We start from the raw sequence: 56,095 nt of genomic DNA, 5'->3' as shown, positions 1-56,095 counted from the left end.
TGTCGACCAGCGCCACGGCGTCGGCGGGCCGGCGCGCCGCGAGTTCGACGAGCGCCGCTTCGAGCAGCAGCGCGGGTTCGGGCCGCGCGACCGGGCTGGCGGCGATCAGGTGGCGCTCGGGGCGCTTTTCGCGGGCGCCGACGTCGACCCACGCGTTGATCGCTGGGGTGATCAGCTTCGCGACGGCGTCGACCCCCGCCTTGTCGGGGCGCCCGCCCATCACGTCGCGCGCGCCTTTCCAGTCGGATCGGCGCAGCGCGTCGACGAGCAGCACGAGCTGCGCATCGAAGCGGCGGTCGCCGCTCTTCCACAGCACCGCCGCAGCGCTGCGCGCGGCGGGCAGGTCGCCGGCCTGGATCGCCTGTTCGAGAATCCGCCCCCGCACGCCGGGCAGGTCGGGGGCGAGGCTGGCAACGGTCGTCAGTTCCAACAGCGCCGCGGCGGGCTCGCCCGCTTCTTCGGCGAGCCGCGCGCGGACGAAAGCGCTCAGCGCTTCATCGCCGGGATCGGTCGCCGCCTGCGCGGGCGCCGCCGCGAGCACGACCGCGAGGGACGTCAGGATCGCAAGGGAACGAACGGGCTTACATGTTCGGGTAATTGGGGCCTCCGCCGCCTTCGGGAGTGACCCAGTTGATATTCTGGGTCGGGTCCTTGATGTCGCACGTCTTGCAATGGACGCAATTCTGCGCGTTGATCACGAACTTCGGGTCGCCTTCCTCGGCGCCGACGATCTCATAGACCCCGGCGGGGCAATAACGCTGCGCGGGTTCGTCGTAGAGCGGCAGGTTATACTCGACCGGGATGGTCGGATCCTTGAGCTGCAGGTGGACCGGCTGATCCTCCTCATGATTGGTGTTCGACAGAAACACCGAGGACAGGCGGTCGAAGGTCAGCACCCCGTCGGGCTTCGGATAGTCGGGCTTCGGCATCATGTCGGCGCGGTAGAGCGTCGTATTGTCCGGATGATGCTTCATCGTGAACGGCACTTTGATCTTCAGCGTCTCGAGCCACATGGTGATGCCCGACAGGATCGTGCCCGCGAGGTCGCCATATTTCTCGACCAGCGGCAGCACGTTGCGGACGACGCTCAGCTCCTTCTTGACCCAGCTGTCGTCATAGGCCGCCTGATAGGCGTCGAGCGTATCGCCGGCGCGACCCGCGTTCACCGCGGCGAAGGCCGCCTCGGCCGCCATCATCCCCGATTTCATGGACGTGTGCGTGCCCTTGATGCGCGGCACGTTGAGGAAGCCGGCGCTGTCACCGATCAGCGCGCCGCCCGGGAAGGCGAGCTTCGGCACCGACTGATAGCCGCCGTCGCTGATCGCGCGCGCGCCATAGGAGACGCGTTTGCCGCCCTTCAATATCTTCGCGATCTCGGGATGCGTCTTCCACTTCTGCATTTCCTGGAAAGGCGAAGTGTGCGGGTTGCGATAGTTGAGCCAGGTGACGAAGCCCAGGGCGACCTGCCCGTTCGCCTGGTGATAGAGGAAGCCGCCGCCGTTCGAATTCGCATCGAGCGGCCAGCCCTGCGTGTGGATGACGCGGCCCGGCGCGTGGTTCGCGGGGTCGATGTCCCACAACTCCTTGACGCCGAGGCCATAGACCTGCGGCTCGCAATCGGCGTCGAGCGCGAATTGCGGCTTGAGCATCTTGGTGAGGTGCCCGCGCACGCCTTCGGCAAAGAAGGTGTATTTGGCGTGGAGCTCGAGCCCGGGCGCATAGTCCGGCTTGTGGCTTCCGTCGCGCGCCACGCCCATGTCGCCGGTCGCAACGCCCTTCACCGAGCCGTCGTCGTTGTAGAGGATCTCGGCGGCCGGGAATCCGGGGAAAATTTCGACCCCCAGCCCCTCGGCCTGCTCGGCGAGCCAGCGGCAGAGATTGCCGAGGCTGCCGGTATAGGTGCCCTTGTTGTGCATGAAACCGGGCGAGATGAATTCGGGGAGGCCGAACTTCTTGCTTTTGGTCAGCACCCAATGCTGGTTGTCGTTCACCGGCACCTCGGCGAGCGGACAGCCCATGTCGCGCCAGTCGGGGATCAGTTCGTCGAGCGACTTGGGGTCGATGACCGCCCCCGACAGGATATGCGCGCCGACCTCGGATCCTTTTTCGAGGATGCAGACCGACAGTTCGCTACCCGCCTCATTCGCCAGCTGCTTGAGGCGGATCGCCGCCGAAAGCCCCGCCGGACCCGCGCCGACGATGACCACGTCATAGGGCATCGATTCCCGTTCGCTCACCGATAATACCTTTCTGCCGTCCCCGCGCCGATCATTCATCGCGTCCGGCGCTCATTTTGTCACGAATTGCGATGCCCGCCAATTGACGCGTCCGTCAACTGCCTGTTTGAAACAAATTCATGGGTGGGCAGAAATCGGTCTTGCTGGCGGAAAGCATCTGCGACTGGTGGTCGCTGGCGGGGGTCGACGCGCTCGTCGGCGAAACGCCTGCGGGCTGGCTTGTCGCGCCGCCCGCGAACGATCCGGCGCCCAAGCCCCGACCCGTGATCGCCGCCGAAGCGGAACCTCCGCCCTTGCCCGCCGCGCTCCAGCGTCGCGCCGCGGACGAAGACGTTCCGGCGGCCAAGGGCCCTGTCGCCTTTCCCGACGATTGGGACGGCTTCCAGTCATGGCTTGCGGACCATCCCGACGTGCCGGGCAGCCAATGGGACGCGCGCCGCGTCCTGCCCGTCGGTGCGCGCGGCGCGCCGTTGATGCTGCTGACCGCCTGGCCCGAGATCGACGACCAGCGCGACGGCGAATTGTTCAGCGGTGCGGCCGGCAAGCTGCTCGACGCGATGCTGCAGGCGATCGGCACCACGCGCGCCGACTGCTATCTCGCCAGCCTCGCGGTCACGCGACCCCCGGGCGGACGCTGCGACGCGCGCGACGCCGGCGAACTCGAACGGCTGCTGTCGCATCATCTGAAGCTCGCCGGTCCCGGCAAGCTGCTGCTGATCGGAAGCGACATCGTGCGGATGGCGGCGAACCTCGCGCTCCCCGATGCACGCGGAAGGTTACTCGATGTTAACCATTCGGGCGGCAGGGTGGCGGCGGCAGCCATCGCGCATCCGGCGATGCTGCTGACCCGTCCGGCCCACAAGGCGGCCGCGTGGGATAGCCTCAAACTGTTCAACCGGGGACGTTGACAGATGAAGACTTCGATCGCGGCTTTCGCCGCTCCGCTCCTTCTCGCCGCCGCGGCGGCCGCTTCGCCCGCGATGGCGACCGATGCCGGCGGCCCCGGCATGGTCGGCGCGCCGCAGACGGTGCCCGACATCCTGTCGTCGAAGCAGAAGCAATATTATTCGCAGGTTCTCGCGGCGATCCGCGGCCAGCGCTGGGCCGACGCGAAATCCTTGCTCGCCGACGCCAGGGACGGCCCGCTCGACGATTTCCTGCGCGCCGAATATTGGCTCGCCGCGAATAGCCCGCGCGCCGAAATCACCGACATCATGCCGATCCTCTCGCGCTCGCCGTGGCTGCCGCAGGCGGCGCAGCTCGGCCGGCTCGCGACCCGGCGCGGCGCGACCGATCTGCCGACCCTCCCCGCCGAAACCACCCTCTCCTGGTCGGGCAGCGCGCCGCGCCGCCTCGGCGCCGATTCGGTCAGCGATCCGTTCGCGGCGGGCCTCGCGACCAGCATCCCCGAACGCATCAAGAACGACGACCCCGCGGGCGCAGAGGCGCTGCTCAACGCGGTGATCGACAAGCTCAGCCCCGAGGCGCGCGACGAATGGCGGCAGAAGGTCGCCTGGTCCTATTATATCGAGAATGACGACGCGAATGCGCTGCGCATGGCGACCGATTGCACCGGCGGGCAGAGCGCCTGGTCGACGCAGGGCGCCTGGGTGCGCGGGCTCGCGTCGTGGCGCATGCACGATTATGCCACCGCGCTCACCGCCTTCGACCGCGTCGCGAAGGAAGCCCCCGACAGCGAACTGCGCGCTGCCGGTTACTATTGGTCGGCGCGCGCCGCGATCGCGTCCGCCCGGCCCGAACTGGTCCAGCCGCGGCTGCGCGCCGCCGCCGCGAACCAGGAGACCTTCTACGGCCTGCTCGCCAAGGAAACGCTGGGCCAGGAAGCCGCGAGCCAGCGCGAAAGCCTGCGCCCCGATCGCAGCGCCTGGCGCGCGCTCGAAAAGCAGCCCAATGTCCGTGCCGCGATAGCGCTCACCGAGATCGGCGAGGACAATTATGCGGGCGAGGCTCTGCGCCGCCAGGCGCAAGTCGGCGATCCGCGCCAGCACGAGCAATTGATCGGCATGGCGGAAGCATTGAGCCTGCCCGAAACCCAGCTCTGGCTCGCGCACAACACGCCGCAGGGCCGCAAGCTCGCCGCGTCGACGCGCTATCCGCAGCCCAAGTGGGAACCCAATGGCGGCTGGAAGGTAGATCCGGCGCTGGTCTTTGCCCATACGCTGCAGGAATCGCGCTTCCGCCGCGCCGTCGTCAGCCCGGCCGGCGCCTATGGGCTGATGCAGGTACGCCCCGGCACCGCGGGCGATATCGCCCGCTGGGACGGCGACAAGATCAAGGCCGCGCTCGCCGATCTCAAGACCCCGTCGGTCAACATGGACCTCGGCCAGCGCTACCTTCAGTATCTGAGCCGCGACGCCTCGACCGGCGGGCTGCTGCCCAAGGTCATCGCCGCCTATAACGCCGGTCCCGCGCCCGTCGCGCGCTGGCAGACCGAGATCCGCGATCAGGGCGATCCTCTGCTTTACATGGAATCGATCCCCTATTGGGAAACGCGCGGCTATGTCGGCACGGTGCTGCGCAACTACTGGATGTACGAGGCGCAGCAGGGCAAGCCATCGGTCAGCCGCGCCGCGCTCGCGCAGGGCAAATGGCCGCGCTTTCCCGACGGAAAGGATCGCATCCGGCTGACCTGGGCCGGCGGCCTTGCCGATGCCGATTGACCCGGCCCTGCCTTTCAAGCCCGTTCGCATCGCGATCCTGACGATTTCGGACAGCCGCAGCGCGGCGGAGGACCGATCGGGCGACACGCTCGAGGAATTGCTGTCCAGCGCAGGACATGTGCTCGCCGCGCGCGCGATCATTCGCGACGAGGCCGACCTGATCGTCTCGCGCCTCCACAACTGGATCGACGATCCCGAAGTCGACGTCGTGATCACCACCGGCGGCACCGGTCTCACCGGCCGCGACGTGACGCCCGAGGCGCTACGCCGCCTCGATGGCAAGGACATCCCCGGCTTCGGCGAGTTGTTCCGCTGGCTCAGCTATCAGACAATCGGCACCTCGACGATCCAGTCACGCGCCTGCGCGGTCGTCGCGCGCGGAACCTATATCTTCGCGCTGCCCGGATCGACGGGCGCGGTGAAGGACGCGTGGGAGGGCATATTGTCGACCCAGCTCGATAGCCGGCACAAGCCCTGCAACTTCGTCGAGCTGATGCCGCGATTGATGGAATAGGCCAGCTTCTCTCCTTTTCGTCGCCCCGGGCTCGATCCGGGGTCCATCAATTACCGCCGTCAAATGGGTGCCGGATCGCGTCCGGCATGGCGACGAACGCAAGCCTTCTGTCGTTTGTTCTTTATTTGTTCTCATTCTTGCGATAGCTTTGGCCGGTGCCCACAAAGCCCCTGCCTCCCATCGCCGGCCGCGGCGCGCCGGCGAATCCGCGTCCCGTTCGCACGGGCTCGCTCGACCGCGAGGCCGACGGCGACTGGCTCGATGCGGCGGAGGATATCGACGGCATGCCGCCGCGACTGCGCTCCACAGTGACGGTCGAGCATCCAAAAACGATCATCGCCCGCAACGCCTCTCCCGACATCGGATTCGACCGCTCGATCAACCCCTATCGCGGCTGCGAGCATGGCTGCATCTATTGCTTCGCGCGCCCGACCCACGCTTTCCACGATCTTTCGCCCGGCCTCGATTTCGAGAGCAGGCTGTTCGCCAAGCCCGATGCGGCCAGGCTGCTGCGGCAGGAACTGGCAAAGCGCAATTACAAGGCCGCGCCGCTCGCGATCGGGACCAACACCGACGGATATCAGCCGATCGAGCGCGAATGGCGCATCACCCGGTCGGTCGTCGAGGTGCTCGCCGAAACGCGGCATCCGCTGCTGATCACCACCAAGTCCGACCGGCTGCTTCGCGACATCGACCTGCTCGCGCAGATGGCGAAGGACGATCTCGTCGGCGTCGCCATTTCGGTAACGACGCTGGACCCCAAGATCGCCCGCACCCTCGAACCGCGCGCGCCGCATCCGCGGCGGCGTCTCGCGGCCATCCGCGCGCTGATCGACGCGGGCGTGCCGACGCAGGTCAACATCTCGCCGATCATCCCCGCGATCACCGATCACGAAATCGAGGCGATCATGGCCGCCGCCGCCGAAGCCGGGGCGATCCGTGCCTCCTACATATTGATGCGCCTGCCCTTCGAGGTCGCGCCCCTCTTTCGCGCATGGCTCGCCGCCCATTACCCCGACCGCGCCGACAAGGTCATGCACATGGTCCAGGACATTCGTGGCGGCCGCGACAACGACCCCGGCTTCTACAGCCGCATGAAGGGGCGCGGCATCTGGCCGCAGTTGATCCGCCAGCGCGTCAAGCGCGCCGCGCGCGAGCACGGCATGGACCGGAGCTTCCCGCCGATCCGCAGCGACCTGTTCAGGCCGCCCGAAAGGGACGGACAGATGGAGCTGTTCTAGACGCCGTCGCCCGGCGGCGATCCGGTCACGCCTCCGCCAGCGACTTCAGCTTGTAATCCTTGTAATCGTCGCGAAGCTGGCGCTTCAAAATCTTGCCGGTGGCGGTGTGGGGAAGCTCGTCGACGAAGACGATCTCGTCGGGCAGCCACCATTTGGCGACCTTGTCCTTCAGATAGCCGACGATGCTCGCTTCGCTCGCGTCGGAGCCCGGCTTGCGCACGATCAGCAGGATCGGCCGCTCGTCCCATTTGGGGTGATAGACGCCGACCGCCGCGGCCTCCTGCACCCCTGGCGCGCCGACCGCGGCGTTTTCGAGTTCGATCGAGCTGATCCATTCGCCGCCCGACTTGATGACGTCCTTGGCGCGGTCGGTGATCTGCATGACCCCGTCGGGATGGATCACCGCGACGTCGCCGGTGTCGAACCAGCCCTCGGCATCGGCGGCATCGGTTTCGCCCCGGAAATAGCGCCGAATGATCCACGGCCCGCGAATCTGGAGCCGCCCGCTCGTCTGCCCGTCGCGCGGCAGGACCTTGTCCGCATCGTCGACGATCCGCAGCTCGACCCCGAACGGCGGGCAACCCTGGCGGCAGATGACATCGACCTGCTCGTCAAAGCTCAGTTCGTCCCAATTCCACGGACGCCGGCCCATCGTTCCGATCGGGCTGGTTTCGGTCATCCCCCAGGCGTGCCCGACATAGACGCCCGCCTTCATGAAACGCTCGATCATCGCGCGCGGCGCCGCCGATCCGCCGATGATGACGTGCTGTAGCACGCCATAATCGATGCCCGTCGCGTCCATGTGCGCGAACATGGCGAGCCACACCGTGGGCACCCCCGCGCTGTGCGTGACGCCTTCGCCGTGCATCAGCTCGCACAGCAACTGCGCGTCGTTGGTCGCCGAAAACACCATTTTCGCTCCCACCGTCGCCGCGGCGAAAGGAATGCCCCAGCTGTTGGCATGGAACATCGGCACGATCGGCAGAACCACGCTGCGGTTCGACAGGTTGAACGCATCGGGCTGGATCTCGGTGACCGCGTGAATGACGTTGGAGCGGTGCTCGTAGAGCACGCCCTTGGGATTGCCGGTGGTGCCGCTGGTATAGCAGAGCCCCACCGGGTCGCGCTCGTCGAGGTCGACCCAGGCGAACGCCGCGTCCCCGCCAGCGATCAGGTCGTGGTAGGAGAGATAGCCGTCCTGGGCCGGCGCGTCGAACAGGATGAAATGTTCGACGCTCTTCAATTCGGGCCGCAGCCGCTCGACGATCGGCAGGAAAGCCGCGTCGAAGAACAGCACCCGGTCCCCGGCATGATTGATGATGTAGATGAGCTGCTCGTCGAACAGCCGCGGGTTCACGGTATGCAGCACGCCGCCCATCCCCGCGGTGCCGTACCAGCTGACGAGATGATGGCCGTGGTTCATCGCCAGCGTCGCGATCCGGTCACCCTTCGTCATGCCGAGCCCGGTCAGCGCCGAGGCGAAGCGGCGCGCATCGGCCCCCACCTCGCCCCAGGTCGAGCGGGTCACGCTGCCGTCGGCCCAGCGCGAAACGATCTCGCGTCCCGCATGCTCGCGCGCGGCGTGGTCGATCAGGCTGGTGACGAGAAGCGGCTGGCCTTGCATTCCCATAATCGGCATCCTCTTATTGCTGTTGCATAAGGGATAAGCGCGATTGCGCGCCGTGCAAGCGTCAAGCGCACGCAAAGAGGGCCGTTGTGACGCGCGAGGGCGCGCAGGGTCAGCCGCGCGCCCGGAAATCGCGCGGTGTGAAGAGCGACAGCGACGGTTCGGCGACGCCGCCCACCAGCTCGAGCCGCGCGACGACATCGGGGCCGAGCGCGAAATTCCGGCCGAGGCTGACCCGCACCGGATTGCCGGTGAGCGGATCGTCGGTGGTGATGACGATCCGCCCGCGCGCATCGTCGCGCCGTTCGCATATCCGCACCATATCGTCGATCGCGCTCGCCAGTTCGACGCGGCAGGTCAGTTGCAGCGCCGCGGTCGCCGCGATATCCGCGAGCGACTGCGCGCCGCGCACGGTGACACGCGGTGTTTCCTCGCCTTCGAGCAGGTCAAGTTCGACCGACAACAGCGCGCAGCCGCCGTCGGCGGCGAGCGATTCCAGTGTCTTGCCCGCCTGCTCGTCGAAACAGCTCGACTGGAACTGACCGCTGCGATCGGACAATGTCAGGTTGAGAAAGCGATTGCCGCGCTGCGACACGCGCGGGCGCGCGCTTTCGACCATCGCCGCCATCGTCATCGGAATCCGCGTCCCGGGCGTCATTTCGACCGTCTCGCAGATATCGCCATAGGTGCGCGCGCCGCGCGCCGCGACGATCGCCTCATATTGCTCGACCGGATGCGCCGAGAAATAGAAGCCGAAAGCGTCCTTTTCCTTCCCCATCCGCTCGGCGAGCGTCCAGGGTTCGGCAGCGGGAAGCTGGAGCACCGGCGCGAGGTCGACGTCGCCGCCGAACAGCCCACCCTGCCCCGTCGAGCGCTCGTGCGCCGAGGCGTTGGCGCAGGCGAGCAGCGCTTCGGCGCCCGCGAAGGCGCGCGGGCGGTCGGGTTCGATGCCGTCGAACGCGCCCGCCCCCGCCAGCGCCTCGATCTGCCGGCGATTGAGCAGCTTGGGGTCGATGCGGCCCGCGAAATCGTCGAGACTCGCGAAATCGCCGCGCGCCCGCCGCTCGGCCACCAGTTCCTCCATCGCCCGCTCGCCGACCCCCTTGAGCGCGCCCAGCGCATAGCGCACCGCGAGCCCCTCATCGGTGCGTCCGACCGAGAAATCGGCTTCGCTCTCATTCACCGAGGGCGGCGCGACCGCGATGTCGAGCCGCCGCATATCATCGATGAAGATCGACAATTTGTCAGTCTGGTGGCTGTCGAACGACATCGACGCGGCGAAGAATTCGTGCGGATGATGCGCCTTCAGCCATGCCGTCTGATAGGCGAGCAGGGCATAGGCCGCGGCGTGGCTCTTGTTGAAACCATAGCCCGCGAACTTGTCGATCAAGTCGAACAGTTCGTTCGCCTTTTTCGCATCGATTCCATTATGTTCGCCGCAACCCTTCACAAAGGTTTCGCGCTGGGCGTCCATCTCGGCCTGGATCTTCTTGCCCATAGCGCGGCGCAGGAGATCGGCGCCGCCGAGGCTGTAGCCGGCGAGGATCTGCGCCGCCTGCATCACCTGTTCCTGATAGACGAAGATGCCGTAGGTTTCGGCGAGGATGCCTTCGAGCAGGGGATGCGGATAGGCGATCGCCTCGCGACCGTTCTTGCGCGCGCCGAACAGCGGAATATTGTCCATCGGCCCCGGGCGATAGAGCGCGACGAGCGCGATGATGTCGCCGAAATTGGTCGGCTTCACCGCCGACAGCGTGCGCCGCATCCCTTCGGATTCGAGCTGGAACACCCCGACCGTGTCGCCGCGCTGGAGAAGCTCGTAAACCCCCGGATCGTCCCAGCCGAGCTGGTCGAGATCGACGTCGACCCCGCGAAGCGCGAGCAGCCGCCGCGCCTCCTTCAGCACCGACAGCGTCTTGAGGCCCAGGAAGTCGAATTTCACCAGCCCCGCGCTCTCGACATATTTCATGTCGAACTGGGTCACCGGCATGTCGGAACGCGGGTCGCGATAGAGCGGGACGAGCTGGTCGAGCGGCCGATCGCCGATCACCACCCCCGCCGCGTGGGTCGAGCTGTGCCGCGGCAAGCCTTCGAGCTGGCGCGCCATGTCGAACAGGCGCCGGACGCCGTCGTCCTGCTTATATTCGGTCATCAGCTCGCTGACGCCGTTCAGCGCGCGTTCGAGCGTCCAGGGATCGGTCGGATGATTGGGCACCAGCTTGGCGAGCCGGTCGACCTGGCCATAGCTCATCTGGAGCACGCGACCGGTGTCCTTGAGCACCGCGCGCGCCTTCAGCTTACCGAAGGTGATGATCTGCGCCACCGTGTCGCGGCCATATTTCTCCTGCACATAGCGGATCACCTCGCCGCGCCGCGTTTCGCAGAAGTCGATGTCGAAGTCGGGCATCGACACGCGCTCGGGGTTGAGGAATCGTTCGAAGAGCAAGCCCAATTTCAGGGGATCGAGATCGGTGATGGTGAGCGCCCACGCGACGACCGAGCCCGCGCCCGAGCCGCGCCCCGGCCCCACCGGAATATCGTGCGACTTCGCCCATTTGATAAAATCGGCGACGATCAGAAAATAGCCCGGAAACCCCATCTGGGTGATGACGCCAACTTCGAAATCGAGCCGTTCGGCATAAGCCTGCCGCTCTTCGTCGGTCAGCTCGGGATGGATCGCGAGCCGCGCGTCGAGTCCCTCGCGCGCGTCGCGCGCCAGCTGCGCCGCCTCACCCTCGCGATCGCCCGCGAGGCTCGGCAGGATCGGCGCGCGCTTGGGCGCCATGAAGGCGCAGCGCTGCGCGATGACGAGCGTGTTGCGCATCGCCTCGGGCAGATCCGAAAAGGCATCCTCCATCGCCTCGGCGGGCTTCAGCCACGCCTCGGGGCTCGACACCCGCCGGTCCTCGCTCTCGACATAGGCCGACTGCGCGATACACAGCATCGCATCGTGCGCGGGGTGGAACTGCGGTTCGACGAAATTGGCGGGGTTGGTCGCGACCAGCGGCAGCGCGCGCGCATAGGCCATGTCGATCAGCGCATTTTCGGCCACCACCTCGGCCGCGTCGCCGCGGCGCGACAGCTCGATATAAAGCCGGTCCCCGAACAGCGCCTCGAGCTGTTCGACATAATCGTCTGCCGCGGTTTTCTGTTCGTCGGCGAGCAGCCGCGCCAGCGCACCCTCGCCGCCGCCAGTCAGGCAGATCAGCCCGTCGGTCCGCCCGGCGAGCGCCGACAGCGCGACGTGCGGATCCTGCTCGACCGGACGATCGAGGTGCGCCGCCGACACCAGCGCGCACAGATTGTCATAGCCCTTGTCGTCCTGCGCATAGAGCGCGATCCAGTCGATCAACGGCGCGCCGTTCGCCAATCGCTGCCCCGGCCGCGCGATGCTGAGCAGCGCCCCGATGATCGGCTGCACCCCCGCTGCCTTGCACGCCTCGCCGAACGCCATGACGCCGTAGAGCCCGTTGCGGTCGGCGACCGCGATCGCCGGAAAGCCGCGGTCGCGCGCGGCTTTCGCAATCGCCTTGGGCTCGATCGCCCCCTCCAGCATGGTGAAACTGGAAAAGACGCGCAGGGGAACGAAGGGGCTGTAGGCCATGGCGGCGACGCTAGGCGGAAGGGACGATTCGGGGAAGACCCAACTCACCCCTCCTCTGAAGAGGAGGGGATTCACCCGATCAACCCAGCAATTCCTCTATCTCTTTCCTGAGCTGCTCGGGCTTCGTCGTCGGCGCGTGGCGCGACATCACCTTGCCGTCGCGGTCGACCAGGAATTTGGTGAAATTCCACTTGATCCCGCTGCCGAGCAGGCCCGACTTCTCATCCTTCAGATGCTTGAAGATCGGGTCGGCGTCGCTGCCGTTGACGTCGATTTTCGCCATCACCGGAAAGGTCACGTCGTAGGTGAGCGAACAGAAGTTCGCGATCTCGTCGGCATCGCCCGGTTCCTGCGCGCCGAACTGGTTGCACGGAAAGGCCAGCACCTCGAACCCGCGATCCTGGTAATCGCGATACAGTTCCTCCAGCCCCTCATATTGCGGGGTGAAGCCGCATTTCGATGCGGTGTTGACGATCAGCAGCACCTTGCCGCGGTAATCCGCCATCGATTGCGTGCCGCCGCCGGGCAGCGGTGCGGAAAGATCGTAAAGCGCCATGGTCACTCCCCTCCTGTCGGCGCCAGCCTACGCCTCGATATGCCCCTCGTGCAAGCGCAGCACGCGGTCCATCTTCGCCGCGAGCCGTTCATTGTGCGTCGCGACGAGCGCCGCCGAGCCGTGATCGCGGACCAGCTTCACGAACTGGTCGAACACCCGGTCGGCGGTAGCCTCGTCAAGGTTGCCCGTCGGCTCGTCGGCGAGCACCAGCAGCGGCCGGTTCGCGAGCGCGCGCGCCACCGCGACGCGCTGCTGCTCGCCGCCCGACAGCTTGCTCGGCTTGTGATGCAGTCGCTCGGCCAGACCCAGTCGCCCGAGCAGGTCGGCGGCGCGTTCCTCGGCATCGGCCTGTTCCGCGCCGCGGATGAGCTGCGGCAGCACGACATTCTCGATCGCGTTGAAATCGGGAAGCAGGTGGTGGAACTGATAGACGAAGCCGATCTTCTCGCGCCGCGCCTTCGTCCGCTCGCCCTGGCTCAGCCGCGTGACATCCTCGCCGTCGATTCGGATCGTCCCGCCGAAACCGCCTTCGAGCAGGCCTACCGCCTGCAGCATCGTCGATTTGCCCGATCCCGACGGGCCGAGCAGCGCGACGATCTCGCCGCGCTCCAGGCTCGCATCGACGCCGCGCAGCACGTCGATCGTGACCTCGCCCTGGGTGAAGCTGCGCTTGAGGCCCGCGAGTTCGAGCACGACGTCACTCATAGCGCAGCACCTGCACGGGGTCGGTATTCGCCGCCTTGAACGCGGGATAGAGCGTCGCGAGGAAGCTGAAGACGATCGCCATCACCGCGATGCCGACGATTTCGAACGGGTCGGGCTTCGACGGCAGCTCGGAGAGGAAGCGGATCGAGGGATCCCACAGCGGCTGGCCGGTGATGAACTCGGCACCGCGCAGCACGCCCTGGCGGAAATAGAGCAGGCCGAACCCGATCACCATGCCGAAGATCGTGCCCGCGATGCCGATCGACAGGCCGATCGCCATGAAGATGCGCAGCACCGCGTCGCGCGGCGCGCCCATCGTGCGGAGGATCGCCATGTCGCGCGTCTTCGCGCGCACCAGCATGATCAGCGAGGAGACGATGTTGAACGCCGCGACGAGCACGATCAGCGACAGGATCACGAACATCGCGACCCGCTCGACCGACAGCGCCTCGAACAGACTGGAATTCATCGAGCGCCAGTCGGAAATGACCGCCTGCGACGCGAGCTTTTCGGCAAGCGGCTGCAGGATCGTCCCCACCTTGTCGGGATCGGTGGTCTTGATCTCGATCATCCCGATCTGGTCGCCGGTGAGCAGGAGGAGCTGCGCATCCTCCATCGGCATGACGACATAGGCCTTGTCGAAGTCATAGACGCCAATCTCGAACACCGCCGACACGCGATAGCCGATCTCGCGCGGCACGGTGCCAAAGGGTGTCGAGCGGCCTGCGGGGTTGATGATCGTCAGCGTCGATCCGACCTGCGCGCCCAGGTTGCGCGCCAGTTCGCTGCCGATCGCGACATTGCCCGATCCCGGGGTCAGCGTGTCGAGGCTGCCTTGCAGCACCTTGCCGTTGAGCGTCTCGTTGCGACGAATATCGGGCACCAGCATCCCGCGCGCCAAAATGCCCTCGACGCGGCCGTTCGAGGTCGCGAGCAAGGGCTGTTCGATCAGCGGGGTCGCCGACACCACCCCCGGCGTCGCGCGCGCCTGTTTCAGAACGTCCTGCCAGTCGTCGAGCCGCCCGCCGAAGCCCTGCACCACCGCATGGCCATTGAGCCCGACGATCTTGTCGAACAGGTCGGCGCGCACCCCGTTCATCACGCTCATCACGATCACCAGCGCCGCGACGCCCAGCGTCACCGCGATAAAGCTGAACGCCGCCGCGACGAAGATGAACCCCTCGCCCCGCTGCGGCAACATGTAACGTTTGAAGATGGTGCGCTCGTAAGGACGCAGGATCATCGGTCGAAAGGTCCTTCAGAACGCGTGCATGGCGATACACATGCGGCCGCTTTAAGGGCGCGCCGCGCCGCTGGCAATGGCCGCCCCGCGCAGCATTGTTGCGAACAATTCGCGAAAACCTGTTGCCCATCGGCCACAGGGCGAAGCAAAAGCGGCGTCTGCGCACTCGCCGAGGGTGACAAAGCCCCCCGATCGACGTAGCCCATCATCTTCTGGTTCAAGCGGCGAAAGGCCCGGTGCCAGGGAGTGCAGGCCATTCGCCTGGCCTGCGCAAAAGGGGGATGGCGAGTGTTCGTCACAGGCGCCCGGGTCTCGAACGAGGCCCGGGCGTTGTGATTCCAGGCGGCCGCCTCGCGTTCCGGCGAAGCCCTACGCCCGTCCGCTCAGCACGTCCGGGTCGACCCATCCGCGAACATAGGCGACATAATAGATCACGAAGCCGATCGTCGCCACGATCGTCATCTGCGCCAGGATGCGTAGCGGACGAAAGCTCGCGGGAGCGCCCGGTTCCTGCCCTTCGACCAGCGGCACCGCGTCGTCCTCGGCCTTGCGGCCGTGGAACGGCAACACGAAAAAGGCGCTGAACGCCCAGAAGAGCAGATAGATGGCGAGCGCCGAGGTCCATTTCATTGCGATTGCTCCCCTGCCCGATCAGATATCGACGAGCATGACGTCGACGACGGGCTTTTTCCCGGTCCAGTCGGTCGCGATCCGCCGCACGCCGAGGCGGATCGCCTCGCGCAGCTTTTCCTGGTCGCGCGCGGGACCGGTCGCGGCCTGTTCGGCGGCTTCGCGCATTTCATCGACGAAGGCTTCGCGTTCGTCCTCGACCGGGACCCCGCGGTAGCTGATCGCGCTCTCGATGAACCGGTTGTCCGAGAAGATCGCGGCGACCGAGATATGCCCGTTGAGCGCGAGCTTCCGGCGCTCGTTGATCGTCTCGCCGTCGGCGGGCAGGATGACGTCGCCGTCGAGGATCAGGCGGCCCGAGCGGACACGCTCGAGGATTTTCGCCGGCCCCGGCGCGAGACGGACGAGGTCGCCATTTTCCTGCACCAGCGCATCGGGAACGCACTTTTCGAGCGCGAAGCGCGCCTGTTCGTGCATATGACGGATCTCGCCGTGCACCGGCACGACGAGCTTCGGCCGCAGCCAGCCATAGAGCGCCGCGAGCTCGGGCTGGCCGGGGTGGCCGCTGACGTGGATATGCGCCTGCTTCTCGGTGACCGTCAGCACGTCTTTCGCCGCGAGCTGGTTCATGATCCGCCCGATCGCGACCTCGTTGCCCGGAATCTGTTTCGACGAGAAGACGACGGTGTCGCCTGCCTCGAGCTTGATCTGGTGGACGTCGCCGGCCATGCGCGCGAGCGCGGCGCGCGGTTCGCCCTGCCCGCCCGTCGCGATCACCATGACCTTGTCGCGGGGCAGCCGCATCGCCTCGTCGAAATCGACCGTCGGCGGAAAATCCTTGAGATAGCCGACCGAGCGCGCAACGCCGAGGATGCGGTCGAGCGAGCGCCCGGCGACGCAGAGGCTGCGCCCGGTCGCCTTCGCGACCGCGCCCAGCGTCGCCAATCGCGCGGCGTTGGACGCGAAGGTGGTGACGACCACCCTGCCCTTCGCCGCGCCGACTGCCGCCTGCAGCCCTGCGCGCAAGGCGCCCTCGCTGCCCGAGGCTTCGGCGTTGAAAGCGTTGGTCGAATCGCAGACGAGCACGTCGATGCCCTCGTCGCCGATCGCGGTCAGCGCCGCGGCGGTCGCGGGAGTGCCGAGGATCGGCTCCTCGTCGAGCTTCCAGTCGCCGGTGTGAAAAATGCGGCCATAGGGTGTATCGATCACCACCGCGCTCATTTCCAGGATCGAATGGGCGAGCGGGACGAGGCGGATACCGAAGGGGCCGAGGGTGAAGCTGTCGTCGATGTCGACGACCTTGATCTCGACCTCTTTCTCCAGCCCCTCTTCGGCCAGCTTGTGCGCGATCAGCCCCGCGGTGAAGCGGTTGGCGTAGAGCGGCACGCCGAGGTCGGCGGCGAGATAGGGGATGGCGCCGATATGATCCTCGTGCCCGTGGGTCAGCACGATGCCGAGCAGATCGTTCTTGCGGTCCTCGATGAATTCGAGGTCGGGCATGACGATGTCGATGCCGGGATAATCCTGGCTGCCGAAGGTCACGCCGAGGTCGAGCATGATCCACTTGCCGTCGCAGCCATAGAGATTGGCGTTCATGCCGATCTCGCCCGACCCGCCGAGCGCGAGGAAAAGCAGCTCTTTGCCGGGTTTCGTCATTGGCCGGTGCTCCGCTGGTTATAGAGGTGCATCAGGCCGTTCAACGTCAGATCGGGTTCGATGCGGTCGAACAGATGCGCGTGTTCTTCGAACAGGGTGGCGAGGCCGCCGGTCGCGATGACGGTCATCGGCTTGCCGACCTCGGCCTTCATCCGCGCGATCAGCCCCTCGATCATAGCGACATAGCCCCAATAGACCCCGATCAGCATCTGGCTTTCGGTCGTGCGACCGATGACACTGCCGCTCGCCGGCGCTTCGATCGCGATGCGCGGCAGTTTCGCCGCCGCGGCGACCAGCGCTTCGAGGGAGAGATTGACCCCCGGCGCGATGATCCCGCCGAGATAGCCGCCCTCGGGGCCGATATGGTCGAAGGTCGTCGCGGTCCCGAAGCTGATGACCAGCTTGTCCTTGCCCGGCGCGATCGCCTGCGCCGAAATGGCATTGCACGCGCGATCTGCGCCCACCGCCTGCGGCTCGTCGACCTTGAGCGCGATGCCCCAACTCACCGGGTCGCGGCCCGCGATCAACGCCTCGACCCCGAAATATTTGTCGGCGAGCAAGCGCAGGTTATGAAGCGCGCGCGGCACCACGGTCGAGATGATCACCGCGTCGACGTCGGCGCGGTCGTGCCCTTCGATGCGCAGGAGCTGGTCGAGCCAGACCATATATTCGTCCGCGGTGCGGCGATCGTCGGTCGCGATCCGCCAGCGCGCCAGCAGTTCGGTGCCGCGAAACAGCGCGAATTTGGCGTTGGTGTTGCCGACATCGATCGCGAGCAGCACGGTTATTCCCCTTTATCGACCGGGCGGCGAAGCTCGACGTCGCCCGCATGGATCAGCATGACCGCCCCGTCCGCGCGGCGCAAGCGCAGCGCGCCGTCGGGCGCGAGGCCATCGAACGTCCCGTCGATGCCCTGTTCCGACACGCGAAGCGGCGTTCCGACCGGATGGCCGAGCGGCAGCCAGGCGCGGACGATGCTTTCGACGCCTTCCTGTCGCCAGCTGCGGAGCGCATCGACCAGCGCGATCACCAGCGCGTCGGCGAAGCGGTCGCGATCGATCGCCGCGCCGCCGTCCGCAAAACAGAAGGTCTTGCGGTCGGGCAGATCGGGTGCCGAGACCAGATTGACCCCGATACCGATCACGACAGCGTTGCCGCCGCGTTCAAGCAATATGCCCGAGCATTTCGCGCCGTCGACGAGCAGGTCGTTCGGCCATTTGAGCTGGAGCGGAACCCCTGGCGCAAAGGCTTTCACCACCTTCGCCAGCGCGACAGCGACGACGAGCGCCAGCGTCGCGGGCGACGGATCGCCGGCGGTGAGCTGCACGACGGTCGAGCCCATGAAATTGCCCTGCCCGTCGCCCCAGGGGCGACCGAGCCTCCCGCGCCCGGCGGTCTGCCGGTCGGCGACGAGCCAATGCCCCTCACCGACATGCTCGCCGCGCGCGAGCCGCGCCAGCATGTCGGCGTTGGTCGAACCCGTCTCGGCGATCCGCTCGATCGGCGCGATCAGAACAGCACCGAAGCGGCGCTCGCCGCGGCCACCGCCAGCATCGGGATGAACAGATAGCCGATCACCGACAGCCACAGCGCGCTGACCGCGATCACCGCGCCCTCGATCCGCGACCCGTCATTGCGGATCGCCGACTCGGCCTCGTCGTCGAAGAACATCGTCTTGACGATCGCGATATAATAGAAGGCGCCGATCACCGACACGACGACACCGGCGACCGCCAGCGGCACGAGCCCCGCGTTCACCGCGGCCTCGAACACCAGATACTTCGGCCAGAAGCCGAATAGCGGCGGGATCGCGGCGAGGCTGAACAGGAACACCGCCATCGCCGCGGCCAGCCCCGGCTGGCGCTTCGACAGGCCGGCATAGGCCGGGATGCTCTCGACCATCCGCCCGTCGGCGTCGCGAAGCTGCATGACGAACAGGAAGGCGCCGATCGTCGTGACGACATAGACGAGCAGATAGGTCAGCACCGCTTCGACCCCCTGCTGCGTTCCCGCAGCGAGGCCGATCAGCATGAAGCCGACGTTGTTGATCGACGAATAGGCGAGCAGGCGCTTGATGTTCTTCTGCCCGATCGCGCCGACCGCGCCGAGGATGATCGAGGCGAGCGACAGGAAGATGATGATCTGCTGCCACGCCGCGAGCGCCGGGCCCGCCGGCCCCATCGCGTCGATCAGGACGCGCGTCAGCAGCGCCATCGCCGCGACCTTCGGCGCGCTGGCGAAGAAGGTCGTCACGGGGGTCGGCGCGCCTTCATAGACGTCGGGGGTCCACATGTGGAACGGCACGGCGCTGATCTTGAACGCAAGGCCCGCGATCACGAAGACGATGCCGAACAGCAGCCCGATATCGATCCCGCCGCCCATCGCGACCGCGACGCCGGCGAAATCGGTCGTGCCCGAAAAGCCGTAGAGCAGCGAGATGCCGAACAGCAATATGCCCGAGGCGAGCGCGCCGAGGACGAAATATTTGAGCCCCGCCTCGCTCGACCGGTCGTCGCTGCGCATGAAGCTGGCGAGCACATAGGAGGCGAGGCTGTTGAGTTCGAGCCCGACATAGAGCGTCATCAGGTCGCGCGACGAGGCCATGATGCCCATGCCGAGCGCCGCGAAGACGATCAGCGCCGAATATTCGGCGCGCATCGCCTCGCCGAAATAGCGCGGCGCGATCGCGATGCAGACGAAGCTCGCCGCATAGATGATGAGCTTGGCGAAACCGCCGAAACCGTCGACCGCCAGCGTGCCCGAAAAGACCGAAGCGTCGGTGCCGAACAGCGCCGCCACCGCGGCGGCCGCCGCTGCCAGCGTCAGCAGCGCGACGATCTGATAGAGCGCGACCCGGCGGTCGCCCGCGAAGGCGCCGAGCATCAGGGTGATCAGCCCGCCGATCGTCAGGATCAGCTCGGGCCAGATGAGCGCGAGGTCGGCGGTCATTGGACGCCTCCCCCATGATGCGCTTCGCCGTGCGGAGCAATCGCCTTGGGCTTGCCTGCCATGACATGCGCATCACCCGCGGGCTTCGCCGGGGCGAGCCGCGCGACCACCGTGGTCACGTCGCCGCGCATCGGCGCGAGGAAGCTCTCGGGATAGACACCCATCCATAGCGCGACCGCAGCGAGCGGCACGAAGATCGCCCATTCGCGGGGCGTGATGTCGGGCATGGCCTTCACATCGTCCTTGGTCAGTTCGCCGAACACGATGCGGCGATAGAGATAGAGCATGTAGGCGGCGCCGAGGATGATGCCGGTGGTGCAGACGAAGGCGGCCCAGCTCGACGCTTCATAGATGCCGGCGAGGCTCAGGAACTCGCCGACGAAGCCGCTCGTCCCCGGCAGCCCGATCGACGCCATGGTGAACAGCATGAAGAAAAGCGAATAGGCCGGCATGTTGACCGCGAGCCCGCCGTAGCGGCTGATCTCGCGTGTGTGCAGCCGGTCGTAGATCACCCCGACGCAGAAGAAGAGCGCGGCCGAGACGACGCCGTGGCTGAGCATGACGATCAGCGCGCCCTCGATGCCCTGCTGGTTGAAGGCATAGAGGCCCGCGGTGACGATCGCCATGTGCGCGACCGACGAGTAAGCGATCAGCTTCTTCATGTCGCTCTGCACCAGCGCGACGAGGCTGGTGTAGACCACCGCGACCATCGACAGCCCGAAGACGAGCCATAGGAACTGCGCCGAGGCGTCGGGGAACATCGGCATCATGAAGCGCAGGAAGCCGTAGGACCCCATCTTCAGCAGCACGCCCGCCAGGATCATCGAGCCCGCGGTCGGCGCCTGGACGTGCGCGTCGGGAAGCCAGGTGTGGACCGGCCACATCGGCATCTTGACCGCCATGCTCGCGAAGAAGGCGAGCCACAGCCAGGTCTGCATCTCGGGCGGGAAGTCGTAGTTCAAGAGGACCGGAATCTCGGTCGTCCCCGCTTCGCGGATCATCGCGATCATCGCGACGAGCATCAGCACCGAGCCGAGGAGCGTGTAGAGGAAGAATTTGAACGCCGCATAGATGCGGTTCTGCCCGCCCCAGATGCCGATGATCAGATACATCGGGATCAGCACGCCCTCGAAGAAGATGTAGAACAGCAGCAGATCCTGCGCCGCGAAGACGCCGATCATGATGACTTCCATGATCAGGAACATCGCCATGTAGAGGCCGACGCGCTGCTTGATCGATTCCCAGCTCGCAAGGATGCACAGCGGCATCAGGAAGGTGCTGAGCACGATCAGCATCATCGCGACGCCGTCGACGCCGAGCGCCCACTGGAAACGGCCAAAGAGGTCGGCGCGCTCGACGAACTGCCACTGGGCGCCGCCGACGTCGAAATTCGCCCACAGCGCGATGCCGAGCGCGAGATCGACCAGCGTCGCCGCGAGCGCCACCTGCCGCGCGGGCTTGGCCTCGAGGAACAGGCAGAGGATGGCGGCGACCGTGGGGATCGCCAGCATCAGCGAAAGGATGGGAAGCCCGCTCACAGGAACCTCACCATCGCCCAGCTGGCGAGGCCGACGAGACCGAGCAGCATCACGAACGCATATCCATAAACATAACCCGATTGCAGCCGGACCGCGAGCCGGGTCCCCCCTTGGACGAGCGCCGCGACGCCATCGGGACCGAAGCGGTCGATGGTGCCTTCATCCCCGCGCTTCCAGAAGAAGCGGCCGATCGCGAAGGCGGGCTTCACGAACAGGACGTTGTAGAGCTCGTCGAAATACCATTTGTTGAACAGGAATTTGTGGAGCAGCCCGAACTGCGCGACGAAGCGCGCCGGCAGTGCCGTGTTGCGGATATAGCTGTTCCACGCGATCACCAGCCCGATCGCCATCGCGGTGAAGGGCATCCATTTGATGATCGTCGGCACCTCGTGCGCGGCGTGCATCAGGTGCTCGTCGAACGCGATGCTGCCCTTCCAGAACGCCATCCCCTCTTCGGGATAGATGAACTGGTGGTTGAAGAGGAAGCCCGCGAACACCGCGCCGACCGACAGCACGCCGAGCGGAATCAGCATCGAGAGCGGGCTTTCGTGCGGGTGATAGCCCGCGGTGCCCTCGTGCGCGTCCGCGGCGTGGGCGTGATGAATATCGTCGCCCGAATGCTCGTCCGCCGGGTGATCGTGATGATCGCCGTGCACCGCGTGCTGGATATGCTCGCTCGCGGCCCAGCGCGGCTTGCCGAAGAAGGTCAGGAAGACGAGGCGCCACGAATAGAAGCTCGTCAGCAGCGCCGCGAAGGTGCCGACCCAGAAGGCGACCTGGCCGCCGCCGCCCGAGGCATAGGCCGCCTCGAGGATGCCGTCCTTCGAATAGAAGCCGGCGAAGCCGAACACACCCGCGATGCCGACGCCGGTAATCGCCAGCGTCCCCGCCATCATCGCCCAATAGGTGAGCGGGATATGCTTCCGAAGGCCACCATAATAGCGCATGTCCTGCTCGTGGTGCATCGCGTGGATGACCGAGCCGGCGCCGAGGAACAGCAAAGCCTTGAAGAAGGCGTGGGTGAACAGGTGGAACATCGCCGCGCCATAGGCGCCGACGCCCGCCGCGAAGAACATGTAGCCGAGCTGGCTGCAGGTCGAATAGGCGATGACGCGCTTGATATCCCATTGCGTTGTGCCGACCGTCGCGGCGAACAGGCAGGTCGCGGCGCCGACGAAGGTGACGACGCCGAGCGCGACCGGCGCGGCCTCGAACATCGGCGACAGGCGACAGACCATGAACACGCCAGCGGTCACCATCGTCGCGGCGTGGATCAGCGCGCTGACCGGGGTCGGGCCTTCCATCGCGTCGGGAAGCCAGGTGTGCAGCCCGAGCTGCGCCGACTTGCCCATCGCGCCGATGAACAGCAGCAGGCAGAGCACGGTCATCGTGTCGAACCGGTGGCCCAGGAAGCCGATCGTCGAGCCCGCCATGCCCGGCGCCGCGGCCAGGATCTCGGGGATCGACACGGTGTTGAACACCAGGAAGGTGCCGAAGATACCGAGCATGAAGCCGAGGTCGCCGACGCGGTTGACGACGAATGCCTTGATCGCGGCGGCGTTGGCGCTCGGCTTCTTGTACCAGAAGCCGATGAGCAGATAGGAGGCGAGACCGACGCCTTCCCAGCCGAAGAACATCTGGACGAGGTTGTTCGCGGTCACCAGCATCAGCATCGCGAAGGTGAAGAGCGACAGATAGGCGAAGAAGCGCGGCTGGTCCGGGTCCTCCTCCATATAGCCCCAGCTGTAGAGGTGGACGAGCGCCGACACCGTCGTGATCACGACGAGCATCACCGACGTCAGCGTGTCGACGCGCAGTTCCCAGTTGAACTGGAGCGCGCCCGACGAGACCCAGTGGAGCACCGGCGTCACGCTCTCCTGGGCATGACCGCCCAGGAAGGACAGGAAGATCGGCCAGCTCAAAGCGCAGCTTGCGAACAGCGCGCCGGTCGTCACGACCTTCGACGCGGCCGTGCCGATGAAGCGCTGGCCGAGGCCTGCCACGAGAGCCGCGAGCAGCGGCAGGAAAACGATCGCCTGGATCACCGGTTTACCCCTTCATCCGGTTGGCATCGTCGACGGCAATGGTGCCGCGGCCGCGGAAATAGATGACGAGAATCGCGAGCCCGATCGCCGCCTCGCCGGCGGCGACGGTCAGCACGAACATCGCGAACACCTGCCCGACGAGATCGCCAAGCGCGGCGCTGAACGCGACGAGATTGATGTTCACCGCGAGCAGGATCAGCTCGATCGCCATCAGGATGACGATGATGTTCTTGCGGTTGATGAAGATGCCGAGCACGCCGAGCGTGAACAGCACCGCCGAAACGGCGAGATAATGGCCGACCGAAATCACAATTCCATCCCCTGCCCGACGCCCGGATCGACCAGCCGCGTCGCTTCGTGCGGGCGGCGGCGGTTCTGCGCCGCGATATTCTGGCTCCGCGTCCCGCCACGCTGGCGATGCGTCAGCGCGATCGCGCCGATCATCGCGACGAGCAGGACGATGCCCGCCGCCTCGAACAGGAAGATGTAGCGCGTGTAGAGCAGTTCGCCGATCTGCTGGATATTGCTCTTGTCGGCGACGGCGGGCGCCGCGCGCGCCGCGAGGTCGACCCCGCCCGCGCTCCAAGCGCCGAGCGCGAAGACGAGTTCGGCCGCGAGGATGATCGCGACGAGGGCGCCGAGCGGCAGATAGCGCACGAAGCCGGCGCGCAGTTCGGCGAAATCGATGTCGAGCATCATCACGACGAACAGGAACAGCACCGCGACCGCCCCGACATAGACGATGACGAGCAGCATCGCGATGAACTCGGCCCCCGCGAGCAGCATCAGCCCCGCCGCGTTGAAGAAGGCGAGGATCAGCCACATCACGCTGTGGACCGGGTTGCGCGCGAAGATCACCATCGCCGCGGAGGCGATGACGACGAAGGCGAAGAGATAGAAGGCGATGAGCTGAATCATGTGCGCGCGCCCTTACCGATAGGGCGCGTCGGCGGCAAGGTTGGCAGCGATCGCGCGCTCCCATTTGTCGCCGTTGGCGAGCAGCTTGGCCTTGTCATAGAGCAGCTCCTCGCGCGTTTCGGTCGCGAATTCGAAATTCGGCCCCTCGACGATCGCATCGACCGGGCAGGCTTCCTGGCAGAAGCCGCAATAGATGCACTTCGTCATGTCGATGTCGTAGCGGGTCGTACGGCGCGACCCGTCGTCGCGCGGCTCGGCCTCGATCGTGATCGCCTGCGCGGGGCAGACCGCCTCGCACAGCTTGCACGCGATGCAGCGCTCCTCGCCGTTCGGATAGCGGCGCAGCGCATGCTCGCCGCGGAACCGCGGCGACAGCGGATTCTTCTCGAAGGGATAGTTGATCGTCGCCTTCGGCTTGAAGAAATATTTGAGCGTCAGCCAGTGCGCCTGCACGAATTCCCACAGGGTGAAGGTTCTGACGAAGTGGGCGATGGTGCTCATTTGGATTGTGCCTTTGCCCATTTGGCCTGATACGTCTCAAAACTGCCTTCAAGCTGATCGAAGGCCTCCAGCTTCAGTTCGCGAGTGCAGGTACCGCTCAAAATCTGGGGAGGCTTGGAGTCTCCGTCGAACGTCATGACCACTCCCTCCTTCGCGCCGTTCCTATTGTCCAAATTGAACAGCAGCGTGGCACGGCGATCCCCATTGTTGCCGACGATTTCCATGTTCGGTGGATTCCCGCCAACATAACCAATCGTGAAAGCGGGTAGTACCTTGTCGGGGTCAAAAATCTGCACGGATTGATGCGGAAACGGCACGTCCAATGCGATCCCAAATGCAACCAGATGCTTCTCGCCGATGGCACGAACTTCGCCAGTCTCATCGCGTAGTTTCTCGGCTGCCGTAACATCGACAGGAAGGCAAACAATCGCAAGCGACCGAGGAGCAGAGCCATTAGCCGTTTGTGCATAGGCAGGAAGCAACGTCGTATTGGCGAGGGCGAGCATCGTTATCGCTGTCAGCTTCAGGAAGGCCCACCTCATGCCCCATACCTCGTCAGCATCAGATAGCCCGAGATCAGGAACACCCAGATCAGCGAGATCGGCAGGAAGACCTTCCAGCCCAGCCGCATGAGCTGGTCATAGCGATAACGCGGGACGGTCGCCTTCACCCACGAGAAGGCGAAGAAGAAGAAGAAGATCTTGGCGAACAGCCAGACGATGCCCGGAACGACGTAGAGCGGCGCCCAGTCGATCGGGGGGAGCCAGCCGCCCCAGAAGAGCACCGCGTTGAGCGTGCACATCAGCAGCACGTTCGCATATTCGCCGAGCCAGAAGAGGGCGAAGCTCATCGACGAATATTCGGTCTGGTAACCCGCGACGAGTTCGCTTTCGGCCTCGGTCAGATCGAACGGGGTGCGCGCGGTCTCTGCCAGCGACGAGATGAAGAACAGCACCGCGAGCGGGAAGAGCAGCAGGTTGAAGCCGAAGGCGTTGACCAGCCCGAGCCCGTGGCCCTGCTGCGCCTTTACGATCTCGTTGAGGTTGAAGCTGTCGGCGAACAGCACGACGCCGATCAGGATGAAACCGATCGACACTTCATAGCTGATCATCTGCGCCGAGGCGCGCATCGCGGAGAAGAAGGGATATTTGGAGTTCGACGACCAGCCCGATAGGATGACGCCGTAAACGCCGAGCGAGCTGATCGCGAGGATGTAGAGCAGCCCGACATTGATGTCGGCGAGCACCGCGCCCGAATTGAACGGGATCACCGCCCACGCCATCAGCGCCACCGTGAAGGTGATGATCGGCGCGATCAGGAACAGGCCGCGGTTCGCGCTCGACGGAATGATCGTTTCCTGCAGAAACACCTTCAGCCCGTCGGCGAAGCTCTGGAGCAAGCCGAACGGTCCGACGACGTTCGGCCCGCGCCGCAGCGCCATCGCCGCCCAGATCTTGCGGTCGGCATAGATGATCATCGCGACCGCGAGCATCAGCGGCAGCGCGATGAGCAGGATGCCGCAGATCGTCGCGACGCCCCACGCCCATTCGTAGGACATGCCAAGGGATTGGAAAAACTCGGTCATTCCGCCGCCTCCGCATAATCGCCGCCGTGGAGCAATTCGTCCGAGCAGCGCTGCATCGTCGGCGAGGCGCGGCAGATGGCGTTGGTCAGGTAGAAGTCCTTGATCGGCGACGGGATCGCGCGCGCCTCGGGCTTGGCGGGCAGCTTGGGGACCGTCCAGCCGTAACCGGCGAGCCCTTCGGCGCCGAGCGCGGGCACCGCCGCGATCATCGCCGCGCGGCACTCGGCGAAGCTGTCGAAGCCGACATTCACGCCGAGCGCATCGGCGAGGGCGCGGAAAATGCTCCAGTCCTCGCGCGCGTCGCCGGGGGCGAACACCGCCTTCTCGCTGCGCTGGACGCGACCCTCGGTGTTGACCGTGGTGAAATCCTTTTCGGTCCAGGCGGCCGCCGGCAGGACGACATCGGCGGCGTGCGCGCCCTTGTCGCCATGATGGCCGACATAGACCTTGAACGTGTCCACGAAGGCCGAGAAATCGACCTCGTCGGCGCCGAGGAAGAAGGCGAGCTTCGGTTTCGCCGCGACGATGTCCCTGATCCCGCCCGGCTGCGAATAGCCGAGCATCAGCGCACCCATGCGCGCGGCCGAGAAATGGACGACGTTGAAGCCGTTCCAGCCATCCTTGACCGCGTTCACCGACTTGGCGAGCGCCAGCGCCGCGCCGTGGACGCCGGGCACCGACAGCGCGCCGCCGCCGAAGATCAGCATCGGCCGCTCGGCGCCCTTCAGCGCATCGAGCGCCGCCTGCGGCAGCTTCGCGACCAGCGAGGCATCGTCGCCGAGCCATTCGACCTTGTAGGTCAGGTCAATCTCGGGCCCGATGCCGAACACCTTCGCGCCCTTCTTCCACACCGCCTTGCGGACGCGCGTGTTGATCAGCGGCGCTTCCCAGCGCAGGTTCGTGCCGACGAGCAGGATCACGTCGGCATTTTCGGCCTCGGCGATGCCGGTGTTGAAATTGACCGCCGACAGGCTGGTGACGTCATAGTCGAGTCCGGTCTGGCGCCCTTCGAACAGGGTGCCGCCGAGCGCGTTCACGAGTGCCTTCGCTGCGAACATCGTCTCGCAATCGGCCATGTCGCCCGCGATCGCCGCGACCGACGCCCCCGCGTTCACCGCCTTGATCGCCTCGAACGCTTCGGCCCAGCTCGCTTCGACGAGCTGGCCGTCCTTGCGAACGAACGGACGGTCGAGACGGCGGCGGATCAGGCCGTCGACATGGTGGCGCGTCTTGTCGCTCGCCCATTCCTCGTTCACATCGTCGTTGACGCGCGGCAGCACGCGCAGCACCTGGCGCCCGCGACTGTCGATGCGGACGTTGGTGCCGACCGCGTCCATCATGTCGATGCCGAGCGTCTTGGTGAGTTCCCACGGCCGCGCCTCGAACGCATAGGGCTTCGACGTCAGCGCGCCGACCGGGCAGAGGTCGACGACGTTGCCCGAAAGCTCGCTCGCGACCGCGCGCTCGAGATACGAGGTGATCTGCATATTCTCGCCGCGATAGATCGCGCCGATATCCTCGACCCCGGCGACTTCCTCGGCGAAACGGACGCAGCGCGTGCACTGGATGCAGCGCGTCATCACCGTCTTGACGATCGGCCCCATATATTTCTCGGTCACCGCGCGCTTGTTCTCGTCATAGCGCGTCGCGCCGCGGCCATAGGCGACCGACTGGTCCTGCAGGTCGCATTCGCCGCCCTGGTCGCAGATCGGGCAGTCGAGCGGGTGGTTGATGAGCAGGAACTCCATCACCCCTTCGCGCGCCTTCTTGACCATCGGGCTGTCGGTCTTGATCACCTGCCCCTCGGCCGCGGGCAGCGCGCACGACGCCTGCGGCTTCGGCGGCCCGGGCGACACTTCGACCAGGCACATGCGGCAATTGCCGGCGATCGACAGCCGCTCGTGATAGCAGAAGCGCGGGATTTCCTTCCCCGCCATCTCGCACGCCTGCAGGACGGTCGCGCCCTGCGGGACGTCGAGTTCCAGGCCGTCTACGGTTACTTTAGGCATTAGTTCGCTTTCGCCAAGTTGCCGCCGTGCGATACCGCGACGGCGCGCTCATACAGGGCCTGCGCCAGGGTGGAATCCATGGCGACTTTCGTGAAGACCAGTTGCTCCCTGGGAGTCACGCACGCCTCGAAGGTCGGCCGCAGCGCGGCAAGCGCCTGATGCTCCTCGCTCGATCCCGGAAGAGCGAGCACGAAAGTGCGCGTCGTGTCCGGGGCGACACGCATCACGCATGCGCCGAACGCGTGATAGCCCCGGTCCTCTTCCGATGGCTGTTCGGGCGGAAGCGCGGCGAAGCCGGGCTCGTCCTTGCCGAACTCGCGCAGATACAGCGCGCGATAGAGAGGGCCGCGAATGGCGGCCGCGTCCATCCTCAAAAAACCGCCGTTCAGGCATTCGGGTTTGACGAGCGCCTGAAAAGCCTTGTTCGCTTCGGGTTGCGACGTCACGGCGAGGGCTTCCTTGGTCATCCTTGGCCTTGCTTTGACCACGCATGCCGCGAACCGATAAAGCGTGTCGCGCGCCTGATCCGTTTCGGTCACGTCCCGGGTGGAGAGGTTCGCAGCCACCTGACCCTGCGATGGGGCAGCGGCGAACAGGCACGATGCCGCCATCAGCGATGCGCCGACGGCAGTTCGCCCCCGCTTTGCCGAAAGCGCGCGTTTCGTGTCGAGAGGGAGGTGTCGGATCACCCCGCCCCGCCTTCCTTGCTCGTCACCGCGATGCGGTAGGCCGCGAGCGCCAGAAGCGCGCGCAGGCCCGAACGGTTGGTGCGGAACTCGGTCCCTTGCTTGACGCAGCCCGACAGTTGCGGCCCGATCGCCGTCAGCGCGGCCTTTTCCGCGTCGCTCATCACCTCGGTGCGGAACAGCGCGGCCGTATCCTTCGGCGCGCGCATCGCGATGCACATCGAAATGGCCTCGCTGTCGGTGCGCGCGGCGATCGGCGCCGCCGAACGGTCGATCGCGAGATCGGCGGCGAGCGCATCGGCCGAAAATTCATCGATCAGCAGATGCTCGGCAAGGTTGCCGGCGAACAACAGCTGCGAAAAGCCGAGCCGGCTGCCGATCGCGCAACGCGAATGGCCCTTCGCCAGGCGCTCGACGTCCTTGCGATATTCCGCGGTGCGATAATCCTTCGCGAGCAGCTTCTCGACGCCGGGCCGGGTGGTCTCGACGACGCAGCCGGCGAAATTATACATCGCCTGCGCCGCGAGCGGCGTGATCGGCTTCGCCGCTTCGTCGCCCTTGGACGCCCGCGCCGCGTCGGCCGCCACCATCCGGTCGTGCGGATTGGCGTTGGCCGAATTGACCTCGCGCTGCGCCATCGCGGGCGTCGCGACCATCGCGGCGGCCGCGAGCAGGATCGAAAGAGCCTTCGTCATTCGGCAGCCTCCAGCGCGCCGCCATTCTCACGGATGCGGCGTTCGAGTTCGGGGCGGAAGTGGCGGATCAGGCCCTGGATCGGCCATGCCGCCGCGTCGCCGAGCGCGCAGATGGTGTGGCCCTCGACCTGCTTGGTCACGTCGAACAGCGTGTCGATCTCGCTGATGTCGGCGTCGCCGGTGCGCAGCCGCTCCATCACGCGCCACATCCAGCCGGTGCCCTCGCGACACGGGGTGCACTGGCCGCAGCTTTCATGCTTGTAGAAATAGCTGATGCGGCTGATCGCCTGGACGACGTCGGTCGACTTGTCCATCACGATCGCGGCGGCGGTGCCGAGTCCCGAGCCCAGTTCCTTGAGCCCGTCGAAATCCATCGGCGCGTCCATGATCTGCGCAGCGGGAACCAGCGGCACCGACGATCCGCCGGGGATCACCGCGAGCAGATTGTCCCAGCCGCCGCGGATGCCGCCGCAATGGGTGTCGATCAGCTCGCGGAAGCTGATGCCCATCTCTTCCTCGACGACGCACGGCTTGTTCACATGGCCGCTGATCTGGAAGAGCTTGGTGCCCTTGTTGTTCTCGCGCCCGAAGCTCGAGAACCACGCCGCGCCGCGGCGCAGGATCGTCGGGACGACCGCGATGCTCTCGACATTGTTGACCGTCGTCGGGCAGCCATAGAGGCCCGCGCCCGCCGGGAATGGGGGCTTCAGGCGCGGCTGGCCCTTCTTGCCCTCGAGGCTTTCGATCATCGCGGTTTCTTCGCCGCAGATATAGGCGCCGGCGCCGCGGTGGACGAAGACGTCGAAATCATAACCCGACTTCGCGGCGTTCTTGCCGAGCAGGCCGGCGTCATAGGCCTCCTGCACCGCGGCGAAGAGCGTTTCGGCCTCGCGGATGAACTCGCCGCGGATGTAGATGTACGCGGCGCGCGCGCGCATCGCATAGCCCGCGATCAGCGCGCCCTCGATCAGCTTGTGCGGATCGTGGCGGATGATCTCGCGGTCCTTGCAGCTACCTGGCTCGGATTCGTCGGCGTTGATGACAAGGAAGCTCGGGCGGTCGGCGCGCGGCTCCTTTGGCATGAAGCTCCACTTGAGCCCGGTCGGAAAGCCCGCGCCGCCGCGGCCGCGCAGCCCCGACGCCTTGATCTCCTCGATGATCGCGTCCTGGCCGCGGCTCATCAGATCCTTCGTCTTGTCCCAATCGCCCCGTGCCTCGGCGGCCTTCAGGTTCCACGGCTGGAAGCCGTAGAGATTGGTGAAAATGCGGTCCTTGTCGGCGAGCATCAGCGACCCCCACCCTTCTTGAGCATCGTGTAGGCGATATAGCCGAGCCCGAGGATCAGCAGCGGCCCGAGCAGCGCGAAGGTCACGCGCAGCACGAAGCCGAGCACGACGAGCGCGCCGATGATCGCGAGGATCGTGATGATATCCTTCTGGGTCATCACCATTCCTTCCGGTAATCGTGGTTGGCGTCGACCATGGCCTTCAGCGTCGTCGGGCCGCCCTCGGGCTCGCTGGTGTGACGATCGGAAAGCTGGGTACCGGTCTTCGGCTGCTCGCCCGCCGCCAGCGCATCGAGGATGCGCGTCGTGCTGTCGTAGTCGAGGTCTTCGTAATTATCGTCGTTGATCTGGACCATCGGCGCGTTGGCGCAATTGCCCATGCACTCGACCTCGGTCAGCGTGAACAGCCCGTCGGGGGTGGTCTTGCCCTTGACCATGCCGCGGTTCTTGCACGCGGCCATGACATCGTCCGACCCGCGCAGCAGGCACGGCGTCGTGCCGCACACCTGCACATGATAGCGGCCGACCGGCGCGAGATTGTACATGGTGTAGAAGGTCGCGACCTCATAGGCGCGGATGAACGGCATATCGAGCTCGGCCGCGACATATTCGATCACCGGCACCGGCAGCCAGCCCTGCGTGTTCGTCTCGGCCCCGACCTGGCGCTGCGCGAGGTCGAGCAACGGCATCACCGCCGACCGCTGCCGCCCGGCGGGATAGCGCGCGATCACGGCCTTCGCCTTGTCGGCATTTTCGGCCGTCCACGCAAAAGTGCCCCAGCGCGCGCGGACTTCGGCTTCGTCGGGGATTTGGGGTGCGTCAGCCATGCGCAGAAACCTTCGAGCCTTTTTTAACGGCGAGCTTCGCAAAATACGCGCCCACCCAGAGCAAATTTGCAGCCGCGAGTTCGCCGCCCACGTCTAATCCACGAACGAAATGCAAGTAGCTGAACGCAAGCGCAGCACCGAGGCCCATAGTATGAACGACATCCAATAGCCTCATCACCGGTCGCACTCCCCGAACACGACGTCGATGGCGCCGATGATCGCGGTGGTGTCGGCGAGCATGTGGCCCTTCGCCATCATGTCCATCGCCTGAAGGTGACTGAACGCCGTCGGGCGGATCTTGCAGCGGTACGGCTTGTTGGTGCCGTCGCTGACCAGATAGACGCCGAATTCGCCCTTGGGGCTTTCGGTCGCGACATAGACTTCGCCCGCCGGGACGTGGAAGCCTTCGGTATAAAGCTTGAAGTGATGGATCAGCGATTCCATCGACTGCTTCATCTCGCCGCGCTTCGGCGGCACGACCTTGCGGTCGAGGCTCGCGACCGGGCCCGAGGGCATGTCGCGCAGGCACTGCTTGATGATGCGCGCCGACTGATAGACTTCCTGCACGCGGACCATGAAGCGGTCGTAGCAATCGCCGCGTGTGCCGACGGGAATGTCGAACTCCATCGCGGCATAGGCGTCATAGGGCTGCGACTTGCGGATGTCCCATGGGATGCCGCTGCCTCGGATCATCGGGCCCGAGAAGCCCCACGCCAGCGCGTCTTCCTTGCTGACCGTCGCGATGTCGACGTTGCGCTGCTTGAAGATGCGGTTGTCGATGACGAGGCTCATCGCGTCGCCGAACAGCCTGGGCAGCCGCGTCTCGCACCATTCGCCGATGTCGACGAGCAGCTTTTCGGGGACGTCCTGATGCACGCCGCCGGGGCGGAACCACGCCGAGTGCATCCGCGCGCCCGACGCGCGCTCGAAGAAGTTGAGGCAATCCTCGCGCAGCTCGAACACCCACAGGTTCGGGGTCATCGCGCCGACGTCCATAACGTGGCTGCCGATGTTGAGCATGTGATTGCAGATGCGCGTCAGCTCGGCGAACAGCACGCGCAGATATTGCGCACGCGCCGGCACCTCGAGGTCGAGCAATTTCTCGATCGCGAGGACATAGCTGTGCTCCATGCCGAGCGGCGAGCAATAGTCGAGCCGGTCGAAATAGGGCAGCGCCTGCAGATAGGTCTTGTATTCGATCAGCTTTTCGGTGCCGCGGTGGAGCAGCCCGACGTGCGGGTCGACCCGCTCGATGATCTCGCCGTCAAGCTCCATCACCATGCGCAGCACGCCGTGCGCCGCGGGATGCTGCGGACCGAAGTTGATCGTGTAATTGGTGACGACCTGATCGCCCGCCGTGTCGGCGGTGTCGACCGGATAGCCTTCGAACATGTCGCTGCCGTGGTGCTTGACCGCTCCGGAAGCCATTTGGGGAGAGTCGGTCATGCGTCGCCTCCTTTAGGCTTGCGCGGTTTCGCGGGGGCCTTGGGCTTGGCGGGCGCCTTTTCGGCCTTCGCCGTCGCGGGCGTCTTGGCCTTCGCGGCGGGCTTCGCCTTCGCGCCGTCCTTGCTCGGCTTGGCCGCGGCCTTGTTCGCGCTCTTACCGGCGCCGGTCTGCGCTTCGCGGTCGGTGGTCTTCGGGGTCGGCGGCGGCGCGGCCTTGGCGTCGTCGGCCTTCTTCACTTGCTGCGCGGTCATCGGGCTCGGCGCGCCCTTGCCGGGTGCTTCGCCGGTGCCGCCGGCCTTTTCGTCGCCGGGCAGGATATAGTCGGCGCCCTCCCACGGGGAGAGGAAGTCGAAATTGCGGAAATCCTGCGCCAGCCGCACCGGTTCATACACGACGCGCTTGTCCTCTTCGGAATAGCGCAGCTCGGTATAGCCGGTGAGCGGAAAGTCCTTGCGCTGCGGATGCCCCTGGAACCCATAGTCGGTCAGGATGCGGCGCAGGTCGGGGTTGCCGCTGAACAGCACCCCGTACATGTCGAACACCTCACGCTCGAGCCAGCCGGCGTTCGGCCACACCGGCACCACGGTCGGCACCGGAGTCGCCTCGTCGGTCGACACGCGCACGCGCAGGCGATGATTCTTCGTGACGCTGAGCAGGTGATAGACGACCTCGAAGCGCTCGGGCCGGTCGGGATAGTCGACCCCGGCGATCTCCATGAGTTGCTGATATTCGAGGACGTCGCGAAGCTGCACCATCACGCCGGCGATCGCCTCGCGCGTCACGGTGATGCTGTCTTCCTCGACCGCCTGCACATGCGCGAGCAGATCCTTGCCGAGCAGCTTTTCGAGCGCGGCGGCGAGACCCTCGCGCGGCGCAACCAGGGGAGCGGGATTGGTCATCAGCGTTCGATTGTCCCGACGCGGCGGATCTTCCGCTGCAATTGCATCACGCCATAAAGCAGAGCCTCGGCGGTCGGCGGGCAGCCGGGGACATAGATGTCCACGGGCACGATGCGGTCGCAGCCGCGCACCACCGAATAGCTGTAGTGATAATAGCCGCCGCCGTTGGCGCAGCTGCCCATCGAGATGACATATTTGGGGTTCGACATCTGGTCGTACACCCGGCGCAGCGCGGGCGCCATCTTGTTGCACAGCGTGCCCGCGACGATCATCACGTCGGACTGGCGCGGGCTGGCGCGCGGCGCGGCGCCGAAACGCTCCATGTCATAGCGCGGCATGTTGACGTGGATCATCTCGACCGCGCAGCAAGCGAGCCCGAAGGTCATCCACCAGAGAGAGCCCGTGCGCGCCCAGTTGAACAAATCCTCGGTCGAGGTGACGAGGAAGCCCTTGTCGCCGACCTCGGCGTTGAGATCGTCGAAAAAGCCCTGGTCCGGATTCGTCCCCGGTGCGACAGGGCTTGCGACCGGCATCTGGCCGGGAGTCAGGATCGTTGAAGTGCTCATTCCCAATCCAGCGCGCCTTTTTTCCACGCGTACACAAGGCCGATCGCAAGCTCGGCCAGAAACACCATCATCGTCGCCCAGCCAGCCCAGCCGATCTCCTTCAGGCTGACGGCCCAGGGAAAGAGGAAGGCGGCTTCGAGGTCGAAGATGATGAACAAAATGGCGACCAGATAGAATCGCACGTCGAACTGACTGCGAGCGTCTTCAAAGGCGGGAAAGCCGCATTCATACTCAGCCAGCTTTGCCGGGTCGGGCTTGTGCGCGCCGGTCAGGCGGGCAACGCCCATCGGCAGGAACACGAAGGCCGCCGACAATCCGAGCGCGATGGCCAGGAAAATCAGGATTGGCAGATATTGCGTCAGGTCGACCATGGGAGCTCGCAGTCATGTTTTCGGGTGTTGGCCACCCGTTTATGCGGGCGCTTTAGGCCAGCGCGCCGCGCCTCGCAAGCATTGCGGGCAGGAAAATGCCGGCACCGCCGACAAAAGCGCGAAGGCGGGTGGCAGCTGGCCCCGACCCTGTGCTAGGCCCTTGGCAGAGGGGCTGTTTTTGCCGGATAGCCAGCATCCGGCGCGTGGATGGGAGCTCTTATGGGACGATCGTCAATCGCGGCTGCACTGGCGCTCGGCGCGGCCGCACTCGCGGCCACGCCCGCTCAGGCCGAACTGGTCAGTGCCGCCAATCCCCAGAAGATCAAGGAAATCATGGAGTCGCGCGGCTGGCCGGCCAATCTCGTCATGAACGCAGGTGAGGATCCCTATATCGAAAGCGACCGCGACGGGCTGCAATTCCTCGTCATCTTCATGAACTGCACCGCGGGTCGCAACTGCCGGACGCTGCAATATTATATGGGATTCGGCGCCGCCAAAAACGTTTCGCTCGAACGCTTCAACGAATGGAATCGCGAAAAGCGCTTCGCTCGCGCCTATCGCAGCGAAAAGGGCGCGCCGGTGCTCGAAATGGACGTCGACGTCGACTTCAAGGGCATCCCGCGCGAGAATCTCAGCGAGACCTTCAACACCTGGGCGGCGCTGATGGACAGCTATCGCGATTTCGTTTTTGGTGACGGGTAGAATTGCAATCGAGGGGGGCGATCAAATGACGATGACGGGATCGGTGCGATGGATGCTGCTCGCGGCGGCGTTGGCAACGGCCAGCAGCGCGGCGGCGGCCGAAGACCCGCGCGTCTTCGCCGATGCCGATCAGATCGCGGCGCTGCTGAAGACCGAAGGCCATGAGGCCAAAGTCTCAGTAGACAAAGCCGGCGACCGGATGATCGAGTCGCAGCACAACGACCGCAACTATCGCATTTTCTTCTACGGCTGCAGCGAAGGCATCGTTGCGGGTCCCTGTACGTCGGTGCAATTCTACATCGCCTTCACGCGCGGCAAACCCTTTCCCGCCGACCGGATCGCCGAATGGAACGGCAATTGGCGCTTCGGCCGTGCCTACCTCGACAGCGAAAAGGATCCGGTTATCGAAATGGACCTCAATCTCGACGCCGGCGGCATGTCGAAGGCGCTGTTCCTCGATACGCTCGACATCTGGTTCGAAGTGCTCGGCAATTTCGACGAGTTCGTCTTCACCGACCCGGATGCGAAAAAGGCCGACAGCCCGGAGCCGAAGCCGGCGGATTGAGGTCGTCCCGCTACGGTGAGAATCCGCTCCATCAGAGCCTGATGACATCAATTTGAACATCATTGCGAGGAGCGAAGCGACGCGGCAATCCAGAGTGGCGGTAAMCGTCCTGGATTGCTTCGCTTCGCTCGCAATGACGAAGGTGGGCCAATCTAAAATCATCCGCTCCACACTGGAACGGCCGCCCGCTCAGGCGCCGCGCAGCGCGCCTGCGACCAGCTTTTGCAGTTTCGAGTGCACCGCCCCGCTGCCCGCGATATATTCGCCGCGCTCGATCGCGCGGTCGCCGCCGCGGAAGTCGCTGACAAAGCCGCCGGCTTCGCGCACCAGCAGCATGCCGGCGGCGACGTCCCAGATGTTGAGCTCGCTCTCCCAGAAGCCGTCGAAGCGGCCCGCAGCGACCCAGGCGAGGTCGAGGCTCGCGGCGCCGAAGCGGCGGATACCCGCGACTTCGGGTGCGACCGCGCCGAAGATGCGGCTCCACTGCGCCATGTCGCCATGGCCCATGAAGGGGATGCCGGTCGCGATCAGGCATTCGTTGAGGTGGCGACGCGACGCGACGCGCAGGCGCCGGTCGTGCAGCCACGCGCCGCGGCCGCGCTCGGCCCAATAGCTCTCGTCGGTGACCGGCTGATAGATCAGCGCCGCGGTGACGTCGCCCCAGCCGCCGCCGAGCTTCGGTTCCTGCACCGCGATCGAGATCGCGAATTGCGGGATCGCGTGCAGGAAATTCGACGTGCCGTCGAGCGGGTCGATGATGAAGCGCGGCTTGCCCTCTTCCCCCGCGATCTCGCCGGCTTCTTCCATCAGGAAGCCCCAGCCCGGACGCGCGTGGGTCAGCTCGTCATAAAGGGTGCGTTCGGCCGCCTGGTCGGCCTTCGACACGAAGTCGGCGGGCCCCTTTTGCGACACCTGCAGATGCTCGATCTCGCCGAAGTCGCGGCGCAGCTTGGTGCCCGCCTTGCGCGCGGCGCGTTCCATGACGGTGATGATGCCGGAAATGGCCATTGTTCATTCTCCCCCCTCCCGCTTGCGGGAGGGGTCGGGGGAGGGAATGTTTCCTACCGGGAAGCGCCGCCCTCGACAGGCCCTCCCCTAACCCCTCCCGCAAGTGGGAGGGGAACTCAATCAGTCCGCGCGGCGCACATATTCGCGGTCATAGACGTTGACCACGATGCGGGTGCCGCTGGTGATGTGCGGCGGCACCATCACGCGCACGCCATTGTCGAGGATCGCGGGCTTGTAGGACGACGACGCCGTCTGGCCCTTCACCACCGCGTCGGCCTCGACGATCGTCGCTTCGATCTGCTCGGGCAGTTCGACCGAGATCGGGCGCTCTTCCCACAGTTCGAGCACGACATCCATGCCGTCCTGCAGGAATTCGTGCGCGTCGCCGACGACATCCTTGCCGATGGTGATCTGCTCGTACGTATCCTTGTCCATAAAGACGAGATCGTCGCCCTCGGCATAGAGATACTGGAAATCCTTGGTGTCGAGGCGGACCTTCTCGACCGTGTCCGCGCTGCGGAAGCGGTTGTTGAGCTTACGCCCGTCGATCAGATTCTTGGCTTCGACCTGCATATAGGCGCCGCCCTTGCCCGGCTGGGTGTGCTGGATCTTGGTGACCTTCCAGATGCCGCCTTCAAATTCGATAATATTGCCGGGACGGATTTCAACGCCGGTGATCTTCATCGCGCACACTCACAGTTCAAGGATGGAAAGAGCCGCCGGCGCGCCACAGCACGCCGGTCACAGGAGCGCGCCCTTAGCGGGGCACGCGCCCGAGGGCAAGCGGCGCGTGCGGTCAGGCCGTGGCTTGGACCATCCGGCGCGTCCGCGCATAGCTGAGGACGATGAGCCCAGCGAACAGGCCAAGGCCGATCAGCACCGAAGGCAGCTGGAATCCGTCGCCCACCACCGCGAGCGGCGCATCCTTGTCGGTCACATAGACCGCTCCGGCATAGAAGACGCCGAACAGGCTGTCGCCAACGATCATGCCGGTCGCGGTCAAAACGCCCATGCGATGCGCGAAGGCCGGGTTGGAGCGCCGTTCGGCCCAGCGATCATAAAACCAGCCCCCGACCGCGCCGATCACGACGGGCAGGATGACCGCCATCGGCAGATAGATGCCGATGCCGATCGCGAGCGGCGGTAGCCGCAGCTTGCGCGCGCGTCCGAGCATCTCGTCGACCAGGATGAAACCGGCACCGGCGAGCGCGCCATAGCTCAGCATCGTCCAGTTGAGATCGCCGCCCAGTACGCCCTTTGCCAGCGAGGAGATGAGTCCCGCCTGCGGCGCAGCGAGCGCGTTTGGCCCGGCACCGGGCACGCCGACGAAGCCGACGGTCTCGTTGAGCACATTGAGGACCGGCGGCACGACAAGCGAACCGAACACGACGCCGATGATCAACGCCACCTGCTGCTTCCACGGCGTCGCGCCCACCAGTTGACCGGTCTTGAGATCCTGCAGATTGTCGTTCGAGATCGTCGCGATGCCGAAGACGAGGCCGGTCACGATCAAAGCATAGGCGACCATGGCTGCGCTCGCCTCGTCTCCGCCGCCACGGCCGAGCAACCCGACGAGCAGCAGCGACGATGCGATGATCGCGAGAATGCCGATGCCCGACACGGGAGAGTTGGACGCTCCGATGAGGCCAGCCATATAGCCAGTTACCGACGCGATCATCAGGCCGATCACGATGATGAAGACGAGCGCACCGGCAACGAGAATCGCCGCCGAGCCCGCAAGCGGGCCGCCGGCAAGCACCGACCAGAGCAGCCAGGCGGTCGGCAGCAGGATCAGCAGCGAGCCGCCGAACACCCAGCCGATCGAAATATCCTGCTCCTCGACCGCGAGGGCAGCGCCCGCATGACGCGCCCTGCTCGCCGCCATGGCCGAACGTATCCCGCCGATCACAGGGCTCGCGATCTTAAGGAGCGTCCAGAGCGCGGCGACCGCGATCACGCCCGCGCCGAAAAAGCGGACCTCATCGCGGAATACGGTGTTCGCGATCGTTTCGGCGTCGGCCCCGGCGACACCCTGCGTCAGGATCGGCAGCAATATCCACCAGCCGGTGACCAGTCCGACGAGTTGGGCGAGGCCGACCGACAGACCGACGAGATGCCCGACCCCGAACAGTGCGAAGCCCAATCCGCCCGCGATGCCGGTCGCGCCCGCCCCAACCTTGAACCAGCGCGCGACCTCTCCCGCGGCAAGCTTCATCTGGGTGAGCAGTGCAAAGCCGGCCGCGATCAGCCCGTTCCACAGAAGCGCCGACAAGCCCGCCTTGTTCTCCTCCGCTCCCTCGGCGCTTGCGGCACCGACGCGCAGCACTTCGGCGGCGGCCCGCCCTTCGGGATAGGGCAGGTCCGCGTCGACAACGAGAGCGCGGCGCAGCGGCACGGAGAAGAGCACGCCCAAAATGCCGCCGAGCATGGTGATCGCGGTCGTTTCGAGCAGCGGAAAGCCCTGCCAGTAGCCGACCATCACGAGTCCCGGCAGCACGAAGATGATCGCCGCGAGCGTTCCCGCCGCGCTGGCGATCGTCTGAACGATGTTGTTTTCGAGAATCGTCGATCCGCTCATATGGCGCAGCAGCGCCATCGATATCACAGCGGCGGGAATCGAGGTCGCGAAGGTCAGCCCGACCTTGAGCCCGAGATAGACGTTCGCCGCGGTGAACAGCAGAGTGATCAGCCCGCCGAGGATGATCCCCCGCAGCGTGAGTTCGCGAAGCCCCGAGGCGGCTTGGTCGGTCGTTGTCATAAAATGTCTCCCCGGCGCCATGCTGTTGCGCCGCGCCGCGCATTGCGCAAGCGAAAAGGCGACGAACCGAAGCCGATTTGTCGCATCGATCCAATATCGTCCCGCGCACCGCTGTCATAGCGGCGCGCATGATGAGCATCGATTATAGCGACCAGCTTCGCCCCCCGCGCCGGACGGCGCCCAAGAATCCGCGCCGCGCGACCCCCTGCGCCGGCCTGTTCGGCTGGCGCAAGGACGAGCAGCGGCGCGACAGGGACGATGAGACGCCGCACCGCGACTATCCGGCCGGCTGACCCTCCAGCACCGCCGCAAAGGCGCGCACCGCCGCCGCGGGGCCGCCTTCGTGGTTCCACACCGCGCCCGATACCGCGAGGAAATCGGCGCCGGCGTCGACCAGTTCCCCGGCGTTGGCGGGCGTGATCCCGCCGATCGCGACGCAGGGCAGCTCGAACAACCCCTGCCACCAGGTCAGGATTTCGGGATCGGCGTGATGCTCGACCGCCTTGGTCGTGGTCGGAAAGAAGGCGCCGAAAGCGACATAATCGGCCCCGGCCTCGCCCGCCTCCATCGCGAGATGGCGGCTGGCATGGCAGGTCACGCCGATCTGGGCATCGGGCCCGAGCAGGCGCCGCGCTTCCTTCGGATCGCCGTCGCCCTGCCCCAGATGGACGCCGTCGGCGCGCAGCCGCCTCGCGAGCGCCATGTCGTCGTTGACGATGAAGGCGGTCTCGTGCGCAGCGCAGATCGCCTGCAGCGGTTCGGCGAGCCGCGCCGCCTCGTGCTGGTCCACCCCCTTGACGCGAAACTGGAAGGCCGCGACCGGCGCGGCGGAGAGCGCCTCTTCTAGCCGGGCAGGAAAATCGCCCCCGACGTCGAGTGGCGAAATCAGATAGAGCTGGCAGGTCCGTGTGGTCATGGCGGGTTCATAGCCACGCCGCCATGCTCGGGCAAATGCAGAAAATGCCGCGCCTCGTCGCCCTGTCGCTGGTCGTCCCGCTCGCCCTCTCCGCCTGCGCGGCGAGCCGGTCGGCGCCGCCCGAACCCGCGCCCCTTCCCGACGCCTCCAGCGTCGCCCTCGGCCAGCGCGCCTATGCCGACGGCCCGGTGATCCAGCCGGTGCGGATCCTCGAAGACAGCCGCTGCCCCGAGAATGTGATGTGCGTGTGGGCCGGGCAGGTGCGGCTCAAGATGCGGTGGATTCGCCCCGGCGGCCGCTCGCAGGCGTTCGAGGCGATTCTCGGCAAGCGCATCCCGCTCGCCGACGGCACGATCCTGCTCGAAAGAGTCACGCCAGCACGGCACACCGGACGGCCGATCAAGTCCGAGGATTATCGCTTCGCATTCCGCTTCGACGGCGGGCTTTGAGTTCCTCGTCATTGCGAGCGCAGCGAAGCAATCCAGAGTAACGTAGACCGCCCTAGATTGCTTCGCTGCGCTCGCAATGACAGAAATATGGGTGTCAGCGCACCCGCGCCAGCACGAACCCGTCCCATTTCTTCGCGCCCACGGTCTGCACCGCGGTCGCATCGAGCCGTTCGTCGGCCGCCAGCATGTCGAACAGCGCGCGGGTGCCGACGATGCGTTCGTCATGGCTGTCCGCCTCCAGCACTCCGCCCTCACGCACGACATTGTCGACGACAATCACCGTGCCGCTGCGCCCCAGCCGGATCGCCTCGGCGACATAATGGGCATTGCCCTGCTTGTCGGCGTCGATGAAGACGAAGTCGAAGGGCGCCTCTCCGGTCATCGCGGCGAGGCTGTCCTTCGCCGGGCCGACGCGGATATCGACCTTGTCCGACACCCCCGCACGCTCCAGATTCTCGCGCGCGACGCCGGCGTGCTTGCGATCGATCTCCAGCGTCACCAGTTCGCCGCCCTCGGCCAGCGCGCGGGCAAGCCAGATGGTCGAATAGCCGCCGAGCGTCCCGACCTCGAGGATGCGCCGCGCCCCCGCGACCTGCGCGAGCAGCGACAGCATCTTGCCCTGCGTCGCCGACACGTCGATCGGCGGCAGGCCCTGCGCCTTGTTATTCGCGAGCGCGGCGGCGAGCGCCGCGTCATCGCCGAGCAGCTTCCCGGCGATATAATCGTCGACGGCGTGCCAGCTCGCGGCCATCAGGCGATCGAAGCGGCGTGAATCTCGTCGATCGCGCCGCCGAGCGAGGCGTTGAACTCCTCGTCGCTCATCGGGGCGCGCAGATCTTCGAGCAGGGCGCGGCTGAAGCTCGCGATGATGCCGGGGTTCTTCGCCAGCTCGGCGCACGCCTCGGGCCGCGCGAAGCCGCCCGAGAGCGCGACGACGCGGAGAACCTTGGGATGATCAACGAGCGGCTGGAACAGCCCGGCCTCGGTGGGCAGCGACAGCTTCAGCATCACCGGCGCGCCGTCCCAGGCGTCAAGCGCCGCGAGGCTTTCCTTCAGCAGCAGGCGGTCGGCGGCGTCGCGCTCGGGGCTCTTGATATTGACCTCGGGCTCGATGATCGGGACGAGGCCGTGCGCCGCGATGCGCTTCGCTTCGGCGAACTGCTGCTCGACAATCGCCTTGATTCCGGCCGGGTTGGCGAGGTTGACGACGCTGCGCATCTTGGTCCCGAACACGCCCTTCGCCACCGCACGATCGCACAGCGCGTCGAGATCGGGCATCGGCTTCATCAACTGGACGCCGTCGGCCTCCGCCTCCAGCCCCTTGTCGACCTTCAGGAACGGCACCACGCCGCGTTCCCACAGCAGCGCCGGCACGGGCTTGCCGCCGGCCTCGCCGTCCATCGTGCGTTCGAACAGGATCGCGCCGATCACCTTGTCGCCGTTGAAGCAGGGCGCGGTGACGATGCGGCTGCGCATCGCGTGGATCAGGCCGAACATTTCCTCATCGTTCGAAAAGGCGTCTTCGCCGATGCCATAGCCCTTGAGCGCCTTGGGCGTCGAACCGCCGCTCTGGTCGAGCGCGGCGATGAACCCCTGGCCCGATTTGATCTGGTCGAGCATGGCGGCATTGGCGGTGGTCATAAGATCTCCGGTTGTTTGCATACGTATGTGGCGGCGCGCATAGCTGTCCCGCGCGCGGGATGCAATGGAAGCGAAAATTCTATGCTTTCAGCGCGTCGACGCCCGGCAACGGCTTGCCTTCCATCCATTCGAGGAAGGCCCCGCCCGCGGTCGAGACGAAAGTGAAATCCTGCGCTACGCCGGCATGGTTGAGCGCCGCAACGGTATCGCCGCCGCCCGCGACCGAGATCAACGATCCCTCGCGGGTCAGCGCCGCCGCGGTCTTCGCGAGCGCGACGGTCGCCGTATCGAACGGCGGCGTTTCGAACGCACCGAGCGGGCCGTTCCACACCAGGGTGCGGCAGTTCTTGAGCACGTCGGCGAGCGCCTCGACCGCCGCCGGGCCGACATCGAGGATCATCTCGTCGGCCGCGACCTCGTGGACGTTGACGGTGCGCGTCGGCGGGTTGGGCGCGAACTGCTTCGCGACCACCACGTCATAGGGCAGATGGATGGTGCAGCCGGCCTTGTCGGCGGCGTCGAAGATCGCGTTCGCGGTATCGACCAGATCATGCTCGCACAGCGACTTGCCGACGTCGACCCCGCGCGCGGCGAGGAAGGTGTTCGCCATGCCGCCGCCGATGATCAGATGGTCGACCTGGCCTACCAGATTTTTGAGCACGTCGATCTTGCTCGACACCTTGGCGCCGCCGACCACCGCCGCGACCGGATGCGCGGGATTGCCGAGCGCGGCGTCGAGCGCCTTCAATTCGGCCTCCATCGCGCGCCCCGCATAGGCCGGCAGCCGGTGCGCGATGCCCTCGGTCGATCCGTGCGCGCGGTGCGCCGCCGAGAAGGCGTTGTTGACATAAAGATCGCCGATCTCGGCGAGCGCATCGGCGAAGGCGGGATCGTTCTTTTCCTCGCCCGCGTGGAAACGCGTATTTTCAAGCACCGCGACATCGCCGGGCGCGAGCACTGCGACGCCCGCCTGGGCGCCCTCACCGATGCAGTCGGGGATGAACATCACCGAATGGCCGAGCACGTCGGCAACCCCGTCGATGACGAGGCTCAAGGACTGGGTCGGGTTCTTCGCGCCCTTCGGCCGTCCGAAATGGGCGAGCAGCAGCACGATCGCACCCTTGTCGGACAGCTCGCGGATCGTCGGCATCGCCGCGCGGATTCGCGTGTCGTCGGCGACCGCGCCGTCGGACATCGGGACGTTGAGGTCGACGCGGACGAGGACGCGCTTGCCGGTGACGTCGCCAATGTCGTCGAGGGTCTTGAAGCTGCTCATATTCGACTCCATTCGCCCCGACAGCATCGAAGCGTCTTCGCGTCTCTATGTCTCGTCATTGCGAGGCCCCGAAGGGGCCGCGGCAATCTCCAGCGATTAGCTCATGTGTCATGGCTGGAGATTGCTTCGTCGCTGCGCTCCTCGCAATGACGATGTGCGAATGATCTTACAGCAGCCCCGCGATCACGCCGGCGGTATCCACCATGCGGTTCGAGAAACCCCATTCATTGTCGTACCAGCTCACGACGCGAACCAGCTTGCCTTCGAGAACCGCGGTTTCGAGGCTGTCGATGGTCGAGCTGGCCGGGCAGTGGTTGTAATCGATCGAAACCAGCGGCTCGTCCGAATAATCGAGGACCCCTTTCAGCGCGCCTTCCGATGCGTCCTTCAGGATCTTGTTCACTTCCTCGACGCTCGTGTCGCGCTTCGGCGTGAAGGTCAGGTCGATCAGGCTGACGTTCGGGGTCGGAATACGGACCGACGAGCCGTCGAGCTTGCCCTTGAGCTCGGGAAGCACCTCACCAACCGCGCGCGCGGCACCGGTGGTCGTCGGGATGATCGACATCGCGGCGGCGCGGGCGCGACGCTTGTCGGGGTGGATCTGGTCGAGGATCTTCTGGTCGTTGGTATAGGCGTGAATGGTGGTCATCAGCCCGCGTTCGATCCCGAGGGCATCATTGAGCACCTTGGCGACCGGCGCGAGGCAGTTGGTGGTGCAGCTCGCGTTCGAGACGACGACATGCTCGGCGGTCAGCTTGTCGTGGTTGACGCCGTACACGACGGTCAGGTCGACGCCCTTCGCGGGGGCAGAGATCAGCACGCGCTTGGCGCCAGCGGCCAGATGCTTCGACGCGCTGTCGCGATCGGCGAAGAATCCCGTGCATTCGAGCGCGATGTCGACGCCCAGCTCGGCGTGCGGCAGGTTGGCGGGGTCGCGTTCGGCGGTGACGCGAATACGCTTGCCGTCGACGACCATCGAGTCGCCATCGGCCTTCACTTCACCCGGGAATGGGCCGTGGACGCTGTCGCGCTTGAACAGCAGCGCGTTCGACTTGGCATCGGCAAGATCGTTGATCGCGACGAGTTCGAGCCCGCAATCGGGGCGTTCCAGAATGGCGCGCGCGACGAGGCGGCCGATGCGTCCGAAACCGTTGATTGCGACTTTCACTGCCATGACGAAACGTCCTTTCTGCGTGGGAGCGACCGGGTTCTTATTGGCCCAGCCGGGTCAGGATCTGGGGAGCGATAGCATCGGCGGTCAGGCCGAAGTGCTTGAATAGGTCTTCGATCGGCGCCGACGCGCCGAAACTGTCGATGCCGAAGCGCAAACCGTGGCGTCCGGTATAGCGCTCCCAGCCAAAGGTGGTGCCCGCCTCGATCGACACGATCAGCGCATCCTCCGGCAGGATATCGGCTTGATACGCCGCATCCTGTTCGTCGAACAGCTCGGTCGACACCATCGAGACGACGTCGGCGCCCTGCCCCGCGGCCTCCAGCCGGTCGGCGACCTCCATCGCGAGCGACACTTCGGAGCCCGTCGCGACGAGGACGACCTTGCGGGCGGCCGCGGCATCGCGCAGGCGGTAACCGCCCTTTGCGCAAAGATTTTCGGTGACGTCATGCCGCAGCGGCGGTAGATTCTGGCGCGTGAGCGCGAGCAGCGTCGGCCGATCCGTCTGCGCGAGCGCGAGCGCCCAGCATTCGGCGGTCTCGACCGCGTCGGCGGGGCGCATGACGAGCAGGTTCGGCATCGCGCGCAGCGACTGGAGATGCTCGATCGGCTGGTGCGTCGGCCCATCCTCGCCCAGGCCGATGCTGTCGTGCGTCATCACATAGACGACACGCTGGCGCTGGAGCGCCGACAGGCGGATCGCGCCGCGGCAATAGTCGGCGAACACCAGGAAAGTGCCGCCATAGGGAATGACCCCGCCGTGCAGCGCCATGCCGTTCATCGCCGCCGCCATGCCGAATTCGCGGATGCCATAATAGATATAGCGACCCGAGTAATCATTTCTGGTCAGCGGCTTGGTCGACGAAGTTTTGGTGTTGTTCGAACCGGTCAGATCGGCGCTGCCGCCGACCAGCGCGCCGATGTCGGCGGTGAGCGCGGTCAGCGTGTTTTCCGACGCCTTGCGCGTCGCGACCTTCGGCGGCTCGGCGACGAGCCCGTCGAGATAGGCCTTGAAGGCCGCGCCGGGGGTCACCTTGCCGGCAATCCGTGCCTCGAAATCCTTTTTCTTTTCGTTGCTTGCAAGGCGATCCTTCCATTCGGAATGAAGCGTCTTTCCAGCATCGCCAAACGCCTTCCACGCCGCGGCGATATCGGCCGGGATGACGAAGGGCTCGGCGGTCCAGCCGAGCGTCTCGCGCGCCGCCGCGACCTCGTCGGCACCCAACGCCGCGCCGTGGGTGGCCGAGGTGCCCTGCTTGTTCGGCGCGCCGAAGCCGATGATCGTCTTGCACGCGATCAGCGACGGCCGTTCGTCGGCGAGCGCGGCGTCGATCGCGCGGCGGACATCGGCGGGGTCGTGCCCGTCGCACGCATCGACGTGCCAGCCGGTCGCCGCGTAGCGCGCCTTCACATCCTCGCTCGTCGACAGGTCGGTCGATCCGTCGATCGTGATCTTGTTGTCGTCCCACAGCACGATCAGCCGGCCGAGCTTCAAATGTCCGGCGAGACCAATGGCTTCGTGGTTGATGCCCTCCATCAGGCAGCCGTCGCCGGCGATCACCCAGGTGCGATGATCGACCAGCTCGTCGCCATAGATCGCGTTCAGATGCCGCTCGGCGATCGCCATGCCGACCGCGGTCGCGAGCCCCTGTCCCAGTGGCCCGGTCGTCGTCTCGACGCCCGCGAGTTCGAAATTCTCGGGATGCCCCGCGCAGGGGCTGCTGAGCTGGCGAAACCCGCGAATCTCGTCCATCGTCGGATGCGCGTAGCCCGCGAGGTGGAGCGTCGCATAGGCGAGCATCGAGCCGTGCCCCGCCGACAGCACGAATCGGTCGCGGTCTGGCCACGCCGGGTCGGCGGGATCGAACTTCAGATAGTCCGAATAGAGCACCGTCGCCACGTCGGCCATGCCCATCGGCATCCCCGGATGACCGCTGTTCGCGGCTTGTACGGCGTCCATCGCAAGCGCGCGGATCGCATTGGCGAGCTGGCGTTCGGGCAGTGTCATTCGTCCCCCGGAAATGGCTGGGCTGGCGTGCGCGACTGCCCTTTGCGGCGCGGCGGGCAGGAGTCAACCGCCCGCGGCAAGAAATCGCGCAAAAAGCCGGTTTCGGCTCCAAGCCCGACCCTCGGCAATTGCGCCCATCGGGCGCCGCTGCTACGTCTTTGTTTATGGAACTCGATCTCGACGAATCCAGTCTCGCCATCGGCCGCATCGAACGGGCGCTGAGCCGGATCGAGAAGGCGCTGGCCGCGCGGGCCGAGCGCCCCGCCTCCGCAGCGACCGCCCCGCCCCCCGAATCCTCGGCCCTGAAGGCCGAAGTCGCGGCGGTGATCGGCGAACTCGACCGCCTGATCGGGGAAGCGAAGCATGGCTGACGTCCGCCTCAGCATCGCGGGACGCCCCTACGACGTCCATTGCGCCGACGGGCAGGAGGACCGGATCCGCCAGCTCGCCGCGATCATCGACGAGAAGGCGCGCAGCGTCCAGGGCGGAACCGAGGTGCGCCAACTCCTCTTTGCGTCGCTGATGCTCGCCGACGAGACACAGGAAGCGCGCGGCAAGGTCGAAAAGGCGGCACCGCAGTCCGATTCGCTGCGCGCTGCGGTCGCGCTCGCCGAAAGCCGCGAGGCGGCGGCGAAGGACGAGCTGCGGGCCGCGCAGACGCGGGAACAGGAGGCACTTGCCGAAGCGCGCGCCGCCGCCGAACGCGAAGCCACCGCGCTCGCCGAACTCGAAGCGCTGCGGCAGGGCGCGCCGGTCGTTCCCGCGCCGCCCTCGGGCCGCCACGACCGCGCGCTGATGCAGATCGCCGACCGGATCGAGGCGCTCGCGACGAAAGTCGAGCAAATCCCTTGAGACGCCGCGCCCGCGCCCCTAAATAGGGGGCGGCGGGCACTGCCCGGCACGAGCCGCTGCGAATATCCCTGAGGCGATACATCATCCAAGGGAGCTGTCCCTGCCCGGGCCCTGGCCCGACGTACATGGCCCCCACCTGACGTTACTGGCGTCAGAGGATTTTCCGGCAAACGACCACGGCGGTCCCGCCAACCCGCCGATAGAAAGAGCCAGGAACGGCGATGACCGACATGTCCGCCGATCTGGTCCGGCAGAAGCAGGCGCTCCGCGAGCGGCTGCGCTTTCGGCGCCGGCATTTCGCCGCGAATCTGGACGGCATGGCGCGTCTCGCCGCCTTCCGAACCCTTCCCCAGCCGCTCGCCGACCTGATCGAAGGCCGCGATCCGGTCGCGGCCCCAGTCGCGGCCTATGTCGCCTGGGGCGACGAACCCGATATCCTGCCGGCGCTGGCGGACTGCCCGATCGCCCTTCCCTTCCACCGCGACCGCAGCGAAACGATGGATTTCCGGCGCTGGGCCAACGGCGGCGCGCTGGCGAAGGGGCCTTGGGGAACGCATCAGCCCGCCGACGAGGGTCTTTCCGTCCAGCCCGCGCTGATCCTGTGCCCGCTCGTCGGATTCGACCGGAGCGGCGGGCGGCTCGGTCAGGGCGGCGGCCATTACGACCGTTATTTCGCCGCGCATCCCGGCATCCCCCGCATCGGCGTCGGCTGGTCGGTGCAGGAAGTCGATGCCATACCCGCCGAATCAACCGACGCGCGGCTCGACGCCGTGCTGACCGAACAGGAATTGATCGTCTGTGGAGACCGTTTGTGAGTGAAGATCCCGCCCGCCCCGATCAACCGAGCTGGCGCAAGCCCGCGGGCATCTTCCTGATCCTGCTGTTGATCGCTGTCTGGGCCGCGATCGTCGTCAGCCTGTCGCCATGGGTCGGCACCTGGCCGATCCTGGTTCAGGCGATCTTCTATCTGGCGGCAGGGATCGTCTGGATCCTGCCCTTGAAGCCGCTGCTGCGCTGGATGGAACTGGGACGCTGGCGCGGCTGAAGGGCCGCGCCGGGCTTGGGTCTTTCCGACGGTGAAAGGATCCCAAGCCGCGATTGCCATTCCGTCCGAAGGGACAGGGAATGGCGCGAGTGACGGGGCTCGAACCCGCGACCTCCGGCGTGACAGGCCGGCACTCTAACCAACTGAGCTACACCCGCGTGTGCTTGGGAGCAGCGCCAATATGCGCCGCGCTCCGGCCTGTCAACCGTCGCTTTCGCCCTGCTCGCGATTTAACCGCGCGCGCATCTCCTCGGCCGTCGTCAGCGTGCCGCGTTCGAAGAGGAATCCCGCAAGATCGGGGGTCCCGGTCGAATGCAGGATCGTCTGCAGGATCAGCAACAGCGGCACCGCGAGCAGCGCGCCGGGCGTTCCCCACACCCAGCCCCAGAAGCTCAGCGACACGAGAATCAGCAGCGGATTGACGGTCAGCCGCCGGCCGAGGACGAGCGGCGTGATCAGATTCGCCTCGACGAGATGGACGCCGATGAAGATCAGCGCCGGCAGCAGCGCGAAACCCACCGCGTCGAAAGTCATCAGCCCGCCGAGCGCGAGCAGGATCGCGGCGACGATCGGCCCCAGATAAGGCACGAAATTGCAGATCGCGACGATGCCGCCCCACATGAAGGGCGACGGCATGCCGAGCGCCCACAAAAGCAGCGACACGATCAGGCCGAGGAATGCGTTGATCATCGTGATCGTCGCCAGATAGTCGGCGGTCGCATCGACGACATTCTGGATCACTCGCGCGGTCTGCATCGCGCCGTCGAAGCTGCCCCGACGGCGAATCGTGCCCTTGCGCAGCCGCGTCCAGCCCGCGAGGAAAAAGAAGACGACGAGGACCGCGAAGAAGAGCTGGATCGCCGCCGAGGGCGCCGCCGAGATGAAATAATCGACCACCGAGGTCGGCGCGGTCGCCGCCATCGCCTGCGCGGTCGCCTCGCTGCCGCTCGCCATAGAGGCCAGCGTCCGGTCGACGAACTTCTGCAGGGTCGAATAGAAATCGATCAGCGGCGCGAGGTTGCTCTGGATGCGCGGGATCGATTCGGGGAGCCGGGTGAACCAGCCGGTCGCGGGCACGACGATGATCGCGAGCGCGGCGTTGATCACCAGCAGAAAGGCGGCCAGCGACAGGAAGGAGGCGAGCCCCGAGGGCACCCCGCGCCGTTCGAGCCATTCGAGCACCGGAACGAGCGCGATCGCGATCACGATCGCCGCGGTCAGCGGCAGAAAGAATTCCGCCCCCGCCTGCAACGCGAACGGCAGGCCGAGGCAGAAGGCAGCGCCGATGATCAGCGTCAGCGCCGCGAGCAGCCGATCGCGGCGGAGATCGTCGACCTCGATCTGATGCAGGGGATTGGCGCGCGGCACGCGAGCCTCCTTTTTCCCCTCGTCGTCGGCCACCTCGTCCGTCTCCCTGTTAACCGTCTCTTCTTACGCGAGCTTTGCCTGGCGCGCCAGACGCCGCGCCGCGCATTCGCGGCGCGGCCTATCTGTCCTCTTCCGGGTCAGAATCGCCGATGGTGACCGCGCTCTTAACCAGAAATTTTCCTTTTCCCTCCATTAGCGATGCCAACGGACCAGCCTTTGGAGACGGATCATGATGAATGCGCCTGTGGGGGGCGTGGTGCATCACTATCGCATCCCTGCCATTTCGACCTTCGCCCTCGCCTGCGCGCTGGCCCTGCCAACGCAGGCCCACGCCGCGGGCACCCGCGCGGGTTCCACCATCAGCAACACCGCCAGCGCCAGCTTCGACAATGGCGCCGGCACCCAGACGATCGATTCGAACAAGGTCGACCTGCGCGTCGACGAACTGCTCGACGTCGCCGTCGATTCGAGCGACCCGGCCGACGTCGCGACGACGCCCGGCGCGACCGGCCAGCTTCTGACCTTTTCGCTCACCAACAACGGCAACGGCCAGGAAGGCTTTGCGTTGAGCACCGTTGCGAACGGCGGCGGCGACAATTTCGACCCGACCGTCACGCAGATCTACCTCGACAATGGCGACGGCGTTTTCGACGCCGGGACCGACACGCTCTACACCGCTGGCGCCAACGACCCCGTGCTCGATCCCGATCAGAGCCGGACGATCTTCATACTGTCGACCATAGCGGGGAGCGTCGCCGACGGCGACCGCGGCATCGTCAGCCTGATCGCAGCCTCGAAGACGGGCACCGGGGCGCCGGGCACCAGCTTCGCCGGCGCGGGTGAAGGCGGCGGCGACGCCGTCGTCGGCTCGACCGGGGCCGACGGTCAGGATTCGGGCGCCTATGCCGTTTCGGCCGCCACCGTCAGCCTCGTCAAATCGGCGGTCGTCGCCGACCCGTTCGGGGGCAGCGAACCGGTGCCCGGCGCGACGATCACCTACACGATCGTCGCGACCGTCGCAGGCAGCGGATCGGTGAACGGCCTCGCCATCACCGACAATGTGCCCGCCGACACCAGCTATGTCGCCAATTCGGCCACGCTCGGCGGCGCGGCGCTGACCGACGCCGCCGATGGCGACGCCGGCAGCTACGACGGCACCAGGATCAGCGTCGCGCTCGGCACGATCGCCGGCGGCCAGACGCGCACCGTCACCTTCCAGACCAAGATCGATTGAGGGGAATAATCATGCGTTCCGCACTCCTTCTCGCTTTCGCCGCGCTGCTTCCGGGCCAGGCGCTCGCGGCGGACCAGATCGCGCTCGACAACAGCGTTTTCGTCGAGCGCGTGAAGACCGACGCGGCCGGCAAGCAGCGCATCCTGCTCGAGGAACCGAAGGTCGTCGTTCCCGGCGACAAGCTCGTCTTCGTGCTCAACTATCGCAACGCGGGCGCACGGGCGGCCGACCGCTTCGTCATCACCAACCCGCTCCCCGCTGCGGTGCGCTTCGCCGATGCCGGCGATACGCAGCCGCTCGTCTCGGTCGATGGCGGGCACGCCTGGGGGCGACTCGCGGACCTGACCATCACGCTCGCGGACGGCACGCGCCGCGCCGCGCAGCCCGCCGATGTGACGCACATCCGCTGGGCCTTTCAAAAGCCGATCCCGGCCGGGGCATCGGGCAAGCTCATGTTCCGGGGAATCGTCAAATAACCGGGTGAAACAAGCCGCTTAACGGTCGCCGGCGGTGGGGAACAGGCGGCCAACCGAGCCTAGGAGTTCAGCTATGACCAGCAAGCTGACCTACATGGGCTCCATCGGTCTGGCGGCGATCACCTGTGTCACCGCCACGCCGGCCCTTGCGGCCGGCACGACCGCTGGCAGCTCGATCACCAATACCGCGACCGTCGATTTCCAGGTCGGCGGCGTCAGCCAGACCCAGCAGAGCGCGTCGGACAGTTTCGTCGTCGACCGCAAGATCGACCTGACGGTCGAAGAGGACGGGACGGCGACGACCGAGGTCGTCCCCGGCCAGTCGAACGCCGTCACGACCTTCCTGTTGACCAACAATTCGAACGAGGTGCTCGACTTCGCGCTCGCCGCGACGCAGATCACCGGCGGCACCGCCAAGCATCTGGGCACCGACAGCTTCAACGCAACCAATGTCCGCATCTATCGCGACAACGCGGTGACCGGAACGGTCGGCAGCTTCGATCCCGGCGACGCGCTCGTCACCTATGCCGACGAGGTTCCCGTCGACACGCCGGTTCGCCTGTTCGTGGTCGCCGACATTCCGGGCGGCCTCGCGACCGGCGCGGTCGCCGGCATCCAGCTTCGCGCCACGGCGCGCGAAGGCGGCACCGCGAGTTCTCAGGGGGCCGCCGTCTCGCAGACCAGCGGCGCCAATACCGCCGGGAAGGATACGGTCTTCGCCGACATCGCCGGGGTCAACGACGGCGCGCGCGACGCGGCGCACAGCGCGGCCGACGATTATACGGTAAAGACCGCGACGCTGACCGTCACCAAGACCAGCCGCGTCGTCGACGATCCGCTCAACGGGGCCAGCAATCCCAAGCTGATCCCCGGCGCCACGGTCGAATATTGCATCGCGATCGCCAATGCGGCGGGCGGCGCGGCCGCGACGTCGGTGGCGATCAGCGACAGCGTGCCGGGCCAGCTGACCTTCGTCGCAGGCTCGATCAAGCTGAACGGCACCGTGACGGGCAGCACCTGCAACGCCGACGGCGGGGCGGGCGGCAGCTACGCCGCGCCGGTGGTTTCGGGCACGATCGCCACGATCGCGGCCGGTCAGACCCGCACGCTCGTTTTCCAGACCAAAGTCAACTGATCGGGGGGCGGAGGCGGCGGGATCCGGTTGCCCCGGACCCGCCGCCTTTCCGGGCTCGCTATGGCGTGGACTTCGAAATCCCTTCGCTTCGTGACCGCCCTGGTCGCGGCAGCTTTGCTGCCTGCGGCTCCGGCGGTGCGCGCGCAGGTCATCTCGAACACCGCGACGGCGCAGTGGAGCGGCGGCGATACGCGCTCGAACCGGGTCGACGTGACGGTCACGACGCGACCGTCCGAGCCGCCAGGCATTGCGACCTATCGTCTCATCGCGAGCGGCGGCGACCACAGCGCACCGCTCGCACCAACCCGATGCGCCGCCGCGCGGCCGACCGCCGGCGCCTTGAACGCCGCCCCCCCGGCGATGAGCGGCGTCTACGCGAACCTCGCCGTCGATCCCGCCGCGCTGCAGGGCACGCACAGCTTTCGCGCGGGCGAGATGCTCGTGGTCGGCCTCACCCTCGCCTCGGCCAATCGCGATCCCGCCGCGCGCGATACGCTGCCGGTCGTGCTGACGCTGGACAATGGCGACCGCGAGGCGATCACGCTGACCGAAACCGCGGCGAACAGCGGCGAGTTCACTGGCTATATCGCCACCATCGGCGTGCCGCCCGCGATCGTCGCGGGCGACTGCCGCCTGTCGGTTTCGCCCGGGCCCGCGATCCAGCTCCACGTCGCGGCGGCCGCGGACGCGGCGCTGACCGCCACCGCGACGCTCGACTTCCTCGTCGATCCGTTCGGCATCGTCTTCGACAGCGGCGACGGGGCGCCGGTCGCGGGCACGCACATCACCCTGGTCGATGCGGCGACCGGGCAGCCGGCGAACGCCTATGGCGACGACGGCGTTTCCGCCTACCCCTCGACCGTCACGACCGGAGAGGATGTCACCGACGCGGGCGGCACCGTCTATCATTTCCCGCCCGGCGACTATCGCTTCCCCTTCGTCGCGCCCGGCACCTATCGGCTTGTCGTCGAACCGCCGAGTCCCTTCAGCGCGCCGTCGCGGAGCGATGCGAGCGAGCTGGCCGGCTTGCGGCGCCCCGACGACGGCTTGCCCTTCACCCTATCGGAAGCCAGCTATGGGGCGGCCTTCACGCTCGACAGCCCGGCACCGGTGCGGATCGACATCCCCGTCGACCGGCCCGGCCAGCCGCTCGCGCTGCGCAAGGCGAGTTCGACGCAGGTCGCGGTCGCGGGCGACGTCATCCAGTACCGCATCGAGGTCGCGAACCGCGACGCCGGACGCGCGAGCGGCGCCGTCACGGTCACCGACATCCTTCCCGCGGGCCTGCGGCTCCGCCCCGACACCGTGCGCGCCGACGGCGTCCGCGTCGACGCGGCAGTGGCGGCGAACGGCCGCGAGTTCAGCGTCGCCCTGCCCGCGCTCGCGCCGTCGAAATCGGTCCTGCTCACCTATCTCGCCGAGGTGCTGGGGTCGGCCGAGCCCGGAAACCTGCTCAATCGCGCGACCGCCATCGACAATCGCGGCACCGCGAGCAACGTCGCCGAGGCGGCGGTGACGATCAAGCGCGACCAGCTCGGCGACCGGATGACGATCATCGGCCGCATCGCCGACGGCGGTTGCGGCGTCGATCCCGGCAAGGCGAAGGGTGTCGCGGGCGTGCGCGTGATGCTGCAGGATGGCAGCTACACCGTCACCGACGAGGACGGCCGCTATCATTTCGAAGGCGTGCGGCCCGGCCTGCACGTCGTCCAGATCGATCCTTCGACGCTGCCGCGCGACCGCGAAGCGGTCGACTGCGCGCGCTCGACCGACAGCGCGGGCAGCGCGATCTCGCGCTTCGTCGAGGGGCGCGGCGGTTCGCTGAAGCGCGCCGATTTCCGTGCCGGACCCGCACCGCTGCGCGCCGCGCCCGCAACTCCGGCAAGCGAGCGGCCGGCGGCGGCGAGCGACCCCGATGCCGCGGGGGCGAACCGCGACTGGCTGACCGGGCAGGCGCCCGGCATCGGCTGGCTCTTCCCCGTTCCCGATCATAATCCGCGCTCGAAATCGGTGCGCGTCGCGATCAAGCATCTTCCGGGACAGACGGTCGCGCTCGCGGTCAACGGCAAGCCCGTCGACGCGCTCAGCTTCGACGGCACGCGCAAATCGGGCGACGGCCGCGTCGCGGTCAGCCTGTGGCGCGGGATCGAGATTCGCGAGGGCGAGAATCGCCTGACCGCCGAAATCCGCGACGCCGACGGCCGCCCCGTCGAGCGGATCGAGCGCAGCGTCCATTATTCGATCACCCCGATGCGCGCCGCTCTGGTGCGCGAGAAATCGGTGCTGATCGCCGACGGCGTGACCCGCCCGGTGATCGCGGTGCGGCTCACCGATCGCGACGGCCGCCCGGTGCGCCACGGGCTGACCGGCGATTTCGCCGTTCCCGCGCCCTATTATCCGGCGGTCGAGGCCGACGCGCAGCAGGCGCGGCAGCTCGCCGGGCTCGACCGCGCCCGCCCGATCTGGAAGGTCGAGGG

56 protein-coding genes and 1 tRNA gene (2 of these 57 running past the window's edge) are annotated in these 56,095 nt (G+C 66.4%); 16 read left to right on the top strand and 41 right to left on the bottom strand.

Translation table 11 applies throughout. The annotated features are described in order from the left end of the window. Window positions 1-541, bottom strand: partial view of a tetratricopeptide repeat protein gene (locus CD928_RS02785; protein WP_255247021.1) — the 5' portion only. It extends 1,088 nt beyond the left edge of the window; only the first 541 of its 1,629 coding nucleotides appear in the window; its start codon is at window positions 539-541; its stop codon lies beyond the left edge, outside the window. Between the two features lie 40 nt (window positions 542-581). Next, the gene (locus CD928_RS02780; protein WP_095385207.1) at window positions 582-2,237 is read right to left on the bottom strand and encodes an electron transfer flavoprotein-ubiquinone oxidoreductase; all 1,656 of its coding nucleotides are present in this window, start codon (window positions 2,235-2,237) and stop codon (window positions 582-584) included. A gap of 119 nt (window positions 2,238-2,356) precedes the next feature. On the opposite strand from CD928_RS02780, the gene CD928_RS02775 reads away from it, so the two are divergent. From CD928_RS02775 to CD928_RS02760, 4 genes are all read left to right on the top strand, one after another. Further along, complete coding sequence (locus CD928_RS02775; RefSeq protein ID WP_095384522.1) at window positions 2,357-3,145, top strand: uracil-DNA glycosylase family protein; 789 nt, start codon at window positions 2,357-2,359, stop codon at window positions 3,143-3,145. A 3-nt stretch (window positions 3,146-3,148) separates the two neighbouring features. After that, on the top strand, window positions 3,149-4,918 hold the full coding sequence (locus CD928_RS02770; protein WP_095384521.1) for a lytic transglycosylase domain-containing protein: 1,770 nt from the start codon (window positions 3,149-3,151) through the stop codon (window positions 4,916-4,918). Continuing rightward, window positions 4,908-5,432 (top strand): molybdenum cofactor biosynthesis protein B, encoded by a 525-nt coding sequence (gene moaB / locus CD928_RS02765; protein ID WP_095385204.1) that lies wholly within the window; start codon window positions 4,908-4,910, stop codon window positions 5,430-5,432. Before CD928_RS02770 ends, moaB begins: the two co-directional genes overlap by 11 nt. A 179-nt stretch (window positions 5,433-5,611) precedes the next feature. Then, window positions 5,612-6,673: a PA0069 family radical SAM protein gene (locus CD928_RS02760; protein WP_141237076.1), complete on the top strand. Its 1,062-nt coding sequence runs from the start codon at window positions 5,612-5,614 to the stop codon at window positions 6,671-6,673. A gap of 25 nt (window positions 6,674-6,698) precedes the next feature. Here the strand turns inward: CD928_RS02760 and CD928_RS02755 are convergent, their stop codons facing one another. The 28 genes from CD928_RS02755 to CD928_RS02625 form a co-directional block, all read right to left on the bottom strand. Further along, the gene (locus tag CD928_RS02755) at window positions 6,699-8,303 is read right to left on the bottom strand and encodes a long-chain fatty acid--CoA ligase (protein WP_095385198.1); all 1,605 of its coding nucleotides are present in this window, start codon (window positions 8,301-8,303) and stop codon (window positions 6,699-6,701) included. 109 nt (window positions 8,304-8,412) lie between these two features. Next, window positions 8,413-11,904 (bottom strand): DNA polymerase III subunit alpha, encoded by a 3,492-nt coding sequence (gene dnaE / locus CD928_RS02750; RefSeq protein WP_095384520.1) that lies wholly within the window; start codon window positions 11,902-11,904, stop codon window positions 8,413-8,415. 79 nt (window positions 11,905-11,983) lie between these two features. Beyond that, complete coding sequence (locus tag CD928_RS02745; RefSeq protein WP_095384519.1) at window positions 11,984-12,460, bottom strand: glutathione peroxidase; 477 nt, start codon at window positions 12,458-12,460, stop codon at window positions 11,984-11,986. A gap of 27 nt (window positions 12,461-12,487) precedes the next feature. Further along, a complete protein-coding gene (locus CD928_RS02740) occupies window positions 12,488-13,165 on the bottom strand; it encodes an ABC transporter ATP-binding protein (RefSeq protein ID WP_095384518.1) in 678 nt (225 codons plus the stop codon). Further along, the gene (locus CD928_RS02735) at window positions 13,158-14,408 is read right to left on the bottom strand and encodes a lipoprotein-releasing ABC transporter permease subunit (RefSeq protein ID WP_095384516.1); all 1,251 of its coding nucleotides are present in this window, start codon (window positions 14,406-14,408) and stop codon (window positions 13,158-13,160) included. Before CD928_RS02735 ends, CD928_RS02740 begins: the two co-directional genes overlap by 8 nt. Before the next feature lie 369 nt (window positions 14,409-14,777). After that, complete coding sequence (locus CD928_RS02730) at window positions 14,778-15,038, bottom strand: DUF1467 family protein (protein ID WP_095384514.1); 261 nt, start codon at window positions 15,036-15,038, stop codon at window positions 14,778-14,780. 21 nt (window positions 15,039-15,059) lie between these two features. Beyond that, a complete protein-coding gene (locus CD928_RS02725) occupies window positions 15,060-16,694 on the bottom strand; it encodes a ribonuclease J (protein ID WP_095384511.1) in 1,635 nt (544 codons plus the stop codon). Beyond that, window positions 16,691-17,476 carry a type III pantothenate kinase gene (locus CD928_RS02720; RefSeq protein ID WP_095384507.1) on the bottom strand — a complete coding sequence of 262 codons (786 nt, stop codon included), beginning with the start codon at window positions 17,474-17,476 and terminating at the stop codon, window positions 16,691-16,693. The genes CD928_RS02725 and CD928_RS02720 overlap by 4 nt, the downstream gene beginning before the upstream one ends. Before the next feature lie 2 nt (window positions 17,477-17,478). After that, window positions 17,479-18,282: a biotin--[acetyl-CoA-carboxylase] ligase gene (locus CD928_RS02715; protein WP_095384504.1), complete on the bottom strand. Its 804-nt coding sequence runs from the start codon at window positions 18,280-18,282 to the stop codon at window positions 17,479-17,481. Beyond that, window positions 18,204-19,643 (bottom strand): NADH-quinone oxidoreductase subunit NuoN, encoded by a 1,440-nt coding sequence (gene nuoN / locus CD928_RS02710; protein WP_095384501.1) that lies wholly within the window; start codon window positions 19,641-19,643, stop codon window positions 18,204-18,206. The genes CD928_RS02715 and nuoN overlap by 79 nt, the downstream gene beginning before the upstream one ends. Beyond that, entirely contained in the window at window positions 19,640-21,181 is a 1,542-nt protein-coding gene (locus CD928_RS02705) for an NADH-quinone oxidoreductase subunit M (protein WP_095384499.1), read from the bottom strand. The genes nuoN and CD928_RS02705 overlap by 4 nt, the downstream gene beginning before the upstream one ends. Next, window positions 21,178-23,226 carry an NADH-quinone oxidoreductase subunit L gene (nuoL, locus tag CD928_RS02700; RefSeq protein ID WP_095384496.1) on the bottom strand — a complete coding sequence of 683 codons (2,049 nt, stop codon included), beginning with the start codon at window positions 23,224-23,226 and terminating at the stop codon, window positions 21,178-21,180. Before nuoL ends, CD928_RS02705 begins: the two co-directional genes overlap by 4 nt. 4 nt (window positions 23,227-23,230) lie before the next feature. Then, window positions 23,231-23,536, bottom strand: a complete 306-nt coding sequence (nuoK, locus tag CD928_RS02695; RefSeq protein WP_053554267.1) for an NADH-quinone oxidoreductase subunit NuoK — start codon at window positions 23,534-23,536, stop codon at window positions 23,231-23,233. Next, on the bottom strand, window positions 23,533-24,144 hold the full coding sequence (locus CD928_RS02690; protein WP_095384493.1) for an NADH-quinone oxidoreductase subunit J: 612 nt from the start codon (window positions 24,142-24,144) through the stop codon (window positions 23,533-23,535). Before CD928_RS02690 ends, nuoK begins: the two co-directional genes overlap by 4 nt. A 12-nt stretch (window positions 24,145-24,156) precedes the next feature. Further along, window positions 24,157-24,645: an NADH-quinone oxidoreductase subunit NuoI gene (gene nuoI / locus CD928_RS02685; protein ID WP_095384490.1), complete on the bottom strand. Its 489-nt coding sequence runs from the start codon at window positions 24,643-24,645 to the stop codon at window positions 24,157-24,159. Beyond that, window positions 24,642-25,187, bottom strand: a complete 546-nt coding sequence (locus CD928_RS02680; RefSeq protein WP_095384487.1) for a hypothetical protein — start codon at window positions 25,185-25,187, stop codon at window positions 24,642-24,644. Before CD928_RS02680 ends, nuoI begins: the two co-directional genes overlap by 4 nt. Further along, window positions 25,184-26,230: an NADH-quinone oxidoreductase subunit NuoH gene (gene nuoH / locus CD928_RS02675; RefSeq protein ID WP_095384484.1), complete on the bottom strand. Its 1,047-nt coding sequence runs from the start codon at window positions 26,228-26,230 to the stop codon at window positions 25,184-25,186. Before nuoH ends, CD928_RS02680 begins: the two co-directional genes overlap by 4 nt. After that, on the bottom strand, window positions 26,227-28,239 hold the full coding sequence (gene nuoG / locus CD928_RS02670) for an NADH-quinone oxidoreductase subunit NuoG (protein WP_095384481.1): 2,013 nt from the start codon (window positions 28,237-28,239) through the stop codon (window positions 26,227-26,229). Before nuoG ends, nuoH begins: the two co-directional genes overlap by 4 nt. Further along, window positions 28,239-28,928 (bottom strand): hypothetical protein, encoded by a 690-nt coding sequence (locus tag CD928_RS02665; RefSeq protein WP_141237065.1) that lies wholly within the window; start codon window positions 28,926-28,928, stop codon window positions 28,239-28,241. Before CD928_RS02665 ends, nuoG begins: the two co-directional genes overlap by 1 nt. Next, window positions 28,925-29,620, bottom strand: coding sequence for a hypothetical protein (locus CD928_RS02660; protein ID WP_095384476.1), 696 nt, complete (start codon window positions 29,618-29,620; stop codon window positions 28,925-28,927). Before CD928_RS02660 ends, CD928_RS02665 begins: the two co-directional genes overlap by 4 nt. Further along, window positions 29,617-30,906, bottom strand: a complete 1,290-nt coding sequence (nuoF, locus tag CD928_RS02655) for an NADH-quinone oxidoreductase subunit NuoF (protein WP_095384473.1) — start codon at window positions 30,904-30,906, stop codon at window positions 29,617-29,619. The genes CD928_RS02660 and nuoF overlap by 4 nt, the downstream gene beginning before the upstream one ends. Further along, window positions 30,906-31,064, bottom strand: a complete 159-nt coding sequence (locus CD928_RS23265; protein ID WP_176473416.1) for a hypothetical protein — start codon at window positions 31,062-31,064, stop codon at window positions 30,906-30,908. Before CD928_RS23265 ends, nuoF begins: the two co-directional genes overlap by 1 nt. Then, window positions 31,064-31,732 (bottom strand): NAD(P)H-dependent oxidoreductase subunit E, encoded by a 669-nt coding sequence (locus CD928_RS02650; protein ID WP_095384470.1) that lies wholly within the window; start codon window positions 31,730-31,732, stop codon window positions 31,064-31,066. Before CD928_RS02650 ends, CD928_RS23265 begins: the two co-directional genes overlap by 1 nt. Beyond that, window positions 31,725-31,907, bottom strand: a complete 183-nt coding sequence (locus tag CD928_RS02645) for a hypothetical protein (RefSeq protein ID WP_095384467.1) — start codon at window positions 31,905-31,907, stop codon at window positions 31,725-31,727. The genes CD928_RS02650 and CD928_RS02645 overlap by 8 nt, the downstream gene beginning before the upstream one ends. After that, complete coding sequence (locus tag CD928_RS02640; RefSeq protein WP_095385195.1) at window positions 31,907-33,124, bottom strand: NADH-quinone oxidoreductase subunit D; 1,218 nt, start codon at window positions 33,122-33,124, stop codon at window positions 31,907-31,909. The genes CD928_RS02645 and CD928_RS02640 overlap by 1 nt, the downstream gene beginning before the upstream one ends. A 50-nt stretch (window positions 33,125-33,174) precedes the next feature. Then, window positions 33,175-34,077 (bottom strand): NADH-quinone oxidoreductase subunit C, encoded by a 903-nt coding sequence (locus CD928_RS02635; protein WP_095384464.1) that lies wholly within the window; start codon window positions 34,075-34,077, stop codon window positions 33,175-33,177. After that, entirely contained in the window at window positions 34,077-34,610 is a 534-nt protein-coding gene (locus CD928_RS02630) for an NADH-quinone oxidoreductase subunit B family protein (protein WP_095385192.1), read from the bottom strand. Before CD928_RS02630 ends, CD928_RS02635 begins: the two co-directional genes overlap by 1 nt. Before the next feature lie 29 nt (window positions 34,611-34,639). Continuing rightward, entirely contained in the window at window positions 34,640-35,014 is a 375-nt protein-coding gene (locus tag CD928_RS02625; protein ID WP_095384461.1) for an NADH-quinone oxidoreductase subunit A, read from the bottom strand. A gap of 219 nt (window positions 35,015-35,233) precedes the next feature. Here CD928_RS02625 and CD928_RS02620 point away from each other — a divergent pair, with 219 nt between their 5' ends. Then, the gene (locus CD928_RS02620) at window positions 35,234-35,716 is read left to right on the top strand and encodes a YbjN domain-containing protein (protein ID WP_095384458.1); all 483 of its coding nucleotides are present in this window, start codon (window positions 35,234-35,236) and stop codon (window positions 35,714-35,716) included. Between the two features lie 25 nt (window positions 35,717-35,741). After that, window positions 35,742-36,281 (top strand): YbjN domain-containing protein, encoded by a 540-nt coding sequence (locus CD928_RS02615; protein ID WP_095384455.1) that lies wholly within the window; start codon window positions 35,742-35,744, stop codon window positions 36,279-36,281. A 189-nt stretch (window positions 36,282-36,470) separates the two neighbouring features. Here CD928_RS02615 and CD928_RS02610 read toward each other — a convergent pair whose 3' ends face one another. From CD928_RS02610 to CD928_RS02600, 3 genes are all read right to left on the bottom strand, one after another. After that, on the bottom strand, window positions 36,471-37,289 hold the full coding sequence (locus CD928_RS02610; protein ID WP_095384452.1) for an inositol monophosphatase family protein: 819 nt from the start codon (window positions 37,287-37,289) through the stop codon (window positions 36,471-36,473). A gap of 120 nt (window positions 37,290-37,409) precedes the next feature. Continuing rightward, window positions 37,410-37,973, bottom strand: a complete 564-nt coding sequence (gene efp, locus CD928_RS02605; RefSeq protein WP_095384449.1) for an elongation factor P — start codon at window positions 37,971-37,973, stop codon at window positions 37,410-37,412. Window positions 37,974-38,085: 112 nt separating this feature from the next. Beyond that, the gene (locus CD928_RS02600; protein ID WP_095384446.1) at window positions 38,086-40,047 is read right to left on the bottom strand and encodes an OPT family oligopeptide transporter; all 1,962 of its coding nucleotides are present in this window, start codon (window positions 40,045-40,047) and stop codon (window positions 38,086-38,088) included. 128 nt (window positions 40,048-40,175) lie between these two features. On the opposite strand from CD928_RS02600, the gene CD928_RS23260 reads away from it, so the two are divergent. After that, window positions 40,176-40,340, top strand: a complete 165-nt coding sequence (locus tag CD928_RS23260; protein WP_176473415.1) for a hypothetical protein — start codon at window positions 40,176-40,178, stop codon at window positions 40,338-40,340. Here CD928_RS23260 and thiE read toward each other — a convergent pair. Beyond that, window positions 40,325-40,963, bottom strand: a complete 639-nt coding sequence (gene thiE, locus CD928_RS02590) for a thiamine phosphate synthase (protein ID WP_095384440.1) — start codon at window positions 40,961-40,963, stop codon at window positions 40,325-40,327. The two genes, CD928_RS23260 and thiE, sit on opposite strands and share 16 nt — an antisense overlap. Before the next feature lie 35 nt (window positions 40,964-40,998). Here thiE and CD928_RS02585 point away from each other — a divergent pair, with 35 nt between their 5' ends. Further along, window positions 40,999-41,412 carry a hypothetical protein gene (locus CD928_RS02585; protein WP_255247020.1) on the top strand — a complete coding sequence of 138 codons (414 nt, stop codon included), beginning with the start codon at window positions 40,999-41,001 and terminating at the stop codon, window positions 41,410-41,412. 94 nt (window positions 41,413-41,506) lie between these two features. Here the strand turns inward: CD928_RS02585 and CD928_RS02580 are convergent, their stop codons facing one another. From CD928_RS02580 to tkt, 5 genes are all read right to left on the bottom strand, one after another. Next, the gene (locus tag CD928_RS02580) at window positions 41,507-42,163 is read right to left on the bottom strand and encodes an O-methyltransferase (protein ID WP_095384434.1); all 657 of its coding nucleotides are present in this window, start codon (window positions 42,161-42,163) and stop codon (window positions 41,507-41,509) included. After that, window positions 42,163-43,032: a fructose bisphosphate aldolase gene (locus CD928_RS02575; RefSeq protein WP_176473435.1), complete on the bottom strand. Its 870-nt coding sequence runs from the start codon at window positions 43,030-43,032 to the stop codon at window positions 42,163-42,165. Before CD928_RS02575 ends, CD928_RS02580 begins: the two co-directional genes overlap by 1 nt. Before the next feature lie 100 nt (window positions 43,033-43,132). After that, window positions 43,133-44,329 carry a phosphoglycerate kinase gene (pgk, locus tag CD928_RS02570; protein WP_095385189.1) on the bottom strand — a complete coding sequence of 399 codons (1,197 nt, stop codon included), beginning with the start codon at window positions 44,327-44,329 and terminating at the stop codon, window positions 43,133-43,135. Between the two features lie 166 nt (window positions 44,330-44,495). Beyond that, a complete protein-coding gene (gap, locus tag CD928_RS02565; RefSeq protein ID WP_095384428.1) occupies window positions 44,496-45,503 on the bottom strand; it encodes a type I glyceraldehyde-3-phosphate dehydrogenase in 1,008 nt (335 codons plus the stop codon). Between the two features lie 37 nt (window positions 45,504-45,540). Further along, window positions 45,541-47,508: a transketolase gene (gene tkt, locus CD928_RS02560; RefSeq protein ID WP_095384425.1), complete on the bottom strand. Its 1,968-nt coding sequence runs from the start codon at window positions 47,506-47,508 to the stop codon at window positions 45,541-45,543. Window positions 47,509-47,672: 164 nt separating this feature from the next. Here tkt and CD928_RS02555 point away from each other — a divergent pair, with 164 nt between their 5' ends. The 4 genes from CD928_RS02555 to CD928_RS02540 all read left to right on the top strand — a co-directional run bounded on the left by CD928_RS02555 (window position 47,673) and on the right by CD928_RS02540 (window position 49,405). Further along, window positions 47,673-47,879 (top strand): hypothetical protein, encoded by a 207-nt coding sequence (locus CD928_RS02555; protein WP_095384422.1) that lies wholly within the window; start codon window positions 47,673-47,675, stop codon window positions 47,877-47,879. Further along, on the top strand, window positions 47,872-48,360 hold the full coding sequence (locus CD928_RS02550) for a cell division protein ZapA (RefSeq protein WP_095384419.1): 489 nt from the start codon (window positions 47,872-47,874) through the stop codon (window positions 48,358-48,360). The genes CD928_RS02555 and CD928_RS02550 overlap by 8 nt, the downstream gene beginning before the upstream one ends. 221 nt (window positions 48,361-48,581) lie before the next feature. Next, window positions 48,582-49,175: a 5-formyltetrahydrofolate cyclo-ligase gene (locus tag CD928_RS02545; protein WP_095384416.1), complete on the top strand. Its 594-nt coding sequence runs from the start codon at window positions 48,582-48,584 to the stop codon at window positions 49,173-49,175. Further along, window positions 49,172-49,405, top strand: coding sequence for a DUF2842 domain-containing protein (locus tag CD928_RS02540; RefSeq protein ID WP_095384413.1), 234 nt, complete (start codon window positions 49,172-49,174; stop codon window positions 49,403-49,405). Before CD928_RS02545 ends, CD928_RS02540 begins: the two co-directional genes overlap by 4 nt. An 81-nt stretch (window positions 49,406-49,486) precedes the next feature. Here CD928_RS02540 and CD928_RS02535 read toward each other — a convergent pair. Together CD928_RS02535 and CD928_RS02530 are read right to left on the bottom strand one after the other, a co-directional pair. Next, a tRNA-Asp gene (locus CD928_RS02535) sits at window positions 49,487-49,563 on the bottom strand. Window positions 49,564-49,606: 43 nt separating this feature from the next. Continuing rightward, window positions 49,607-50,773 (bottom strand): AI-2E family transporter, encoded by a 1,167-nt coding sequence (locus CD928_RS02530; protein WP_255247019.1) that lies wholly within the window; start codon window positions 50,771-50,773, stop codon window positions 49,607-49,609. 229 nt (window positions 50,774-51,002) lie between these two features. Between CD928_RS02530 and CD928_RS02525 the strand changes: the two genes are divergently transcribed. From CD928_RS02525 to CD928_RS02510, 4 genes are all read left to right on the top strand, one after another. After that, window positions 51,003-52,007 carry a DUF11 domain-containing protein gene (locus CD928_RS02525; RefSeq protein ID WP_095384410.1) on the top strand — a complete coding sequence of 335 codons (1,005 nt, stop codon included), beginning with the start codon at window positions 51,003-51,005 and terminating at the stop codon, window positions 52,005-52,007. Window positions 52,008-52,018: 11 nt separating this feature from the next. Further along, window positions 52,019-52,483 (top strand): DUF11 domain-containing protein, encoded by a 465-nt coding sequence (locus CD928_RS02520; protein ID WP_095384408.1) that lies wholly within the window; start codon window positions 52,019-52,021, stop codon window positions 52,481-52,483. Between the two features lie 73 nt (window positions 52,484-52,556). Further along, window positions 52,557-53,618, top strand: coding sequence for a DUF11 domain-containing protein (locus CD928_RS02515; protein ID WP_095384404.1), 1,062 nt, complete (start codon window positions 52,557-52,559; stop codon window positions 53,616-53,618). Between the two features lie 60 nt (window positions 53,619-53,678). After that, window positions 53,679-56,095, top strand: the 5' end (the start) of a protein-coding gene (locus tag CD928_RS02510; protein WP_095384402.1) for a DUF11 domain-containing protein. 2,680 nt of this gene lie beyond the right edge of the window; only the first 2,417 of its 5,097 coding nucleotides appear in the window; it begins with the start codon at window positions 53,679-53,681; the stop codon falls past the right edge of the window.

This window comes from Sphingopyxis sp. GW247-27LB, from assembly GCF_002277025.1.
Classification (GTDB): domain Bacteria; phylum Pseudomonadota; class Alphaproteobacteria; order Sphingomonadales; family Sphingomonadaceae; genus Sphingopyxis.
The sequence above is the reverse complement of the archived record's forward strand: the minus strand, read 5'-3'. Positions and strand labels throughout refer to the sequence as shown.

What these genes read in the sequence shown, in the direction of transcription:
- CD928_RS02645 (WP_095384467.1), bottom strand. Translation starts at nt 31,907, where the DNA reads ATGAGGCTATTGGATGTCGTTCATACTATGGGCCTCGGTGCTGCGCTT.
- CD928_RS02615 (WP_095384455.1), top strand. Translation starts at nt 35,742, where the DNA reads ATGACGATGACGGGATCGGTGCGATGGATGCTGCTCGCGGCGGCGTTG.
- dnaE (WP_095384520.1), bottom strand. Translation starts at nt 11,904, where the DNA reads ATGGCCTACAGCCCCTTCGTTCCCCTGCGCGTCTTTTCCAGTTTCACC.
- thiE (WP_095384440.1), bottom strand. Translation starts at nt 40,963, where the DNA reads ATGACCACACGGACCTGCCAGCTCTATCTGATTTCGCCACTCGACGTC.
- CD928_RS02650 (WP_095384470.1), bottom strand. Translation starts at nt 31,732, where the DNA reads ATGGCTGACGCACCCCAAATCCCCGACGAAGCCGAAGTCCGCGCGCGC.
- moaB (WP_095385204.1), top strand. Translation starts at nt 4,908, where the DNA reads ATGCCGATTGACCCGGCCCTGCCTTTCAAGCCCGTTCGCATCGCGATC.
- CD928_RS02545 (WP_095384416.1), top strand. Translation starts at nt 48,582, where the DNA reads ATGACCGACATGTCCGCCGATCTGGTCCGGCAGAAGCAGGCGCTCCGC.
- CD928_RS02580 (WP_095384434.1), bottom strand. Translation starts at nt 42,163, where the DNA reads ATGGCCGCGAGCTGGCACGCCGTCGACGATTATATCGCCGGGAAGCTG.
- CD928_RS02585 (WP_255247020.1), top strand. Translation starts at nt 40,999, where the DNA reads ATGCAGAAAATGCCGCGCCTCGTCGCCCTGTCGCTGGTCGTCCCGCTC.
- CD928_RS02610 (WP_095384452.1), bottom strand. Translation starts at nt 37,289, where the DNA reads ATGGCCATTTCCGGCATCATCACCGTCATGGAACGCGCCGCGCGCAAG.
- CD928_RS02660 (WP_095384476.1), bottom strand. Translation starts at nt 29,620, where the DNA reads ATGACGAAGGCTCTTTCGATCCTGCTCGCGGCCGCCGCGATGGTCGCG.
- pgk (WP_095385189.1), bottom strand. Translation starts at nt 44,329, where the DNA reads ATGAGCAGCTTCAAGACCCTCGACGACATTGGCGACGTCACCGGCAAG.
- CD928_RS02740 (WP_095384518.1), bottom strand. Translation starts at nt 13,165, where the DNA reads ATGAGTGACGTCGTGCTCGAACTCGCGGGCCTCAAGCGCAGCTTCACC.
- CD928_RS02600 (WP_095384446.1), bottom strand. Translation starts at nt 40,047, where the DNA reads ATGACAACGACCGACCAAGCCGCCTCGGGGCTTCGCGAACTCACGCTG.
- CD928_RS02515 (WP_095384404.1), top strand. Translation starts at nt 52,557, where the DNA reads ATGACCAGCAAGCTGACCTACATGGGCTCCATCGGTCTGGCGGCGATC.
- CD928_RS02550 (WP_095384419.1), top strand. Translation starts at nt 47,872, where the DNA reads ATGGCTGACGTCCGCCTCAGCATCGCGGGACGCCCCTACGACGTCCAT.
- CD928_RS02690 (WP_095384493.1), bottom strand. Translation starts at nt 24,144, where the DNA reads ATGATTCAGCTCATCGCCTTCTATCTCTTCGCCTTCGTCGTCATCGCC.
- CD928_RS02520 (WP_095384408.1), top strand. Translation starts at nt 52,019, where the DNA reads ATGCGTTCCGCACTCCTTCTCGCTTTCGCCGCGCTGCTTCCGGGCCAG.
- nuoF (WP_095384473.1), bottom strand. Translation starts at nt 30,906, where the DNA reads ATGCTCGCCGACAAGGACCGCATTTTCACCAATCTCTACGGCTTCCAG.
- CD928_RS02770 (WP_095384521.1), top strand. Translation starts at nt 3,149, where the DNA reads ATGAAGACTTCGATCGCGGCTTTCGCCGCTCCGCTCCTTCTCGCCGCC.
- CD928_RS23260 (WP_176473415.1), top strand. Translation starts at nt 40,176, where the DNA reads ATGATGAGCATCGATTATAGCGACCAGCTTCGCCCCCCGCGCCGGACG.
- CD928_RS02680 (WP_095384487.1), bottom strand. Translation starts at nt 25,187, where the DNA reads ATGAGGTGGGCCTTCCTGAAGCTGACAGCGATAACGATGCTCGCCCTC.
- CD928_RS02745 (WP_095384519.1), bottom strand. Translation starts at nt 12,460, where the DNA reads ATGGCGCTTTACGATCTTTCCGCACCGCTGCCCGGCGGCGGCACGCAA.
- CD928_RS02525 (WP_095384410.1), top strand. Translation starts at nt 51,003, where the DNA reads ATGATGAATGCGCCTGTGGGGGGCGTGGTGCATCACTATCGCATCCCT.
- nuoH (WP_095384484.1), bottom strand. Translation starts at nt 26,230, where the DNA reads ATGACCGAGTTTTTCCAATCCCTTGGCATGTCCTACGAATGGGCGTGG.
- CD928_RS02775 (WP_095384522.1), top strand. Translation starts at nt 2,357, where the DNA reads ATGGGTGGGCAGAAATCGGTCTTGCTGGCGGAAAGCATCTGCGACTGG.
- CD928_RS02755 (WP_095385198.1), bottom strand. Translation starts at nt 8,303, where the DNA reads ATGGGAATGCAAGGCCAGCCGCTTCTCGTCACCAGCCTGATCGACCAC.
- tkt (WP_095384425.1), bottom strand. Translation starts at nt 47,508, where the DNA reads ATGACACTGCCCGAACGCCAGCTCGCCAATGCGATCCGCGCGCTTGCG.
- CD928_RS02630 (WP_095385192.1), bottom strand. Translation starts at nt 34,610, where the DNA reads ATGCCGGTCGCAAGCCCTGTCGCACCGGGGACGAATCCGGACCAGGGC.
- efp (WP_095384449.1), bottom strand. Translation starts at nt 37,973, where the DNA reads ATGAAGATCACCGGCGTTGAAATCCGTCCCGGCAATATTATCGAATTT.
- CD928_RS02575 (WP_176473435.1), bottom strand. Translation starts at nt 43,032, where the DNA reads ATGCTCGACCAGATCAAATCGGGCCAGGGGTTCATCGCCGCGCTCGAC.
- CD928_RS23265 (WP_176473416.1), bottom strand. Translation starts at nt 31,064, where the DNA reads ATGACCCAGAAGGATATCATCACGATCCTCGCGATCATCGGCGCGCTC.
- CD928_RS02620 (WP_095384458.1), top strand. Translation starts at nt 35,234, where the DNA reads ATGGGACGATCGTCAATCGCGGCTGCACTGGCGCTCGGCGCGGCCGCA.
- CD928_RS02735 (WP_095384516.1), bottom strand. Translation starts at nt 14,408, where the DNA reads ATGATCCTGCGTCCTTACGAGCGCACCATCTTCAAACGTTACATGTTG.
- CD928_RS02725 (WP_095384511.1), bottom strand. Translation starts at nt 16,694, where the DNA reads ATGACGAAACCCGGCAAAGAGCTGCTTTTCCTCGCGCTCGGCGGGTCG.
- nuoG (WP_095384481.1), bottom strand. Translation starts at nt 28,239, where the DNA reads ATGCCTAAAGTAACCGTAGACGGCCTGGAACTCGACGTCCCGCAGGGC.
- nuoI (WP_095384490.1), bottom strand. Translation starts at nt 24,645, where the DNA reads ATGAGCACCATCGCCCACTTCGTCAGAACCTTCACCCTGTGGGAATTC.
- CD928_RS02555 (WP_095384422.1), top strand. Translation starts at nt 47,673, where the DNA reads ATGGAACTCGATCTCGACGAATCCAGTCTCGCCATCGGCCGCATCGAA.
- gap (WP_095384428.1), bottom strand. Translation starts at nt 45,503, where the DNA reads ATGGCAGTGAAAGTCGCAATCAACGGTTTCGGACGCATCGGCCGCCTC.
- CD928_RS02625 (WP_095384461.1), bottom strand. Translation starts at nt 35,014, where the DNA reads ATGGTCGACCTGACGCAATATCTGCCAATCCTGATTTTCCTGGCCATC.
- CD928_RS02730 (WP_095384514.1), bottom strand. Translation starts at nt 15,038, where the DNA reads ATGAAATGGACCTCGGCGCTCGCCATCTATCTGCTCTTCTGGGCGTTC.
- CD928_RS02640 (WP_095385195.1), bottom strand. Translation starts at nt 33,124, where the DNA reads ATGTTCGAAGGCTATCCGGTCGACACCGCCGACACGGCGGGCGATCAG.
- CD928_RS02635 (WP_095384464.1), bottom strand. Translation starts at nt 34,077, where the DNA reads ATGACCAATCCCGCTCCCCTGGTTGCGCCGCGCGAGGGTCTCGCCGCC.
- nuoN (WP_095384501.1), bottom strand. Translation starts at nt 19,643, where the DNA reads ATGACCGCCGACCTCGCGCTCATCTGGCCCGAGCTGATCCTGACGATC.